The organism is Bradyrhizobium sp. MI1.3 (assembly GCF_055811695.1).
The window spans coordinates 1-54,876 of the sequence record NZ_JBVVPQ010000025.1 but is presented as its reverse complement, the minus strand read 5'-3'; the positions used below and the strand labels follow the sequence as shown (position 1 = coordinate 54,876).

The window sequence follows — 54,876 nt, the reverse complement described above, 5'->3', positions numbered from 1 at the left end:
TCGCGAGCTTGCAAGTGCGATGAGCCCGCCGTCGACCGTTGACCTGAATAAGTAGGACCGCTCGCCTCAAAGCGACGATCGTATCGCTTGATAACAGGATGGTGCCTGCACGCGGTCGGAGTGCGGACGGTGCATCATTCGCTCAAGACAATCGCATCATGATGCGTCGGGAAGGGCTGCAAAGTGGGCGTAGACAAGTCGGATACCGCGCCGACCGCCATCCGTTCGTTGATGGGTGCGGGCGAAGGGCCGGTTAAACAGACCAGCCGTGCATCGCTGCGGTTGCTCGGCTCGGTCGGCGAACCGATCAATCCGGAGGCCTGGGATTGGTATCACCGCGTCGTCGGCGATGGACGTTGTCCGATCGTCGATACCTGGTGGCAGACCAAGACCGCTGGCATTCTGATCTCGCCGCTTTCCGGCGCGACCGCTTTGAAGCCAGGTTCGGCAACCCTGCCGTTCTTCGGGGTGATGCCGGAAGTTGTAGACGCAAATGGCGCCGTGCTGACCGGCGCGTGCGAAGGCAATCTCGTCATTGCCGATTCCTGGCCGGGCCAGATGCGCACGGTCTACGGCGATCACGAGCGCTTCATGCAAACCTATTTTGCGACCTATCCGGGCAAGTATTTCACAGGCGATGGCTGCCGGCGCGACGCCGACGGCTACTACTGGATCACCGGCCGCGTCGACGACGTGATCAACGTCTCCGGCCACCGCATGGGGACCGCCGAAGTCGAAAGCGCGCTGGTGGCACATCAGAAGGTTTCCGAAGCCGCTGTCGTCGGCTTTCCGCACGACATCAAGGGGCAGGGCATCTACGCTTACGTCACCTTGATGTCCGATGCGGAGCCATCCGGGGAATTGCGCAAGGAGCTGGTGGCCTGGGTCCGCAAGGAGATCGGACCAATCGCCGCACCCGATGTCATTCAGTTTGCGCCGGGCCTGCCCAAGACCCGCTCTGGAAAGATCATGCGTCGGATTTTGCGCAAGATCGCCGAGAACGAAGTTGGCGCGCTCGGCGACACCTCGACCCTAGCCGATCCCGCCGTGGTCGATGATCTCATCAAGAACTGCCATAGCCAAAAGACGGGGCCGAAATGAATATCGAGGCGATCTCGATCGGCGACAATCCTCCTGAAGACGTCAATGTCATCATCGAGGTCCCAATCGGCGGTGAACCGATCAAATACGAAATGAACAAGGCTGCGGGCGCGCTGTTCGTCGATCGCTTCCTGTATACGCCAATGCGCTATCCCGGAAATTATGGCTTCGTGCCGCACACGCTTTCGGATGATGGGGATCCGATCGACGTGCTCGTGGCCAACTCGCGGCCGATCGCTCCTGGTGCCGTGATCAATGTCCGGCCGATCGGCGTACTCAAGATGGACGACGAGGGCGGCGGCGACGAGAAGATCATCGCCGTGCCGATGCCAAAACTGACAATGCGCTACGCCCACGTCAACGGGATCGCCGACATGCCGCAGATCGCGATCGAGCAGATCCAGCACTTCTTTGAGCACTACAAGGATCTGGAGCCGGGAAAGTGGGTCAAGGTGGTCGGCTGGGGTGACAGTGCTGAAGCGCGCCGACTGATCGTCGAGGCAATCGCCCGGGCAAAGAGCTAAAACCGAGATATGGGCAAGGATATGAGACTGGTTCTGTTGGGGCCGCCAGGCGCAGGCAAGGGCACGCAGGCGACGAGGATCGTGACTCGATTTGCGATTCCGCAATTGTCGACCGGTGACATGCTGCGCCAGGCGGTCGCGGAAGGCACGGCTGCGGGATTGCGCGTCAAGCACATCATGGATCGCGGTGAACTTGTGCCCGACGATGTCGTGGTGTCCGTGATCGCCAACCGTATCGATCATTCCGACGCGGCAAACGGCTTTATCCTTGACGGCTTCCCGCGCACGGTCGCCCAGGCCGAAGCGCTCGATCGGGAACTGGCCAGTCGGGACATTAAGCTCGATGCGGTACTCGAGCTCAAGGTCGATGAAGATGCACTGCTCGACCGCATCAAGGGGCGCGCCGACGAGGCGGCAAGCCGAGGCGCGCCGGTGCGCCGCGACGATAATCCGGAGGTCTTCAAGACCCGGCTCGACGTTTATCGCGAGCAAACCGCGCCGGTCACGGAATACTACCGGTCGCAGGGACTGCTCAACATCGTCGACGGCTTGCAGCCGATTGACGCCGTGACCGAACAGCTCGCCGCGGCGCTTGCGGCAGTAACGTCCGATCAGATCAGGAGTGATGTCAGATGAAAGCCTTTACGTTCCAGGCACCGCCCAACATCCTGTTCGAGGCAGGCGCATCGAAGAAGTTGGCGGAGTTGGTCGCGGGATACGCGGCAAAACGTGTCCTGCTGGTGACCGACAAGGGTGTACGCAATGCCGGCCTGACGAAAAACGCCGAGGCTGGCCTGGTTGCCGGCGGCTGCGAACTGACAATATTCGAAGATGTGGAGGCGGATCCGCCGTCGCATATCATCGAGCGGGCGGTCGCACTTTGCCGTGACAAGGACATCGAGCTGGTTGCCTCGATTGGCGGCGGCAGCGCGCTCGATACCGCGAAGCTGGTGGCCTATCTGGCCAAGACGCCTGATCGCCTCGAAGATATCTACGGCGTCGGCCTTGCCAAGGGCGAACGCCTTCCGCTGCTGCTGGTGCCGACAACGGCCGGAACGGGCTCGGAGGTGACCCCGATCGCGATCGTCACCACGCCGACGACCGAGAAAAAGGGCGTCGTTGCGCCCCGCCTGCTTCCGGACTGGGCGATCCTTGATCCGGAGCTGACGCTCGGCCTGCCCGCGCATGTCACCGCGGCGACCGGCATCGACGCCATGGTCCATGCGATCGAAGCCTATACCAGCAAGCACCGGAAGAATCCGATGTCGGACCAGTTGGCGCGGCAGGCTCTCGCCCTGCTGTCGGCGAATGTCCGGACGGTCTGTGCGGACGGATCCAATCTCGAAGCGCGGTCGCAAATGCTGCTGGGTTCGATGCTGGCCGGCATGGCGTTCGCCAATTCCCCGGTGGCCGCCGTGCACGCGCTGGCCTATCCGATCGGCGCGCTGTTCCACGTGCCGCATGGCCTGTCGAATGCCCTGGTGCTGACCCAGGTGCTGCGCTTCAATTTGCCGGAGGCCGAAGGGCTATACGCCGAACTGGCGCCGATCGTCGATCCCAAGTCGGAAGGAATGAGTGTCAGCCAGCGGGCACGGCTGTTCGTCGATGCGATCGCGGCGATCTGCCGGGATTGCAACGTGCCGGCCTCGCTGGCCGATGTCGGCATCGCGAGGGGCGACCTGAAGAAGCTCGCCGAGGACGCGATGAAGCAGACGCGGCTTCTGGTCAACAATCCCAGGGAATTGAGCTTCGACGATGCGCTTGCGATCTACACCGAGGCGTTCGGCAACCGCGCGGCAGCCTGAACGGGCACAAAGAGTGAGCAGCATGAGCGAGAACGACAAATCGGCTTCCGTTGATTCCGATCCCGGCCTGGAATGGGCGAAGCTTTGGCAGACGATGGCCGAATCCTCGAACCGCATGGTCGAGGCGTGGTCAGGGTCGATGGCACCGTTCATGCTGGCGCGTCTGTCGGAGAAACCGGGTGGTTTTGGCGACGGCAACGAATTGTCGGCAGCGATCGAGCGAATGGCGCAGGGGCCGCGGCTTGCCGATTTCTGGGACATCGACCGGAAAATGGCGTTGGCCTTTGGCGCCTGGATCGAGATGCGTCAGCGGCTTGCGAGCTACAATGCGGTCGCTGCCGCGCCGTGGCCTGAAGCGTCGAAGCGGTTTTACGAGACGATGTCCGCAACGGCTAGCGGTGGCTCCCCGCATCCGGAGTGGCGCGAGGCGTTCGCCAAATGGAGCGAAATCTCCAACGAGGAACTGATCCGTAACCAGCGCACCGACGGGTTTTTGCAAGCTCAGAAAGAGCTACTCCAGGCGGGGCTCAAATTGCGGAGTCGGCAGGATGACGTAGCTGAAGCGGCGTCAGCCATGTTGGGCCTGCCGACTCGCAAGGATTTCGACGACGTGACGCGGCAATTGACCGAACTCCGCCGAGAAGTCCGTACGCTCGCCCGCCAGATCCGCGACCAGAAGAGCGAAGGCGCACGATGAGCGATCAAGAGGATCAGACCTTGCGCGTCGCCCGCGACATGGCGGCCAATGCCGAGAAAATGTTCAAGGCGGCACAGCTGATCGCCAATACGCGGGATGAAGACGTCGCCATCGGCACGACGCCGAAGCATCTCGTCATGCGCCGCGACAAGGTCGAGCTGTTCCATTACGAGCCGATGGCGGAAGCGACCGCGAAGACGCCCGTCCTTTTGGCCTACGGCCTGATCGGGCGGTATACCATGGCCGATTTACAGCCCGACCGTTCGCTGGTGCGCAGCCTGCTCTCAAAAGGGCTCGATCTCTGGCTGATCGACTGGGGCCAGCCGGGCCGAACCGAGCGATGGCTGAAAATTGATGATTACGTCGATGACTACATCGATGCCGCAGTCGACCGCATCGCGCAGGAAACCGGCCATGACAAGATCACGCTGCTCGGCATCTGCGAAGGCGGCGTCTTTACGACGTGCTACGCCGCTCTGCATCCGGAGAAGGTAAAAAATCTCGTCATCACCATCACCCCGATCGACTTCCATGCCGATGTCAAGGACAAGGCCGCGCACCACGGCTTCCTCAACCTCTGGACCCGCAGCCTCGATCCTGATGACATCGACAAGCTGGTCGATACCTACGGCGTGCTGCCGGGCGAGTTCATGAGCTCGGTATTCTCGATGATGACGCCGATGCGCTCATTGACGAAATACAATGTCGATCTCATCGACGTCGTCGATGACGAAGCGAAGTTCATGAATTTCCTGCGCATGGAAAAGTGGCTTGCGGACCGTCCGCATCATCCTGGCGAAGCGGCAAAGCAGTGGCTGAAGGATCTCTACCAGGAGAACCGCCTGGTCGATGGCAGCTTTGAACTGTCCGGCCGTCGGGTCGATCTGAAGTCGATCACGGCTCCCGTGCTGAATGTTTTTGCGCTGGACGACCATATCATTCCGCCGGACTGCTCGCGTGCGCTCGGCGCGAAGATCGGCAGCACGGATTATACCGAAATTCCGCTGCCCGGCGGCCATGTCGGCCTGTTCGTCTCCAGCAAATCGCAGGGCAAGCTGAGCCAGAGCATTGCCGACTGGCTGGTCGCCCGCGACGCCAATCCCGGAAGTGAAGCCTGATGCGCAACAAGATCGTCGACGCCGCCGAGGCGGTGGCCATCATCCGTTCCGGTGACACCGTCGCCTCGTCCGGCTTCGTCGGCGTGGGAACGCCCGACGAGATCATCAAGGCGCTGGAGCGGCGCTTCGTGCAGACCGGAGAGCCGCGGGACCTTTCGTTGGTGTTCGCGGCGGCGCCGGGGGATGGCGCCGATCGCGGTCTCAACCGCCTGGCGCATCCCGGCCTGATCAAACGCCTGGTCGGCGGACATTTCGGCCTGGTTCCGAAGCTCGCACGGATGGCGGTCGACAATCACGTCGAGGCCTATAATCTGCCGCTCGGATGCGTATCGCATCTGTTTCGCGAAATTGCGGGGCGCAAGGCCGGGCTTCTCTCCAAGGTCGGGCTCGGCACCTTCGTCGATCCGGCCAATGGCGGCGGAAAGCTGAATGCGCGCACCACCGAAGAGCTGGTGCGGCTGATCGAAATCGATGGCGAACAATGGCTCTTCTACAAGGCATTTCCGATCAACGTTGCGATCATCAGAGGTACCACCGCCGACCACAACGGCAACATCTCGATGGAAAAAGAGGCCTTGACCCTCGACAATCTGGCGCTGGCAACGGCCGCCAAGAACTGCAAGGGGTTCGTCATCGCGCAGGTGGAGCGCATCGCCGCCTCCGGCTCGCTCAATCCGCGTCACGTCAAGATTCCGAGCGTCTTGATCGACTGCGTCGTCGTTGCGCAGCCCGAAAACCATGTCCAGACTTATGCCACTGGTTACAACGGCGCATTCTCGGGCGAATTGCGCGCGCCGGCCGATCGCAATGTTCCGATGGCGCTGGATAACCGCAAGATCATTGCGCGCCGCTGCGCCCTGGAATTGCCGATGGGCGGCGTGGTCAATCTCGGCATCGGCATGCCCGAGGGCGTTGCGTCGGTTGCCGCCGAAGAGAAGCTGTTCGACTTTGTGACGCTGACTGCCGAGCCCGGCATCATCGGCGGTATTCCGCAAGGCGGCCTCGATTTCGGTGCTTCGATCAATGCAGAATCGATCATCGATCAGAACCAGATGTTCGATTTCTACGACGGCGGCGGGCTCGATCTGGCCTGTCTCGGCATGGCTCAGGTCAATGGCCGCGGCGACGTCAACGTCAGCCTGTTCAATGGCCGCCTGGCCGGCGCCGGCGGCTTCATAAACATATCCCAGAATGCGCGCCGGCTGATCTTCGCAGGCACCTTTACCACCGCTGGGCTCAAGACGTCGGTCGTGGATGGTCAGCTCAAGATCCTCAGCGAAGGCAAGTCCTCGAAATTCGTCGGCAAGGTGGATCAGATCACGTTTTCGGGCCAGCTTGCCGCAACCAACAGGCAGCCCGTTCTCTATGTGACGGAGCGATGCGTGTTCCGCCTCACTCCCGAAGGTCTCGAACTGATCGAGATCGCGCCGGGTATCGATATGGAGCGCGACATTCTCGCGCTCATGGGCTTTCGGCCCATCATCCGCGCGCCGAAATCCATGGATGTTTCGCTGTTCAGCGAAGCGCTGATGCAGCTCGACGACCGGCTGCTCAACAGGCCGCTGGCGGAGCGGCTGTCGTACGATGCCGATCGCAACACGCTGTTTCTCGGACTTGACGGCTATCGGGTCCATAGAGATGCCGACGTCGAGGTAATCCGGGCGTCGATCCTCGAACTCTTCCATCGTGTCGGACGCCGGTTTTCCGCAGTCGTCAATTACGATTCGTCTTACATCGCTCCCGACATGGCGGAGAAATGGTTTTCAATGGCCGCCGAGGTCGAGCGGACCTGCTACGATCATGCCTCGCGCTACACCACCAGCGCATTCATGCGCCTGAAGCTCGGCGACGCGCTGGCCCGCCGCGACGTCGCGCCGCATATCTTCGAAACCTCGGCCGACGCCCACCGGTTTGTCGAATAGACCGATGGGGCTGAAATCCACCGAGTTGCGCCCCGCGGACTGGCCTGAAGGACGGCAGAGGGCGCCCGACCGCACCGGATCGGTGCGCGGGCTGACCCGGCGCAGCTTCCATCGCATCGCATTCACGGATTGGGGGCCCGCGCCCGCAGTGCGGCCGGTGCTCTGCGTCCATGGGTTGACCAGAAACGGCCGGGACTTCGATCACCTCGCCGCAGTTCTCGCAATGGCAGGGCGGCAGGTCGTCTGCCCGGACTTGCCGGGCCGCGGACAAAGCGAGCGGCTGCATGACAGCAGCGATTATGCGTTGCCGCAATATTGCAGCGACATGACCGTGCTGATGGCAGCGCTTGATGCAACGGAAATCGACTGGGTTGGAACGTCGCTGGGCGGCTTGATCGGGATGGTGCTGGCTGCCCTTCCGGGCAGTCCGATCCGTCGCATCGTCATCAACGATATTGGGCCTTATCTGCCCTGGACCGGATTGCTTCGCCTCGGCGCCAATCTCAACGATGCGCCAAGATTCTTTGAGACGATCGAACAGGCCGAAGGCTACTACCGGCGGGTTCTGGCTCCGTTCGGGCGATTGGAGGATGCGCACTGGCGGCATCTGACAACGCATAGTGTGGTCTGGAGCGCGGAGGGACGCTGTTTCAGGCCGCTGTGCGATCCGAATATCGCCCATGCCTTTCGAAATCCTTGGCACTACAGCGTCGATCTCTGGAAATACTGGGACGCGATCGACGTCCCCATTCTTGTGATACGCGGGCAGCAATCGGATTTGCTTTCAGAAGGCGTCCTCAAGGACATGATGCGGCGCAATCGCAATGTCCGCGTTCACACCGTCGCGGACTGCGGCCATGCGCCGGCCCTGATCGCTGACGAACAGATCGAGGTCGTGACACAGTTTCTGAGCGGCAACGACCCCACTTAACGCTGAGCGCTTCAGGTGTTGGCGGATGCCACGTCGGACATGTTGGTCTTCCGCGAGGAAACTTTCGGCCCGGTCGCGCCTGTATTCCGCTTCAAGACTGAAGAGGAAGCAATCAGGCTTGCGAACGATACCGAGTTCGCACTTGCGGCCTATTTCTACGGCCGCGATATCGGACGGGTCTGGCGCGTTGCCGAAGCGCTCGAGTACGGCATCGTCGGTATCAACGAAGGCCTGATCTCGACCGAGGTTGCACCGTTCGGCGGCAAGGAGAGCGGCAACGGCCGTGAGGGTTCGAGATACGGCATCGAGGACTATCTGGAAATCAAGTACCTCTGCATGGGTGGAATCCAGAGTTGTGCCACTTGAGCGGCTGCCGGCATCGCGGATCACGCAAGGGCGGCAAAATTCCCGTTTCCGGCCCTAGCTTGAGTGAGGAGCGAGCAGCCACCTAGGGAATTAGTCGCAACATTCAGCGGTCAGTTTTCTTCATTCGGAATATCAAAATTCGCGGCGAAAATTTTTCCGAGAATCCGGAATCGAGGCTGCCGAATAAGTCATTGTTATAATTTATATTCTAGACTTGGTGCCCCTGGCCGGAATCGAACCAGCACTCCTTGCGGAACTCGATTTTGAGTCGAGCGCGTCTACCAGTTCCGCCACAGGGGCCCTCGGTCGGCCCTAAGCAGGCGTCGCGAAGCCGGCGGACTATAGCCATGGACAAAGCGGGGTCAACCCGCGCCAAAGTGATCCCGGCCGTTCTCGACAGCCGCATGAGCCGGCGTTACAGCCTTGGAAAGCGACCCATCGAAAAGAGGCTGCCGTGACGACCCAGAGTGCCGCAATACCTGCATTCAAATCGGCGGCCACCAGCCCGGCTCTGACTGCCTCGCTCGCTGTGACCCTGATTGCGGCCGCCACGATCGCGGGCGCCTGGTTCTTCCAGCTCGTGCTCGGGATCGTGCCCTGTCCGCTCTGCCTGGAGCAGCGTTACGCCTATTACCTCGCGATCCCCCTCGGCCTGCTCATCGCACTCGCGGCGCGGGGCGGTGCGCCGAGGCCGCTGCTGCTCGCGGGCCTTGCGATCCTTGCGCTGGCGAGCCTCGCCAATGCCGGGCTCGGCTCCTATCACGCCGGCGTCGAATGGGGCTTTTGGAAGGGACCGACCGACTGCTCCGGTCCCGTCGTCAATCTCGGCAGCGCCACCGATCTGCTGTCGCGGCTCGACACCGTGAAGGTGGTCCGCTGCGACGAGGTGCAGTGGCGCTTCCTCGGCCTCTCGCTTGCCGGCTACAACGTGCTGATCTCGCTCCTGATGGCTGCGATCGCCGCATGGGGCTTCGTTGCGACGGCGAAGCGCTGAGGCTCAATCATCCACATCGTCCTGCGTCCGGCCGAACAGGTGCACGATGCCCGGCGTCGCGATCGTCACGAAGACGAAACGCGAGAGGTGATGTGCGCCGACGAAGATCGGGTCGATGTGCAGCGTCAGGGCCAGCGCCAGCATGGCGTCCATCGCGCCGGGGGCGTAGGCGACCACGACATCAGAGAATTTCACCTGCGTGGTGAGCGCCACGATGCCGACGAAGATCGCGGAGACGGCGATGGCGACGGCAAACGAGCCCAGCGCCGCGTTGATGTGGCCGGCGAGCGTCTTGATCCGCATCCGCGCGAAGCGGCTGCCGATCAGGGCGCCGATGCCGACCAGCGCCACGCCGCGTACCCAGTCCGGCAGGCCGCCCTCGACCCAGCCGGCGCCATGCAGCACGCTTGAGCCGATCATCGCACCGAACATCCAGCTCGCCGGAAACCTGATCAGCCGCAGGAGGAGTGCCGCGGCCAGCGAGGCCGCGACGAGTTCGACCAGGTCGAGCGGCGAGGCAATCGTCGTCGTCAGCGACGGCGCGACGGAGGGTGCGACGCCGGCGAACGCCAGCACCATGGGCAGTGCCGCGGTGAGGATGATGACGCGCATGGTCTGCACCACCGCGATGCCCGGCAGGTCGGCGCCGCGCTCGACCGCCAAGATCGTGATCTGCGACAGCGCGCCGGGGCTGCCGGCGAGGAAGGCCGAGGTGCGGTCCCAGCCGTGGATGCGCTGGAGATAATAGCTGGAGCCGAAGGTCGAGCAGAAGGTCGCGAGCGCGAGCAGCCCGATGGTGAGCGGATAGGCACTGACCTGTTGAAGCAGGTGGCGCGAGACGACTGATCCTAACGAAATGCCGAGCAGCACCAGCACGGTCTGAGTCAGGATCGGCGGCAGCGTCAGCTGGCGACCGGCGATCGCGGCGACCCCGACCGCGATCATGGAGCCCGAGATCAATCCCCCCGGAAGGCCCGCGAGCAGAAACACGAGGCCTCCGGCGGTGCCAATGACGAGCGTTTCCACCGTGCTCAAGATCTTGGCACGGCTCGGCCATTCGAACGGCAGGGAGGCGGTGATTTGCTTCACACCACCTTATCGCAAATCAGCGAGAGGCGCACAATTGCGGCCACGTCATGCCGCAATGCGCGCGCCTCTCGCCGAAGCCGCGAGCAGGGGGGAAGGACTTACTTCTTGTCCGCAGCCGGCGCGGCCATGCCGGCCTTGGCGGTCTTGATGCATTCGGAGCGGAATTTCTTGCGCTCCTTGCCGTGCAGGCCCTTGGCGTCGGCCTGCTTGGAGCATTCGAGCGACTCGGCCGAGTGCTCCTTCGGTGCCTTCTTGTCCATGGGGGCGGCGGTTGTGGTCTTGGTGTCGGTCTTTGCTGCCGGCGCGGCGGTCTGCGCGAAGGCAGTGCCGGTGGCGAGAAGGGAGGCGAGAGCGACGACGGCGAGGCGAGATGTGAAGGTCATGGTGCTGCACTCTTCTTGCGGGAATTGCGAAGGGCGCGAAAGTCGGCTGGCGTTGCTGAACGCGACATGAATAATTCGAACGTGGAGGGTCACTATATTTTGGCGGCAGCAGCCATCGCTTCCTTGTCGCGAGCGGGCAGCACGCTAGGATAGCAATCCTCGGTTCACTTCCCTCGGGGGAAGATCAAGGAGGAGACAAGGATGACCATTCAATCAAAGTTGCTGTGTGCAGTTGCGCTGTCGGGCTTTGCCGCGCTGGTGGCAAGTGCGCCGGCGCAGGCGCTGACCTCGCAGGAGTGCAGCGCGAAATACCAGGCCGCCAAGAAGGACGGCTCGCTCGGCACCACGAAGTGGAACGACTTCCGCAAGGCCCAGTGCGGCGCGGACGCGACGCCAGCGGCTGCGCCGACCGCGGCCGCTCCTGCTGCGCCCGCCGTTCCTGCCGAGCCGAAGCAGGCGAAGAAGGAGGCCGCCCCGGCTGCTGCGCCGACCCTGCCGGCCGGCCCCGCGATCTATCCGAACGCGGTCGATCCGAAATACGCCAAGGAGACCCCCGGCAAGGGGCGCCTGCACACCTGCGTCGACCAGTACAACGCCAACAAGACCACCAACGGCAATGGCGGCATGAAGTGGATCGAGAAGGGCGGCGGCTATTACAGCGAATGCAACAAGAAGCTGAAGGGCGCCGCCTGACGCTTCAAGACGACACAGAGGCCGGGGCCAAGCTCCGGCCTCTTGCTTAATCCAGTAGCTTCTCGGCCGACTTCGCCACGAGCTGCGATCGCTTGCGCGGGCCGCGCTCGACGAACAGCAGGCTCTGGCCGAAGATGAAGCAGTAGAACAGGAAGGCCTGCGCTTCGGCTGCCTCGGTATCGAGGCCGGTCGCGCGATAGAGTTCGGCGACGTGCTTCAGCCGCGCCGCGTCCACGTTCGCCACCGCTGTCGCGGCGCCCTCGTCCGAGCGGGCCCATTGCCGGATCGCAAGCTCGATTGCCATCCCGTCCGGATTGAGCCGCTCGGAATAGAGTTGGATCACCGCCCGCAGCCGTTCACGGGGGTCTTGGCCATCGAGGCTCGTCTGCTGCGCGATCGCCGTTGAGCGCCCCTCGCGCCAGCGTTCCAACATGGCACCGAGCAGCGCGGCACGGTCGGCGAAGCGGCGGTAGAAGCCGCCCTTGGTGACGCCGAGGTTCTTGGCGAGCACCTCGACCCGCACCCCCTCGACCCCCGATCGGGCGAGCTCGGTGAGCCCTGCCTCGACCCAGACATCGCCTTTGCCGTCACTCATGCGGGAAGCCTCGCCGATTCTTGATACGGTGCCGTATTGCTAACGCGGGAGGAGGTTGATACGCTACCGTATCAATAACCAAAGGTGGGAAAGAGCCAGGGAGAATTGCGATGGAGCAGGAGGCGACCTATCGCGGCACGGTCTATCCGTGGCAGTGCGATCACGTCGGCCACATGAACATCATGTGGTACGTCGGCAAGTTCGACGAAGCCAACTGGAATCTGTTCGCCCGCCTCGGGCTCACGCCGAGCTACCTGCGCGGCTCCGGCCGCGGCATGGCCGCCGTGCAGCAGAACATCACCTACAAGCGCGAGCTGCTCGCCGGCGACATCGTCGAGATCCGCAGTCACCTGCTCGAGATCCGCGACAAATCGATCCGCTTCCGGCACGACATGACCAATGCCGAGACCGGCGAGATCGCCGCGTTGTGCGAGATCACGGGCGTGCACATGGACCGCAGCCTGCGTAAATCTGTGCCGTTCACGGATGCCATTCGCGAGCTCGCTTTGAGGCATCTCGCCGAGCCCGCGGAGGCCTGAGCCATGGCCGCATACGAGCCGAAGAACCCGGGTTATCGCGCGGCTGCCATCGCCATGTTCGACGGCCAGCCGGCGATGCACACGCTCGGCATCGTGATCGTCCGCCTTGCGCCGGGCGAGGCTGAACTCGCCATGCTGCATTCGCCGGCCCTCACACAGCAGAACGGCTTTGTCCACGCCGGCATCATCACCGCAGGGCTCGACAACGCCTGTGGTGTCGCTGCCTTCACCTTGATGCCGCGCGAGGCCGATATCCTCACCGTCGAGTTCAAGACCACGCTGCTCGCGCCGGCACGGGGCGAGCGTTTCGTCTTCAAGGCAGAGGTGGTCAAGCCCGGCCGCACGCTGACCTTTTGCGAGGCGAAGGCGTTTGCCGAGCACGAGGGCAAGGTCACGTTGATCGCCACGATGACCGGGACGCTGATGGCGATGCTGCCGCGCGTTGCCGCTTCGCACGAACCGCGCACGCCCGCTGCATAGCGGTGATTGACAAGGCGGCCGGCGCATCCCTTGATGCCAAAATCATGCTTGCAAGTCTTGGTCTCATTCTGCTCTGCCAGTTGATCGGCGAAGCCATCGTGCGCAGCCTCGGCTTGCCGATGCCGGGCCCGGTACTCGGCCTATTGCTGCTCCTCATTCTGCTGCTCGCGCGCGACCGCTTTGCGCTTCTCGCGCGCGGGCCGCTGCGCGATGACGGTGTCGAGACGGCGAGCAAGGGTCTGTTGGCGCATCTGTCGCTGCTGTTCGTGCCGGCCGGGGTCGGCGTCGTGCAGAAGCTCGATCTGCTCGCGTCCCACGGCATCGCCATCATTCTGGTGCTCGCGCTGTCGGTGGTCGTCACGCTGCTCGCAACCGTACTCACCTTCCGCCTCGTCAGCCGCCTGTTGAGGCAACAGGACGCGCGATGAAGGACAATCCGTTCTCGCTCTGGGTCTATCTCTCGCAGTCGCCGCTGCTTTGGTTGACTGTGACACTGCTGGTCTATGCCGGCACGGACGCGGTGTCGCTGGCGACGCGGCGCCATCCGCTCGCCAATCCCGTGCTGCATGCGATGTGGATCGTCGGCGCCTTCCTGCTGCTAACCGGCACCTCCTACACGACCTATTTCGCCGGCGCGCAGTTCGTACATTTCCTCTTGGGGCCCGCGACGGTCGCGCTGGCCGTTCCCCTCTACGAGAACCGCAAGCGCGTCCTCGCCTCGATCGCGCCGATGCTGGTGGCGCTGGTCGCGGGATCGGTCACGGCCGTGGTGTCCGTGGTGTTGCTGGCCGAGCTCGCCGGTCTGCCGCGCGACGTGGTTTTGTCGCTCGCGCCGAAATCCGTCACGGCCGGCGTTGCCATGGGCATCGCCGAATCCCTGCACGCCGATCCCTCGCTGGCCGCGGTTGCAGTCATCCTGACCGGGATCATGGGCGCGATCATCGTGACGCCGTTGATGAACCGCACTGGGATCAGCGATTTCCGCGCCCGCGGCTTTGCCGCCGGCCTTGCCGCGCACGGGATCGGGACCGCGCGAGCGTTCCAGGTCGACGAGATCGCCGGCGTCTTCTCCGGGATCGCCATGAGCCTGAACGCTTTGGTGACCTCCTTCCTGGTACCCTTGGCGGTCACGCTGCTGGTGCGATGACATCGGCTCTGCGACACTCTATATGAGCTGTAACAACTCCCAGCCTCGAACCGTATCGACGGAGATGGGACCGAAATGGAACGAGATATGGCTGGATTCAGGAACAAGGGCCTTGTGCCGACGCGGCGCGCGGCGCTGACGCTGATCGGGGTGGGTGCCCTTGTCGCGGGTGGGGTCACCGCGGCACGCGCGGCGACCGACGAAGACGAGGTGCTGACCGAAGCCAAGGTGCTGCGCGACCCAGATGTTCCCGTCGCCGGCAATCCCGACGGGAATATCAGCATCATCGAATGGTCCGACTATAACTGCCCCTATTGCCGCAAGCTCGAGCCCGAGTTGCGTCAGGTCATCCAGGACGACGGCAAGGTCAGGCTGGTGATGAAGGACTGGCCGATCCTCGGGCCGGTTTCGGTCACGGCGGCGCGGACCGCGCTCGCGGCGAAATTCCAGGACAAATACCACCAGGCCCATGACGCCATGATGGGCGTCAGCTCGCGCCTGACCGATCCACGCATCAACGAGTTGCTCGCGGCCGCCGGCGTCGACATGGATCGGTTGACGCGCGATCTCGGAGACCACGCCAAGGACATCGACGCCGTGCTCAAGCGCAACAACGAGCAGGCTGAAGCCTTCGGTTTCCGCGGCACCCCGTCCTTCATCGTCGGCAAGTACCGCGTGCCGGGCGTGCTCAGCATGAACGAGTTCGAGCAGGTTATCGCCGACGCCCGCAAGGCCAAGATGAACTGAGCCGAGCGATATTCACCGCATACGAAGGCGCCGCCGCGGACCCGCGACGGCGCCTCATTTCATTCATGATACCACGTCGTTACTTCGAGGAGATGCGGACCCAATCTTTGTGCGCGCGATCGCGCAGCGCTTCCCAATCGGCCTTTGCGACATCCCAGTTTACGATGGTGCGATTGGTCGTCGCAACCTCGCCATTAGCAACCGACGACGTCTGCATGGAGTCATAGACATACACGCTGCAGGCAAGCAGCAGCGCGCCCAAAATCATTCCAAGAAACATCCGCATGGCGAAACCTCCGATGACGGGCGATAACGTCGGCCCGGAATGATAGTTCCGCGGCAGTACGGCGCAGGTAAGGACGATCCGTTCACGCTTCATTCAGCCACTGCACCAGCTCCGCGTTGATCTCGCGAGGATAGGTGTGGCTGAGGTCGTCGATCTCGCGATAGGTGACATTCGCGCCGGCGGCGGCGAGGGCCGCCTGCGTTTGCCGCGCGGTCTGTACCGGAAACATCCAGTCGAGCTTGCCGTGTGCGATGAAGATCGGCAGGCGCTGCAGGCGTGTGGCGTCAGCCATCTCCGCCATCAGCGGATGGAAGGTCGCCGACACCGGCGCGAGATGCGTGAAGGGCGAGGCGCCGTCGAGCCCGGTGACGTAACAGAAGGTGCCGCCGTCGCTCATGCCTGTCAGGAGCATGCGCGAGGCGTCGATGGTCCAGCGGCTGCGCACGGTATCGAGAATGCGCATGAGATTGGGCGTGTCGGAATCGTCACCCATCAGGGCCCAGGTCGGGCCGGTCGCGGTCGGCGCCACCAGGATCGCACCAAGACTGCGGGCATCGCGCAGCCAGCTCCACAGAAAGCCGCGGCCATTGCCGCTGCCGCCATGCAACGCCATCACCAGCGGCATGGCGCGATCGGGAGTGTAATATTCGGGCACGTAGACCGAAAAGCCACCGCGGCTGCCGGGCTCGTTGTCATCGTGGATGATGCCGGTGTGCGCGTCCGCGCCGGCTTCGAGTCGCGACAACAGGTCGGCATTCTCGCGATTGGCGGAGTTGAGGAAGAAGCTGCTCACGGGCGGAAACTGCACGGCCAGCGGATAGAGTGCCTCCTGCGCGCGCGGGACGTGGCGCAGCGCGCGGAAGACCGCGACGAGATCGCCATTGCCACGCTCGACCTCGCGCAGGCCGGTAAAGGCGGCGAGCGTCTCGTCGCAGGCCCGATCGAGCCGCTCGCGCAGTCCGGTGAACTGTTCCGGCCATTCTCCGATTGCCGCGCGCACCGTTTGCAACGCCTCGTCGGGAGCGCCGATCGCGTTCATCACCGAGCCGAAGGCCGGCGGGTGCAGGTTGCGCTGAAAGAAGGCGAGCGCCTCCAGCGCATTGAGCAGCGGCGGCAGCACGGCCACGATATCGTCAACGACGGCCTCGCTCATCGTCGTTTCCTTGCTTCAGTTCGGCTTGTCAGTGCAGCTTCGGCGCCTTCAAGAGCTTGAAGCGATCGGTCGAGGTTACCGTGACGTCGAAGGTGACGCCTTCATGATGTACCGTCAGCGGCACGTCGACGCCGGCAGCGCCGAGGCTCCACAGCTTCTTGTAGAAGCCGGTCTGGCTCGTGACTTTCTCGCCGTCGACCGCGAGGATGACGTCGCCGGTCTTGAGCTCGGCAAGGGCCGCCGGACCGTTGGCGGAGATCCCGATCACCACCACGCGGTTGTCGATCTCGGTCGAAAAGAGTCCGAGCCACGGCCGTGCCGGCTTGTTGACGCGGCCGAACTTGCGCAGATCGTCCAGGATCGGTTTCAACAGGTCGATCGGCACGATCATGTTGACGTGCTCGGCCTTGCCGTCGCGCTCGCGTTCGAGCTGGAGCGAGCCGATGCCGATCAACTCGCCGCGCTCGTTGAGGAGCGCCGTGCCGCCCCAGTTCGGATGCGCGGGATGGGTGAAGATGGCCTCGTCCAGCAGATATTCCCAGTAGCCCGCGAATTCCTGCTTGGCCACGATCTGGCTCGCGACCGAACGCGTGCGTCCGCCGGCGCCGCCGACCACGACGCGGTCGCCGAGCCGGGTCTCGGCCGAGATGCCGAGCGGCAAGGGGTCGACCTCGAGCTGGCCGAGCGCCTGCACCAGGCCAAAGCCGGTGACGGCATCGAAGCCGAGCACATGTCCCTCCACCACGCGCCCGTCTCCGACATGCAGCCACACCGACTCTGCTTCGGTGATGAGGTAACCGATGGTGAGCACCAGCCCGTGGTCGATCACGACGCCGTTGCCGGCGCGCTCGGTCCCCAGCGTCTCGGCACTGAAGGCGTCCGGCGGGATGATGGCATGCAGGCCGACGACGGAGGCGAGCGCGCGGTCGAGATCGAAATCATAATCGCTCGCCCGCGGCTGATTGGCCGGCGGCACTCTCCATTCGGTCAGAGCGGGCATGGAGTTCTCCTGGCTGAGAGCATCGCTCCGCCGTGGCTAGCGGAACGACACGCGAAGCACCGATAATTTAGGCCGGAGGAGGCCGTCTTGAAAGCCTCGTTCCCAACTATTCCAGAGAACGCCGTATGAAATCTTTGAAAGGCACAGGACCGGTTCATGCACGGGTCGGTCGGGCGGCTCTCCGGCATTGACCGCATGGCTGCTGTCCGGCGAGGTGCTAGGCGCCGTACAATGAAGCTGCTAACCATTGCCGCTTCGTTTGACCCAGGGATCACGGACCGAAGCATGGACAACCGCAGCGACATCTGGCGTGGCATCGACACGATCAAGGCACGTTTCATCGACCTCAGCGACAAGGTCTGGGGCATGCCCGAGGTCTGCTACACCGAGGCGCGGTCCGCCGCAGAACATCTCGCCGAGTTGCGTCATCAGGGTTTTCGCATCACCGAGCAGCTCGCGGGCATTCCGACCGCGGTGATGGGCGAATGGGGCGAGGGCGGACCGGTCATTGCCTTCATGGGGGAATATGACGCGCTGCCGGGCCTGAGCCAGGAGGCGGGCGTCGCGGAGCATCGTCCGGTCGAGACCGGCGGCCACGGTCATGGCTGCGGCCACAATCTGCTCGGTTCCGCAGCTCTCCTCGCCGCGACCGCGGTGAAGGACTGGCTCGCCGAGAACAAGGTGCCGGGCCGCGTGCGCTATTACGGCTGCCCCGCCGAGGAAGGCGGCGCGGCAAAAGCGTTCATGGTACGCTCCGGTGCATTTGAAGACGCCGACATCGCCATCACCTGGCATCCGCACAGCTTCTGGGAAGTCGCGGTGACGCCGTCGCTCGCCAACACCCGCGCCGATTTCATCTTCACCGGCCGCACCTCGCATGCGGCAGCCTCGCCGCATCTCGGCCGCTCCGCGCTCGACGCTGTGGAGCTGATGAATGTCGGCGTGAACTATATGCGCGAGCACATGCCGAGCGACGCGCGCGTGCACTACGCGCTGCTCGACACCGGCGGCATCGCCCCGAACGTGGTGCAGGCGCATGCACGCGTGCGCTATTCGATCCGTGCCCGTGATCTGCCCGGCATGAACGAGCTGGTTGGACGCGTGAGCAAGATCGCGGAGGGCGCGGCGCTGATGACCGAGACCAAGGTCGAGATGAAGATCATCTCCGCGGTCTCCAACATCCTGCCGAACACGCCGCTGGAGCAGGCGCTGCACCGGGTCATGGAAGAACTTGGACCGCCGCATTTCGACGACGCGGACAAGGGCTTTGCCACGGAGATCCGCGCGACGCTGAGCGACAAAGACATCGAGTCGGTCTATTACGCGATCGGCATGGAGCCGACCGACCGGCCGCTGGCTGACTTCCTGGTGCCACTCGATGCCAAGCGCAATCCGCTGGTCGGCTCGACCGACGTCGGCGACGTGAGCTGGGTCGTGCCGACCGTGCAGGTCCACGCACCCACGGTTGCAATCGGCACGCCCTTCCACACCTGGCAGGTGGTCGCGCAGGGCAAGAGCGCGCATGCGCACAAGGCCATGGTGCAGGCCGCTAAGGCGATGGCCGGCATCGGCATCAAGGCGCTGACGGACCCGGAGCTGATCAAGGCTGCCAAGGCTGACCTCGAGAAGCGGACGGCCAAGACGCCTTACGTCTGCCCGCTGCCAGACCACGTCGCGCCGCCGCTCGACATGTCCGTGGCGTAGAATTTCGCCTCGATACTTCGTCTGATGCGGCGACCAAATTTTCTGCAGTGCAGCGCGGAATTCAGCGTGTTTTGATGCTGGATTGCCGAACGGATGGGCTGCGGAATATGGTTTTGCCCAACAGACAGTCAGAAGACCGTTTGCATACACACGGTCGCAGTTGACGCGCACCCCATTCGGTGTGCCATCTACCGCCAGCCAATCCCGGTGGTCGCCTCGCGCGACCGCCTGCATCCATACGGGAACCAGACGGGGACAACCATGCTGGATAAAGAACTGCGTTCGATGATCGGTGACGTGAAGGACGGGCGGATGGATCGCCGCGGCTTCATTCAGCGCCTGGCTGCCGTGGGTCTCACCGCGCCTTTGGCCAACCAGATCCTCGCGCTTGGTGGCGTCGCCATGGCTGAGGGCGCCTGGACCTACAAGCCGAGCAAGCGCGGCGGCGGTGGTGCGCTCAAGCTGCTGTGGTGGCAGGGGCCCACCCTGCTCAATCCGCATTTTGCCACCGGCACCAAGGACCAGGACGGCGCGCGCCTGTTCTACGAGCCGCTCGCCTGTTGGGATCCCGACGGCAACATGAAGCTGGTTCTGGCCGCCGAAATTCCCTCGATCCAGAACGGCGGCCTCGCCGCTGACGGCAAGTCGGTGACCTGGAAGCTCAAACCCGGCGTCAAATGGCATGACGGCACGCCGTTCACAGCCGACGACGTCGTCTTCAACTGGGAATATGCCAAGGATCCGGCGACCTCCGCACTGACCATCGCGACGCTCCGCGACATCACGGTCGAGAAGGTGGACGACCTCACGGTCCGCATCCTGTTCAACAAGCCGACGCCGTTCTGGGCCGACGCTTTTGTCGGGGCTCCCAATACCATCATCCCAAAACATCTGTTCAAAGACTATATGGGGTCCAAGTCGCGGGAGGCGCCGACCAACCTCTCGCCGGTCGGCACCGGCCCCTACAAGTTCGTCGAGTTCAAGCCGGGCGATCTTGTCCGCGGCGTGATCAATCCCGATTATCACATGGCGAACCGGCCCTATTTCGATTCGATCGAGATGAAGGGCGGCGGCGATGCCGTCTCTGCCGCGCGCGCGGTGATCCAGACAGGCGAGTATGATTTCGGCTGGAACATTCAGGTTGAGGACGACGTGCTGCTGCGCCTGGAGAAGGGCGGCAAGGGAAAGACCGTCTACGCCGTCGGCGGCGACACCGAATTCATCGCGCTGAACTTCACCGACCCCAACACCGAGGTCGATGGCGAACGCTCCTCGATGAAGACCAAGCACCCGCTGTTTTCTGATCCAGCGGTGCGCAAGGCGCTCTCGCTGCTGATCGATCGCGAGTCGGTCAAGAAGGCGATCTACGGCCGCGCCGGTCGCACCACCGCCAACTTCCTCAATGGGCCCGAAAAATTCGTGTCCAAGAACACCTCGTGGGAGTTCAGCGTCGAGAAGGCCTCGAAGATCCTCGACGATGCCGGCTGGAAGCCGGGCGCCGACGGCATCCGCGAAAAGGACGGCAAGAAGCTCAAGCTCGTCTATCAGACCTCGATCAACGGGCCGCGCCAGAAGACGCAGGCGATCGTCAAGCAGGCCTGCCAGAAGGCGGGCATCGACGTCGAGCTGAAATCGGTCGTCGCCTCCGTGTTCTTCTCCTCCGACGTCGGCAATCCCGATACCTATTCCAAGTTCTACGCCGACATGGAGATGTTCCAGATCCCGCTGAGTCAGCCCGATCCGTCGCAGCACATGCGTCGCTACCTTTCGAACCTCGTTGCCACCAAGGAGAACAAGTGGCAGGGCACCAACTTTCCGCGCTGGGTCAACAAGGAGTACGACGCGACCATCCAGGCCGCCGACGGCGAGATGGATCCGGTCAAGCGCGCGGCGCTCTATATCAAGGCCAATGATCTCATGTACCAGGACATCGTTTTCATCCCGGTGCAGCACCGCCTGAAGGTCGAGGCGGCCGCCAACAATCTGCGCCCGGTGGTTTCGGGCTGGGCCAACGAGACCGACAATTTGTTCGACTGGTACCGCGAAGAATGATCACGCACGCCTAGAGCGGTCCTTCTTCATGAGCCAGTATGTCCTGCGTCGCCTCCTGATCGCGATTCCGAGCCTGCTCGGAATTTCGCTCGTGCTGTTCGTCGTGCTCGCACTAGCCCCGGGCGATCCCTTCTCGGAGCTGGCGACCAATCCGAACGTGCCGCCCGAAGTCGCTCTCGCGCTTCGGGCGAAGTTCGGCCTCGACGATCCGATCTACCTTCGTTACCTGCACTGGCTCAACGCCATGCTGCACGGCGACTGGGGTTTCTCCTTCGTCAGCCGGATGAACGTCGACACGCTCATTCTCCAGCGACTGCCAACGACGCTCTATGTGATCGGCTCGGCGCAGATCCTGGCGCTCCTGATCGCGATCCCGGTCGGGGTCTATGCCGCAACGAAACCTTATTCGCTGTTCGACCAGGTCGCCAACACGCTCGCCTTTGTCGGCTTCTCGCTGCCGACCTTCTTCACCGGCATCCTGTTCATCCTGATCTTCTCGGTCACGCTGGACTGGCTGCCTTTCGTCTACACGACCGACATCAAGGGCACGGGTATTCACTGGGTGCTGGAGATGATCCGTCAGGCGATCATGCCGGTGGCGGTGCTCGGCCTGTTCCAGGCTGCCTCGATGACGCGTTTCGTGCGCTCGGCGATGCTGGACGTGATCCGGCTGGACTACGTCACCACCGCGCGCGCCAAGGGCATCGGCCAGCGGCGGGTGATCATCAAGCACGTGATGCGCAACGCGATGATCCCGGTCGTCACGCTGATTGCGTTGCAAATCCCGGCGGTGTTCGGCGGCGCCATCGTCACCGAGCAGATTTTCCGCATTCCCGGCATCGGCTCGCTGCTGATCTCCTCCATCCTTTCCAACGACACGCCGGTGGTGATGGCCGTCACCTTCGTCTTTGCGTGCCTGGTCGTGCTGTTCAACCTCATCGCGGACGTTCTTTATGGCTGGCTTGACCCTCGCATCTCCCTCCGCTGAGCGGCGCGTCTACTCGCCCTGGCGCGAGACGTGGCGGCGCTATAGCCGCCACAAGCTTGCCGTCGTCAGCGCGTTCCTGCTCCTCGTTCTGATCCTGGCGGTGGTGGTCGGCCCCTTTATCTGGCGGGTCAAGATCGACGACATCGACATCGTGGCGGGCATGCAGGGGCCGTCGCTGGCCCATCCCTTCGGCACCGACGATCTCGGGCAGGACATCCTCGCCCGCATGATCTATGGCGGGCGCATCTCGCTTGCGGTCGGCCTCGCGGCGATGCTGGTCTCGGTATTTGTCGGGGTGCTGATCGGCGCGCTCGCCGGCATGTCGCGCGGTGCGCTCGGTCATGGGCTGATGTGGCTCACCGATCTCTTTTTGTCGCTGCCGCAATTGCCCCTGCTGCTGCTGCTGATCTATCTCTTCCGCGATGGGCTGAAGGCCGCTTTCGGCCCCGAGGGCGGCATTTTCATCCTGATCGTGCTCGTGATCGGTGGCTTGCGCTGGATGCCGGTCGCGCGCCTCGTCCGCGCCCAGTTCCTGTCGATCCGGGAGAAGGAATTCGTCGAAGCCGCGCGCGCGCTCGGGGCAAGCCCGGTGCGGCAGGTGGTGCGCCATATCCTGCCCAATGCGCTGGGTCCGGTGATCATCGCCGGAACCATCGACGTGGCCGCAGCCATCATCGCGGAATCGACACTGTCCTTCCTCGGCCTCGGCTTCCCTCCGGATACGCCGACCTGGGGCCGGCTGCTTTATGACGCGAAAGACTTTCTCGACATCGGCCCGCACTGGGCGCTGTTTCCGGGCGGCGCGATCTTCATCGCGGTGGTCGCCATCAACTTCATCGGCGACGGCCTGCGTGACGCGCTCGATGCGCGGCGGGTGATCTGATGGCGCCGTTGCTCGAGATCAAGGGACTGAAAACCCACTTCTCCACCGACGACGGCATCCTCCAGGCCGTCGACGGTGTCGATATCTCCATTAACCGCGGCGAGACGCTCTGCGTCGTCGGCGAATCCGGCTGCGGCAAGACCGTCACCGCGATGTCGATCCTGAAGCTGATCGCGATGCCGCCGGGTCGCATCGCGGCAGGCGAGATCATTTTCGAAGGCCGCGATCTCGTGCCGCTGACGAGCAGTCAGCTCGACGAGATCCGCGCCAAGGAGATCGGCTTCATCTTCCAGGAGCCGATGACCTCGCTCAATCCGGTGCTCACCATCGGCGAGCAGATCGCCGAAAGCCTGCGCCGCCATGAGAACGTCACCAGGAAACAGGCGCTCGAGCGCACCATCGAGATGCTCAAGCTGGTGCAGATACCCAATGCCGAAGGCCGCGTGCACAACTATCCCCATCAGTTCTCCGGCGGCATGCGCCAGCGCGTGATGATCGCGATGGCGCTTGCCTGCAAGCCGAAGCTGATCATCGCCGACGAGCCCACCACGGCCCTCGACGTCACCATTCAGGCGCAGATCCTCGATCTGCTCCAGGACATGAAGGAACGTTTCGGCATGGCGGTGATGCTGATCACCCATGCCATGGGCGTCGTCGCCGAGACCGCGCAACGCGTCGTCGTGATGTATGCCGGCAAGGTCGTGGAGGAGGCGTCTGTCGACGAGCTCTTCGGTAATCCCGGCCATCCCTATACCCAGGGACTGATCCGCTCGATCCCGCGCATCGATCTCGACAGCGAGCACAAGGTGCGGCTGGAGGCGATCGGCGGCTCGGTGCCGATCCTGATCAATCCGCCGGTCGGCTGCCGCTTCGCTCCACGCTGCCGCCACGCCATGAGCGTCTGCACCGAGAGGGAGCCGCTGCTGCGCGAGATCGCGCCAGGCCACCGCATGGCCTGCCATCTGGGAGATACGCAGTTGGGAGGCACAGCATGACCGAGCCCTTGCTCCGCGTCAGCGGCCTGAAGAAATATTTCCCCGTGCACGGCGGCCTGCTGTCGCGTCAGGTCGGCAGCGTTTATGCCGTCGATGGGGTCTCGTTCTCGGTCAACCGCGGCGAGACGCTCGGCCTCGTCGGCGAATCCGGCTGCGGCAAGTCGACGACCGGACGCTGCGTGCTGCGCCTGATCGAGCCGACCGACGGCGAGGTCGTTTTCGACGGTCAGGATGTCCGCCAGCTCGGCGGCAACGATTTGCGCGCGATGCGGCGGAACATGCAGCTTGTGTTCCAGGATCCGTTCGCCTCTCTCAATCCGCGCATGACGGTCGGCGCCATCCTCGGCGAAGCCCTCGTCATCCATAAGCTCGGCTCATCGGCCAAGGAGCGTGAAGATCGCGTCGCGAGCCTGCTGGTGAAGGTCGGGCTCAAGGCCGAGCACATGCGTCGCTATCCGCATGAATTCTCCGGCGGTCAGCGCCAACGCATCGTGATCGCGCGTGCGCTCGCAGTCGAGCCGAAACTGATCGTCTGCGACGAACCGGTGTCTGCGCTCGACGTCTCGATCCAGGCGCAGGTCATCAACTTGCTGGAAGATCTCCAGGCCGAGCTGAACCTCACCTATCTCTTCGTCGCGCACGATTTGTCGGTGGTCGAGCACATCTCCGACCGCGTCGCGGTGATGTATCTTGGCCGTATCGTCGAGCTCGCCAAGGCCAGCGACCTCTACCGCAATCCGCAGCATCCCTACACGAGGGCGCTGTTATCAGCGGTGCCGGTGCCCGATCCCAAGCTCAAGCGCGAGCGCATCCGCCTCAAGGGCGACGTTCCGAGCCCGATGAAGCCGCCGTCGGGCTGCCACTTTCACACCCGCTGTCCCATCGCCCAGCCGCGTTGCGCAGAAAGCGCACCGGAGCTGAAGGAAGGAGCGGGCGGGCACTTCGTGGCGTGCCATCTCGCCTGACGCCTGACGCCGAGAAATGCGGAGCACGCATTCATGCTTGAAGCAGGCCGTGCTCCGAAAGGGCCTGCCTGAAAGCCTCAACCGAGGTGTGGTGATGCGCGAACAGACCCGCCTCTCGCGCGCCGGCGACATTGGGCATGAGATCGTCGACGAACAGGACGCTCTCCGGTTTGACGTCGAGCTCCGACAGACAAAGGCGGAAGCAGCGCGGGTCCGGCTTCGCCGTCTTGAACCGGGCCGAGGCATAGATTCGGGAGCCGAACAGCGGCGGCAATTCCGGCAGCAGCGCAGCGATATGGTCGGCGACCAGCGTGGTGTTGTTGGTCAGGACGGCAATGTCGATGGTTTGCCGCAAGCTGCCGGCAATCTCCAGCATCGCACGATCGGCCTGCATCGAACGGCGTCGCGCCTCGATCCACTCGTCCAGTGACAGCGGATAGCCGATGCGGTCGCCGAAGCCCCGCAAATAGTCCGCGGCGTCGAGAGTGCCGGAATCGCCGAGCAGCTCGAAGCCGCTGTCCCAGATCGCCTTGTGGACGGATTCGCTCGTGGTCCCCGCAAGCTTCGCCAGCCATGCGACACGCTTTGCCCTGTCGTAGTCGCAGAGGACATTGTCCATGTCGAAGAGGACGAGTTTGATTTTACCAGTCACAGCAGCACTCTCGGATTGGCCGACCATCCGGCCGTGATCCAAGCCATACCGCGCTGGAGCGCGGGCGACAAATCCGGGGCAACGGTCGATCCGTCACGCGCTCCTGGCGGGCCAGGGGACGACCTGTCCCGACATCACCAGCCGGTCACGGCCGTTGTCCTTGGCGGCGTACAGCGCGCGGTCGGCGGCGGCGACCAGCGTGCTGCAGTCCGTCGTGGTTTGGGATGGAAGGCTCGTCGCGCCGCCAATGCTTGCAGTCACCAGGCGGGAGGGGGGACTTTGCGCATGCAGCATGGCGAGATCTTGCAGGGCCTTGCGAATCCCATCGCCGACCTCGGCGCAGCCCTCGGGACCGGTGTTCGGCAACAGCACGCCGAATTCTTCGCCACCATAGCGCGCCGCGAGATCGGCCGGGCGCTTGGTGTGCGCTGATAGGATCCGGGCCAGCGCGCGCAGGCATCCGTCACCCGCCAGATGGCCATATTGGTCGTTGAATTTCTTGAAATGATCGACATCGATCAACAGGAGCGAGAGCTGCGAGCCGTCGCGCCGGGCCCGCGCCCATTCATCAGCGAGGCGCTCGTCGAATGCGCGTCGATTGGCGAGCCCGGTGAGGCCGTCGGTCGTCGCAAGCGAGGCGAGCTTGTCCTGAAGGTCCTTCTGCTCGGTCATGTCGCGCACCACCGCGACGACGCCGTCGATCTCGCCGCTGTCCGATGCCAGGGTCACGTGCAACGCCGCCTCCGCCCAGATCTCGCCCTTGTCGCGATGACGCTGGCGATAGACGAACCGCGCCTCCTCGGCCTCGCCATTCTTAAGCGCGGCGATGGCCTGCTCAACCCGCTCGATGTCGTCGGCGTGAATGCCGGCCAGGGCCGAGGTGGCCAGCAGTTCGTCAGAGGACCAGCCCGTGATGCGTACGCAGGAGGGGGAAACGTAGAGCAGCCGGTTGTCGAGCCCGATCCGGGTCACCATGTCGCTGGATTGCTCGGCCAACAGGCGGAAGTTTGCTTCGTTGACGACGAGGGCCTGGGCCATGCGCTGCCGCTGCACGAGTTGACGGACCAGGTAGAAGCCAATCACCGCGATCAGCAGCACGAGGCCTAGGACGAAGGTGCTGCGCGCAGCCGCGGCTTGCCGCCAGGGCGCCAGCACGTCGTCCCGCGACTTGCTCGCCAACACCATCAGGGGATAGCGGCTGCTGCGTTGGTAATAGCTCAGCCGCTGGACGCCATCGAGCGGCGACTTGAAGTAGTAGACTGCTGCGGCGGGACGGCTTTCCCATCCCTTGAATAAGGGCGCATTGGACAGGTCGCGTCCGACAAAGGCGCCGCTCTCGTCGCGGCTGCGCGCCAGCATGATGCCGCTATCGTTGAGCAGCGATGCCGAGCCGTTCGTACCGATGTCAAACCGCTCGTAGAACGTAACGAAATAGCTGACGTCGATCGTGAGCAGGGCAACGCCGGCGAAGCCGCCGTCCGCATCGTTGATCCGGCGGGACGCGGTGACGACCCATTGGCCCCCGGCTCGGCTCTTCACGGGCGATCCGATCAACGTGCCCATCTCGGGCGAGTCACGATGACGCTGGAAATATTCACGGTCGCTGTTGTTGAGCTTGGAGAAATCGAGGTGCTCGGTCGTAGCCAGCCACTGCCCGGTCGCGTCATAAACGAAGATGCCGCGGATGCGGTCCGATGATTTCCGTGTCGGCAGATAGGCCTGAAGCTTGGTGATCGTGTCCGGACCCGTCCCGTCGAGTTCGAGCCGATGGACCAGGCCTACGAGGATCGTATCAACGAGTTCGAACGTGTCGTCCGCGTGCTGGATCAGCGAATGCGCCAGATTGGCGACATCGATCTCGGCGTTCCTGAGTTCGGCGTTGCGGGTTTCCCATTCGCGCCAGCCGCTCAAGCCGAGGATGGCGAAGCAGGTCAGGATGACGAAACCCGCCGCCCAGAGCGGAAGGCGCGTCTTTCCGAGTTCTCGGCCCGTGGTCATCAGGCTTGCTCCATTTCGGCGCAAACCTCTCACTTTGGCCTTAACGGGCTGTTGCAACATCCGCGCGGATTGTGCGCTTCCGGTCGGAACAGTCCTCGACAACTGACGGGCTATTGTCGAGCTAACCAGGCTGGCCTCAGGTGTCGGCTTCGCCCGGGCTTTCTGCCTCACTCATCCAGCGTGAAGCCGACGCGTAGCGTCACCTGGTAGTGGCGCACGGCGCCCTTCTCGATATGGCCGCGCGTTTGCACCACCTCGAACCATTTCATCTCGCGAACGGTCTTGGCGGCACGGCTGACCGCGTTCTTGATCGCATCCTCGATCGAGGTCTCGGACGATCCGACCAGTTCCAGGATCTTGTAGACGTGATCCGTCTCGCTTGTGGCCATGACTATTCTCCCCTCGTGCTGTGGCGGGACCGGGATATGTCTGTCGCGGACAACTGGCGCCCGCGCGACATCCGGCCTCAACTCTGAACGGATGCCGGCGCTCCGAGTTCCGTCCCCGGCAGGAGCCTGCCGCTCGCCTTCCGCGCCCTAGGCGTCCCATTTTGTAAGTGCACGAAAATCTGGATCGCGTGTGCAAGCGGCGCTCCCGAATTGGCGCGCGGTCGCGGGCCTGCTCTTGCCCGTCCCGACATGAGCGAGCTAACCTCAGCCTTTCCTCTGGCATCTTCGAAGTGCGGTGATGATGGAGCGTTTGACGAGGGGCGCTCTGGCTGCGATCGGTCTCTGCATTGTGCCTGCGCCGGGCATCGCGCAGGACGATCTCGATGCTGCCCCGGTGAGCATGTCGCTGCAGGTCACGACTGATCCCTCCACCATCGAGTGCCGCCGGCTGGAGACGGTCAATCCGGCCTCGCTGGTCTTCTTGCCGCTGCGCCGGACCTTCAACGAGGATTTTGACGAGCATCCGCTGGCGAACGGACGCTGGGTGTCGCACTACGCCGGTGGTGCGGCCTGGCCGGAGGCGCGCTACTGGGGCGGCGACGGCTCCGACTTCAAGCGCAAGACCAGCGCCAATGGCGAGCAACAGATCTATGTCGATCCGCGCTACGCCGGGCGCGCCTTGGCGCCGCTCGGGCTCGATCCGTTCAAGGTCAAGGACGGCGTGCTGTCGATCGTCGCCAGCCGTACGCCGCCGGGGTTAAAGCCGGTGCTGTTCAACAACGAGTACATCTCCGGGATCCTCACGACCCAGGGCACGTTCGCGCAGAAGCACGGCTATTTCGAGATCCGCGCCAAGGTGCCGGTCGGACACGCGGTGTGGCCGGCGTTCTGGATGCTGGCGGATGACGGCGGCTGGCCGCCGGAGGTCGACGTGCTGGAAGGCCGCGGCGAAAAGCCGGGTGATCTCGTGATGACGACGCATTGGCGGATTCCCTCGACCCAGAAGATCCAGTCCTGCGGCTTCGACTTCGCGGTCGGCGACGCTTCGAGCGCATTCCACACTTACGGTGTGCTGTGGGAGGAGGATCGCCTGGTCTATTTCATCGACCGCAGGCCGGTGTCCGACATCAAGGTGCCGATCGGATTCGACGATCCCATGTACATGATCGTCAATCTCGCGATCGGATCGAAATTCTTTCTCGGGGTCGGACCTGTCGACGCGGAGTCGCCGCCTACCGTCGCATTCGAGATCGACCGGATTTCCGTCTACCAGATCGATTTGGAGCAGGCGCGCAGATAGCGAAGCTCGCTGATCTGTCCCGGCGTTGAGCGGCGCGAGTCAACGATGGACTGCCGCGGGCCTGCACGCCGACGCTACGGATCCAGCTCCGTATCCCAGTAGAGATAGTCCAGCCAGCTGTCGTGCAGATAGTTCGGTGGGAACAGCCGGCCGTTGCGGTGGAGCTGGTGCACCGTCGGCGCGAACGCGTGCTGGCGTGGAAACATCTTGGCCTGCACCGGCGTCAGATTACCTTTGCGCAGATTGCAGGGCGAGCACGCCGCGACCACGTTCTCCCAGGTGGTCTGGCCGCCTTTGCTGCGCGGGATGATGTGGTCGAAGGTGAGGTCTTCGGGCGAGCCGCAATATTGGCAGGCGAAACGATCGCGCAGGAAGACGTTAAATCGGGTGAAGGCAGGGTGCGTGGTCGGCTTGACGAACGATTTGAGCGAGACGACGCTCGGCAGCTGCATTTGCAGCGTGGGACTATGGACCGCCTGATCGTAATGCGCGACGATGTTGACGCGGTCGAGGAATACCGCCTTGATCGCGTCCTGCCACGACCACAAAGACAGTGGGTAGTAACTCAGCGGCCGGAAGTCCGCATTCAGCACCAACACCGGCCAATGGCCTTGCGAGACATGTGCGTTCAAGTAACGCTCCTGGCCTCCAATGTACGCTGCGAAGCAGCACGTACTGACATACTACATGCAGCGTGACGGGATTGTGAAGCCCGTTGAGCGACTTATTCCGGCACAAGCAATGCGGCCGGGGGGTGGCAAACCGCGCAAAACACCGTGATTTCCAGGTCCGAGGCTATGGAGGCCGCGCCGTCCTGACAGCGCGACGGGGATGTGCCGAGGCAGCTACTCCCGCACCCGCTCCAGCTTCTGCAAGCACCGCGTCGCGCGCAGCACGGCCGGCATCTCCTCGTCCGGAAAGCTGGTCTTCCAGTCGGTGACGCCGACCTCGCCGACATAGATGTCACCCTTCGAATCCAGCGCGATGCCGTGCGGTGCCAGGAATTTCCCGCTGGCAACGCCCGGGCCTGACTCGCCGCCGAGCCGCGCGATGCGGTTACCCTTGGCGTCCACGATCGACAACCGCGGGCCGAGATTGGGCACCTTGCGGTTGACGGCCAGGCCAGGGCCGAGTTCCCCGATGACGAAGGTCGGGCTCTTAGCCCCACCGCAACAGCACAGCGCACAGGGGCGGTGCAGATTGTTCCACTGCGTCTCGTACCTGCCGTTGCCGTCGAACACCTGCACGCGGTGGTTCTCGCGGTCGGCGACATAGACAAAGCCGTCTGCGTCGGTGGCGATGTTGTGCACGATGTTGAACTGGCCGGGATCGGTGCCGGGCTCGCCCCAGCTTGTCATCAGTGTGCCATCGGGCGTGAACTTGTGCACGCGCGCATTGCCATAGCCGTCGGAGACGTAGATTTCGCCCTTCGGCGACAGTGCAGTGTGGGTACAGCGGTGGAACGGATCGCCGCTCATGAACGGCGACGGTTTTTCGGGATGCCGATCGTCAGCAGCACCTTGCCGTCGGTGGTGCACTTGCGCACGGTGTGGTCGCCGTCATCGGTGCAATAGAGATTGTCGTCGGCATCGATATGCAGGCCATGGGCGCGCGAGAACAGGCCTTCGCCCCAACTGCGCAAGAAATTGCCGTCGCGGTCCAGCACCACCATCGGATGGGCCCCGCGGTTGAAGACGTAGACGCGGTCCTTGCTGTCGACTGCGACCGAGGCGACGTCGGTGAGCTGCCATCCGTCCGGCAGCTTTGCGAAGTTCTCAACGACGCGGTAGCGGTGCTCGCCGGTGCCGAGAATGGCTGGCATGGGTGTTCTCCTCTTATTCGTATCGGCGATGCGCGATCGTCTCCACACTGTCATTGCGAGCGCAGCGAAGCAATCCAGACTGTCTCTGCGGAAAGATTCTGGATTGCTTCGCTGCGCTCGCAATGACGAGGCTTAAGCCGTGCCCGCCTCACGCCCCAAAATCCCTTCCTCGATCGCCTTGATCTGCAGCGCGAGATATTTCGAGTTGATCCGGCATTGTGCGAGGCTGCCGGCGATGAACCAGAGGCCGGGTTGCCTGGTGCGCGCATACATGTTGCGCAGCTCGAGGCCGTCGCCAAAACCCCAGATCGGGCCGACTCGCTCGGCGACGCGGCCGCCGAACAGTTTCCGCACCAGATATTCCTGCGTCTTGTAACCGGTCGAGAGCACGATCAATTCGGCCGAAAGGCTTGCGCCGTCCTTCATCCGGACGCCCTCGGTGACGAAGCCCTCGATGTCGGAAAACTGCCTGAGCTTGATCGCACCCTCGACGATGAGGTTGGAGCAGCCGACATTGAAATAATAGCCGCCGCCACGGGTGAGATATTTGAACTGCCAACCGGTGCCGGCCTCGCCGAAATCGAGTTTGAAGCCGACGCGCCGCAATCCGTCGAGCAGCTCCTTGTCGAGCTCCTTCGACTGCTCCGTCAGCATCACATGGGTCTTCTTCGCCAGCGGCGTCGGCATCGAGGTGGCGATCAGATCATTGTCCTCGAGCGTGCCCTCATTGTAGGTCGCATAAGCGAGTTGGGCCGACGGCTCGATATTGGTGACGAGCGTAGGTGAACGCTGCACCAGCGTCACGTCGGCGCCACTGGAGTGAAGATCCTGCGCGATATCGTGACCGCTATTGCCGGTGCCGATGACGATGGCGCGTTTGCCCGTCCAGCTCTCGCCGTCCTCGTAGCGGCTCGAATGCAGCAGCGTGCCCTTGAAGTTTTCGAGGGTCGGAATAACAGGCACATTGGCGATGCCGCTGACGCCGGTTGCCATCACCACATGGCGGGGGTGCATGATACGCTCACTGCCGGCGGTGTGCCGCAGTGTGACCGTCCAGTGGCCTTTCGCATCGTCGTAGGCGCCGCCCTCGAATTCGGTGCCGGTCCAGAAGTTCAGCTCCATCGCGTCGACGTAAGCTTCGAACCAGTTGGCGAGCTTGTCCTTGGGGATATAGGTCGGCCAGCTCGGCGGAAACGGCATGTAGGGCAAATGATTGACCTGCACCTGGTTGTGCAGGGTCAGCGCGTGATAGCGCTTGCGCCAATTGTCCCCGATCCGTGCCTCGCGATCGACGATCAGTGTGTCGATCTTCAACTGCTTCAGCCGCGCCGCAATTGCGAGCCCGGCCTGGCCGCCGCCGACCACCAGCACGGTGGGATCGCGATCGGTGTAGTCGCGCGAGGCGCTGCGCAGGTCGAGCCAGTTCGGTCCACGGAAGTCGCGTGAATAGGCCTGGCCGCGCGGCCGCGAGGTGCCGAGCTGCTCCTCGAAGCCCTTAAGCTCGTCGAGCGCGGTGAGGAGCGTCCACGCTTTCAGGCGGTCGCCGTCGTTGGCGTCGGGCACAAGCCTGACGATGCCGCTGCCGCGCCCCAGTGCGGTTTCGAAATTGAAGATCGCTTCGATATTGTTGGTCCCGGCACGCGTCACCCAGCGCGGTGGCGGGCGGTTCGGCGCGATCTTGAAGCTGCCCGGCGCGACCTTTGCGGCGAGCGTTGTCAGCTCCCGCTCGATCGAGCCGCCGCCGGCGATCGTTTGCAGGTTCCAGCTGAATGCCAGCGCGTCGCGCCAATAGCAGTCGGCGAGGAACAGACGATCCAGCCCAGCGCCATCGGGTGCGCCAAGCGTGCGCTCAAATTCATCGAGCCAGGCTTGCGCGGATGCGGCAATATCCTTCGTCCTGTCCAGCATGCGCGACCTCGTGCCGTCTTCGCGGCGTTTCCTCTAGGGTCGAAAGCTATACTGTTTCGCAGACGGCCAATAGCCGATTACCCGAGCAGTGAGAACATGTGCCCCTGCTTCAGCGGAATGCACCCGTTGAGAGAGACCTGCGGCACCCTCGTGGTTTCAAGGAGGGGCACGCGAAAAAGGCTCCACCTTGGTGGAGCCTCCCTCGCGCTCTTGGGATTCACAGCCGCTCGCGTAGCGGCGAGCGAACATCCCTACCTACCCCGCATCCCAGTGCCGTACAGCTCGCGCTCACGGCCGATATCGTCAGGAGACAGCGGTGGGCTTGCGGCATCGAAGCCATTCCAGCCGGACTTCTGCCAGGCGGTGCTCCGTTCCTGCAGGTTCACGGCCTTCTCGTGCAGAAGGGCATCGAGACGCGTGCGGTCCTGGTCGGGTACCCGGGCCGATACCAGCGTTCCGCCACGACGGACGCCTTCCGCGTAGCGCGACGCATCATCCTTGGAGACGCCGGCTTCGGTCAGCGCGCCAACGATGCCGCCCGTCGCGGCGCCGGCCGCGGCACCAACTGCGGTCGAAGCCAGCCATCCGGCGGCAACTACCGGTCCGAGCCCCGGAATGGCCAGCAAGCCGAGTCCTGCAAGCAGGCCCGCCGCGCTGCCGATTCCAGCGCCGATGCCGGCACCCGTGCCGGCGCCTTCGGCGCGATCGTCGACGCCGTCGCGATCGCGGTCGACCTTGGCGGTGGAGGAGCCGTACCAATTATCGGAATTGTTCGCGACGATGCTGATGTCGGAGTGCGGCACGCCCGCGGCCTCCAGACGCCTGACCGCACGTTCCGCATCCGGATAGGTGTCATAGAGTCGAGAAATGGTGGTGGTCATGTTTGATCCTCCTTACTTGGCGGGGTTCACGTTGCCCTGGAAGTCGACGCTCACGTCCGCCTTGGTCCCGGCCTTGTCGGCCTTGCCGCGCCAGACGCCATTGTCGTCCTTTTGCAGGCCGGAAACATTGGAATAGCCCGCGCCCTCGATCTTCGACTTCGCCTGTCCCTCGGTGAAGCTGTTGCGGCCTGCAACCGGTGCGTTGGAGTTGTTGTGATCAGAGCTGTTGACGGCGTTGTTGCCCGGGCCGCTTTGTGCCTTTTGCGACTGTGCGCTTACGGGCATTGATCCGAGCAGCAGGACAGCTGCAGCGAGCGAAACTAGACGTGACATAGTTTATCCTCCGGCAGTGATTGTGCCGGTCGACAACAGACGAGATTCGAATTGGTTGCTCTGCCATTTGCGACGGAAGCGCGGGTCTTCAAACTGGTCGATATTGAAGAGGCCCAGGAACGATTGCCACTCGTTCCCGTTTATACGGTCGCGCTCTCTCGGACGCGTCGCCTGCTTTCACGCCGCCCAATAGGGCTCCCGCAGTTTGCGCTTGAAAATCTTTCCCGTTGCCTCGCGCGGCAGAGCGTCGCGGAATTCGACGTCCTTTGGCACCTTGAAATTGGCAAGCCGCTCGCGCAGGAACGATCGGACAGCGTCGGCCGAGAGCTCGGCATCGGATTCAGGCTCGACAAAGGCGCACAGCCGTTCGCCGAATTCCGCGTCCGGGATGCCGAACACGGCACAGTCGCGCACGCCGGGCATTCCGATCAGCACGTTCTCGATCTCCGCGGGATAGATGTTGACGCCGCCGGAGATCACCATGTCGCGCTTGCGGTCGCACAGGAACAGATAGCCGTCCGCGTCGAGGTAACCGACGTCGCCGACGCTGACGAGGCCGTCACGACCGGCCTCGGCCCTTGCCTGCGACCTGCCGTGATAGTCGAAATCGGGCACTGCCGTCTGGCGCATGTAGATTTCGCCGACTTCGTTGGCACCGCACTGGCTGCCGTCATCGCGGAAGATCCTGACGATGCCGCCTTCGATGGCGCGGCCGACCGTGCCGGGCTTCTTCAGGGCTTCCTCGGCCGAGTGCCACACCGGGATCCCGGTCTCCGTCGAGCCGAAATATTCGTTGATGACCGGTCCCCACCAGTCGATCATAGCGCGCTTGACGTCTGGCGGGCAGGGCGCGGCGCCGTGCACGACGAAACGCAGGGACGACAGGTCGTAACGTTGCCTGACCGCTTCGGGCAACCGCAGCAGCCGGACGAACATGGTCGGTACCATGTGAATGTGCGTGACGCGGTGGCGCTCGATCAGCGCCAGCAGCTCCTCGGGATCGAACCGCGCCTGGAGGATGATGGTGCAACCGCTGCGGAACGCCAGCATGCCGTAGGAATGCGGCGCCGAGTGATACATCGGCCCGTTGATCAGCACGATTTGGTCTTCCCGCGGCTTGATGCCGTAGGCGATCCCGCCCACACGTTCCGAGGCGGCCGCCTGTTCGGGCTGTATCGGCATGCGCCGCACGCCCTTCGGCATGCCCGTTGTCCCCGATGTGTAGATCATTGCTGCCGCGCGCCGCGGCGGCTCCTGCGCTTGCGGATGGTCGTCGCGCCAGCGGTCCCAATCGGTCAGTCCCACCGGGATCTCGGTCAGCTCCCGAGGGATCGAGAAGGTCGCTGCGGGTTCGGGCGGGGTCGCGACGACCAGGAGAAGGACATCGGCAGGTATGCCTTCACGGATCTGCGGCAGCAAATCGGCATGGCAGACCAGGATCTTCGCCCCGCTGTCGGCCAGAATGTAACGGACCTCCTCGGCTTTCAGATGCCAGTTGATCGGCACCACCGGACTGCCCAGCGCGGCGGAGGCCGCAACCACCTCGAAGAGGGCGAAATCGTTGCGTAGCATCATCGCGACCGGCGCGGCCTCGGCGAGCCCCAGGGCGCGGAAGCCGCTCATCGCCCGCTTGATCCGGGCCCGGATGTCGTCATAGCTGATCTGGCGTTCGCCGCTGATGATCATGGCGTCTCCTCATTCCGCTCGTCTAGCGATCATCCAGCACGTCGCCGAAGCTGACCCAGCTCTTGCCATTGAAGCGCCGGAGCTGAAGCTGCTGGAACGGCAGATAGTCGTCGGGGCCGGTCGCAACAGCCATTCCCGGCAGCAGCAGCGGCAACGTCACGTCCTTCAACGAGGCCGCCTGGCGCATGATGTTGTCGCGGCTGATATCATCCTTGCACGCCTTCAGCACCGTCATCAGCAGCGTGGCATAGTGATAGCCCGCGGCGTAGTTGGAGTTGGAGAGGTCCGCGGTCGGCATGTAGCGCTTCATGAAGGCGAAGTATTCCTTCACGCCGGGATCGTCGGCCCATTGCGGATCCATCGTGTCCTTCTGGTTGCTCGACGAGATCAGACCAACGGCGTTGTCGAGGCCCGCCGGCTCCAGAAACGAGATCGACGACGCCGAGGTCGGCACGAAGAACAGCTCCGGCTTCCAGCCGATCTCGGCCACGCCCTTGACCATCTGCGAGGTGAACTTGCCGAGCACGACGCCGAACAGCACGTTGGCGCCTGACGCCTTCAGCGTCGAGAGCTGCGAACTGATCGTCGGCGCGCTGGTCTCGTAGCTCGCCTCCGCGATGATCATGCTTGCGGCCTTGGGCCCGAGCGCTCGCTTGAACCCCGCCACATAATCGCGGCCGAAATCATCGTTCTGCGACAGGATCGCGATCTTGGCGTCGGGCTTGGCCTGCAAAATATATTTGGCGTAGACCACGCCCTCGGATTCGTAGGCCGCCATGCCCGGCATCGTCCACGGGTTCTTCTGTGGATCGGCCCATTTGGTGGCGCCGGAGAGCACGAATAGCTGCGGCACCTTCTTGGCGTTGAGATAGCGCTGCACGGCGCTATTGGTGGCGGTGCCGAGCGAGCCGAACATCATCAGCACCTCCTCTTGCTCCACCAGCTTGCGGGTCTGCTCGACGGTCTTCGGCGGCGAATATGCGTCGTCCAGCGTGATGAACTTGACCTTGCGGCCGTTGATGCCACCTTCGGCATTGACCTTCTCGAAGAACGCTTCCTGCGTCCGTCCGATCGCGCCGAAGCCAGAGGCCGGACCGCTGTAGGGCAGGGTCTGCCCGATGCGGATCTCGTCGCTGCCTTCGGCGTGGGCGCTGCCGCCAGCGAGCGTCAGCAGCGACATGCCGATCAGTGCGGCTGCGAGCTTCATGGTGTCCTCCCGTTTTATTGTCGGTCCGAGACGTCAGGCGCTGACGCGCATCAGAAAATCCTGTCGGGCCTGGTCGAATTCCTGTTTCATCCGGTCGACGAGCTCGGCGACCGGCGGCGCGTCGGCGATCTGGCCGATACCCTGGCCGGAGCCCCAGATGTCGCGCCACGCCTTGGACTTCATGTTGCCGCCGGAGCCGAAGTTCATCTTCGTCTTGTCGGCGGCAGGCAGATTGTCCGGATCGAGCCCGGCCGCAGCGATCGAAGGGCCGAGATAGTTGCCGTGCACGCCGGTGAAGAGGTTGGTGTAGACGATGTCGTGCGCAGCGTGCTGGGTCAGGGCGGATTTGTAGGCTTCGTCAGCGTTGGCTTCCTTCGTCGCGATGAAGCGCGTGCCCATATAGGCGAGGTCGGCGCCCAGTGTCAGCGCGGAAGCGATTGCGAATCCGTCGCTGATTGCGCCCGACAGCAGGATCCCGCCGTCGAACCATTGCTTGACCTCACGTACCAGCGCGAAAGGCGAGAGCGTTCCTGCATGTCCTCCAGCGCCTGCGCAGACCAGAATCAGGCCGTCGACGCCTTGCTCGGCGGCCTTGCGCGCGTGCTTGACGTTGACGACGTCGTGGAAAACGAGGCCGCCGTAGGAATGCGCGGCCTCGACGAGTTCGGCGGGCGGCCGTAGCGAGGTGATGATGATGGGCGCCCTGTGCTTCACACAGGTCTCCATGTCCTTCGTCAGCCGGTCGTTGGAGGCGTGGCAGATCTGGTTGACGGCGTAGGGCGCGACCTTCTTGCCGGGATTGCGCGACTTGTATTCGCCGAGTTCGTCCTCGATGCGGTTCAGCCACTCGTCGAGCTTTTCCACCGGACGGGCATTGAGCGCCGGAAACGAGCCGACGACACCGGCCTTGCACTGGGCGATCACCAGCTCGGGACCGGAGACGAGGAAGAGCGGAGAGCCGACCACGGGCAGCTCGAGCGAATCCTTCAAGAGAGCGGGCAGCGCCATGATGTCCTCCCGGAAACGCAGCCCGCCGGCAGGCGGATGACGAGGCGTTTCCCTGTTGGTCGTCGCGGGCGAGTTGCCGCCCATGTTTCATTTGACGCCATTATAGGGGTTGGAGTGCGGCCTCCGATCGTTCAATATTGAACGGACGACTATTCAGATTTGAACAGAGGCCGCTTATGGACTGGGACCTTTGCAAGACCTTCGTCGCCGTCGCCGAAACCGGCAGCTTCACCGGCGCGGCACGCCGGCTGCACAGCAGCCATCCCACCGTCAGTCGCAAGATCGCGGCGCTGGAAGCCCAGCTCGGCACCAGGCTGGTGGCACGCGCCGCCGACGGCCTGGCGCTGACCGCGGATGGACGGACATTGCGCGAGCACGCCGAGGCGATGGCGGCGGCCGCGCTGCGGGCGGAGACGGCAGTCTCGGCCGGAGGGCATAAGGCGCGCGGGACCGTCAAGCTGTCGATCGGCGCGACGCTGGCGTCGCATTGGCTGATGCCGTGCCTGCCTGCTTTCCTGCGCGCGCATGATCACGTCCAGCTCGAGATCATCACCCATCCGTTTCCGGCGAGCGTGCGCCGGCGCGAGGCGGACGTGGTGCTGCGGCCCTTCGACAGCGGCGAGGAAAATCTGGTCGGCCGCAAGATCGGCCGTCTGGGCACCGGGTTCTACGCCTCGCGGGACTACGCCGGCGGGCGGTCCTTGCCGGAACGGCGCGGCGAGTGGAAGGGGCACAGCGTCATCGGTTTCGCCGATCAGACCTCCAACATCCAGCTTGCGCGCTGGAGCGACATCGTCACGCGTCAGGCCAGGGTGGTGATGCGCTGCTCGTCCCAGGGCGATATGCTGGCGGCGGTCCGCGCCGGACTCGGAATCTCTACCTTGTCGTGTTTTGTCGCCGAAAGCTACCCCGATCTCGTGCGCATCGCGCCGCAGAAGCTCGCAAGCGTGGCCGACCTGTGGCTGCTCGCACACCCCGACCTCGTCGAGCTGCCGGCGGTGCGGGCCGTCATCGACTTCGTCGCCGATTGCGCCCGGACCGATCGCGTTAGGCTGCGGGGCTAAGCTGATCCGGCGAGCACGCCTTCGCGTTTTTTCACCGCGCGATAATAGCTCCACCACAGATGCGCCGCCGCACCACGCAGGGGACGCCAGGGTTCGGCGAGCGGCGCCATCTGCTTCTCCGTCGGCCGCGCCTGCAAGCCGAGCCCGATGCGGATGCCTTCCTGGACGGCGAGATCGCCGGCCGGCCAGGCGTCGCCATGGCCGAGGCAGAACAGCAGATAGACGTCCGCAGTCCAGGGTCCGATGCCGGGCAGTGCGATCAGCGTGTGATGCGCGGCATCGGCGTCTTCTTCGGCGAGCACGTCGAGGTTCAGCCGCTGTGCGGTGATCTCGCGCGCGAGATGTTTCAGCGTCTTGATCTTGGCTGCGGACAGGCCGAGCCGCCCCAGCCGGTCGGTGCGGGCGCGGCGGACCGCGTCATGGTCGAATGGATCGAAAGCCGCCGACAGCCGCCCCCAGATCGCCGCGGCGCTGGCTGTGGAGAGCTGCTGCCCGCAGACGATATGGGCAAGCCCCGCAAAGCCCGGCTCGCGCCGCCGCAACGCCGGCATGCCGGCGATTGCGAGCACGGGCTTGAGGCGCGGATCGCGCTTGACCAGCGAGTGGACGGCTTCTTCGAGGTCGGACTGGGTCTCGAGGTGGATGGTCATCGCTTGCTCAACTTGTCATGCGCGGGCTTGACCCGCGCATCCATCTCCTATCGTAACAGAGTGTTGGAGATGGATGATCGGGTAAGTCCGGCCATGACGAGATTTGTGCATATGTCGCCACCCGTTTTCCGATTTGCCCCCAGTCCGAACGGCTACCTGCATCTCGGCCACGCCTATTCAGCGCTGTTGAATTCCGACCGCGCGCGAGAGACTGGCGGGCGGTTGCTGCTCCGCATTGAGGACATCGACGCGACGCGTTGCCGGCCGGAATATGAGACTGCGATCTACGAAGACCTCGCCTGGCTCGGCATTGCCTGGGAGACGCCGGTGCGGCGGCAGTCGGAGCATCTCGACGCGTATCGGACGGCGCTGGACAGGCTCTCGGCGCTCGGCCTGGTTTATCCCGCCTTCGAAAGCCGCGCCGAGATCGCAAGGCAGGTTGCGGCGCGTGAAGCGGATGGGCCGTGGCCGCGCGATCCCGATGGCGCGCCGCTCTATCCCGGCGCCGCCAGATCGCTGTTCGCCAACGAGCGTGACCGCCTCATCGACACCGGCGCGCCTTATGCGCTTCGGCTCGACATGGCGGCCGCCTGCCGCCGCGCCGCCGGCCTGAGCTGGAACGAACTGGGCGTGGGGCCCGATGGTGAGCGTGGCGTCGTCCCGGCGCGGCCAGAAGCCTGGGGGGACGTCATTCTGGCCCGCAAGGAGACGCCGACCAGCTACCATCTGTCCGTCGTTGTCGACGATGCGCTCCAGGACGTCAGCGAGATCGTGCGGGGCCAGGACCTGTTCCACGCCACTTCGGTCCACCGTCTGCTTCAGGTTCTGCTCCGCCTGCCCGAACCCGTCTACCGTCACCATGGGCTACTTCGTGACGAGGCCGGCCGGAAGCTGTCGAAATCAACCAGCTCGACCGGCCTACGTGAATTGCGCGCTGCCGGCGCCATGCCGGCCGGTATCCGCCAGCTGGTGGGATTAGGTTAAGTTTCTCTGGGGGTTAGCCAAACGCCGCCGTGACTCCGGGTGTTCCGCCGTGCCATGCTCACCTCACGGCCCGGGTTCGAAGGGGGATACTTCGAAGGGGAGTTATGGCGGCGAAAACGCGCGGAGCGCGCACTACGGGGACGTCCAAGCGAGTGGCTCGGAAGCGCTCCGGGCCGACCGCCCGGTTGCGCAAGCGCAGCATCAAGCGGGCCGAGCCGGACGTCGTCCAGGCCGCGCTTGCCGCCTTCGCCCATGAGGTCCGCACCCCCCTGACCGGCATTCTCGCGATCAGCGACTTGCTCGCGACTTCGGATCTCGGCGAACGGGAAAGACGCTGGGCCGACACGATCAAGGCCGGTGCCGAGCATCTGGCGAACCTTGCCACCCTGTTCGTCGATGCCGCCAGAACCGGCAAGGGGACCGGCAAAAGCGTCGGAGGTGGAAGCTCGCTGCGGCAGGATTTGTTCGACCTGCGGACCCTCGCCCGCAACGCCGGCGATTCGCTGGCCGGTCGCGCCGCGGCCAAGGGTCTCCAGGCCGAGGTCGATATCTCGGAGAAGCTGCCGGGGCTGGTAGTCGGGGATCCCGTCCGCCTGCGCGCCGCGCTCGAGAACCTGATCGACAATGCCGTGAAATTCACCGAGCACGGCGGCGTGGCGCTCACGGTCGCGCCTTGGCGTTCCGTCAAGAGCAAGACCAAGACCAAGACCAAGAGCAAAGGCAAAGCAAAGGGCAAAGGCAGCGTCGGCGTCGCCTTCGCCGTGTCCGACAGCGGCATCGGCCTCACCATGGCCGAGATCAAGCGCTTGTTCCGGCCGTTTACCCAAGCCAATGTCACCATTGCCTCGCGCTTTGGCGGCGCCGGCCTGGGTCTGTCGTCGGTGAAGCAACTGGCGCGCGCGATGGGCGGCGACATCACGGTCGCCCCTCGGCCCGGCGGCGGCGCCACCTTCACGTTGACGGTGTCGGTGTGTGCCACGGGATCGGGCAAGTCCCGCAAGTCGAAGGGCGAAGCCGAGATGGATGCGGTCCCGGCGCTGCGCTTGCTCAGCGTCGAGGACAATCCGTTCGGCCGCGTCGTGCTCAACACCATCCTGACCGAGCTCGGTCATCATGCCGAGTTCATCGGGCGCGGCGAGGACGCGGTGAACCGGCTCGCGCAGGGCGCCTTCGACGCGGTGCTGATGGATATGGTGCTGCCGGGCATTAATGGCGTCGAGGCGATCAGGCGGATCCGCACCATGGCGACGCCGCTGGCTCAGATCCCCATCATCGGGGTGTCAGGTCGCGGCGAAGACGAAGTCGCCTCACGCGAGGCCGGCGCCGACGCCTTTCTGGTCAAGCCTGTGTCTCCGCGGGCGCTAGCGACTGCGCTGCTTGCAGCGACACGCCGTGAGGAAGCCGCGACTTGATGATCGCGGCGTTGAGCTCGCCGCCGAAAACGAAGATCGCGGCGATGAAGTACAGGAACACCAGCGCGATAATCACCGAGGCGAGCCCCGCATACATCGTCACGTAATTGTTGGCGAAGCGCGCGAGGTACTGGCCGAACACGATGCCCGAGATCAGCGACGCCACGATGGTGAAGACGATGCCGGGCAGGATCTGGAGGAACCGGCGCCGTCCCGCCGGCAGCCAGGTATGCAGGATGATCAGCGCCACCACCAACGCGGCGACGGTGATGCCGTAGCGCAGCCAGGTGAGGATCCTCTCGTTGGATTCAACGAACAGCGGAATGTGCGCACGCGCGGCCTCGATGAGCAGCGGCCCGAGCACGATCAGGAATGCCATGGCGAGCGCGGTGAAGGCCGCAATCAGCGTGTAGGCGATCGATTCCAGCCGTAGCCAGTACCAGGGCCGCATCTCCACCACCGCATAGGCGCGGTTGAGCGCGACCCGTAGCGCCTCGACGCCGTTGGAGGCGAAGTAGACCGACAGCACCGCGCCGATGGTGAATAGGCCGGTGCGGGTCGTGGTCAGCACGTCGTGGACTTCCCCCGAGATCGAATCCGCGACCTGCTTAGGCCAGACCTGGAGCATCAGGCTTGCGGCCTGGTCCGCGAGTTCCTTGGAGCCGAAGAAGCCGGCGAGTGAGGTCAGCACGATCAGGAACGGGAACAGCGCCATCAGCGTCGACAGCGCGATGTGGCTCGCGATCGCCCAGCCATCGTCGGCCAGGAACGTGTAGAACGCGTCCATCACGACGACGTAGATGGTGCGGATTGCCTTCACGCGCCACCTGCACTGCTGTTGCCGCTTCCTCTTCCCGCGTGCGGGGAGCGCATTCCGACCTCTCGCCGCGGGCGGGGAGAGGTCAAGAGGATGGGCAATTCGCGCAAATCGGAAATCATCCAGCTAGCTTCTGATATTATTGGCTTAAAAGCCAGATCGGGAACGCCATGGCGGACCGGCGCGGAGGGTGTTATTTACCCTTCAATGGCATCTCTCCTGAGTACTTTCATCCTGCCGATCGCAGTCGGCGCCGTGGCGTTGGTGCTGCTGCTCGGTCTCATCAACATGATGCGCGGCGGCTCGCCCAACACCTCGCAGAAGCTGATGCGCTGGCGCGTGCTGCTTCAGTTCGTGGCGATCGTCATCGCGATGGTCGCCGTGTGGGCGATGGGGCGTTAACATGGTCGTGCTCAACCGCATCTATACGAAAACCGGTGACGACGGCACGACAGCGCTCGGCTCGGGCGAACGCCGGCCGAAATGCGATCTGCGCATCGAGGCCTATGGCACGGTCGACGAGACCAATGCTGCGATCGGCGTGGTCCGGCTTCACACCAGGGATGCGCCCGAGCTCGACGCGATGCTTGGCCGCATCCAGAACGATCTGTTCGACCTCGGCGCGGACCTCGCAGTGCCCGAACGCGAGGGCAAGGCGGAGCGGCTGCGGGTGGTGGCGAGCCAGGTCGAGCGGCTTGAGCGCGACATCGACGCGCTCAACGACAAGCTGGCTCCCCTGACCTCCTTCGTGCTGCCGGGCGGCACGCCAGCCGCCGCCTACCTCCATGTCGCCCGTACGATTTGCCGCAGGGCGGAACGTGTGATGGTGGAACTGGCGGCCCGGCCGGACGAGCCCGTTGGTGCCGCTGGCATCCAATATATGAACCGCCTGTCGGACTTCCTGTTCGTGGCGAGCCGCGCCGCCAACGATGACGGCGCCGGTGACGTGCTCTGGGTTCCGGGCCAGAACCGCTGACCCATTGGGCCGCGCATTTCTGGGCGCCAAAATTAGACCCCTTCGCGCGTTGACCGGGCCGGATCAGGCCTTTAGGTTCCGCGCCAGTTGATAACCCCCCTCCCAGATTGAGTGAAAGAGGATCGATGAAGGTCTTGGTGCCGGTAAAGCGGGTGGTCGATTACAACGTCAAGGTCCGCGTCAAGAGCGATGGATCGGGTGTTGAACTCGCCAACGTCAAAATGTCCATGAACCCGTTCGACGAAATTGCGGTCGAAGAAGCGCTGCGCCTGAAGGAAGCCGGCAAGGCGACCGAAGTCGTGGTGGTCTCCATCGGACCGGCGCAGGCGTCGGAAACGATCCGCACCGGTCTCGCCATGGGCGCCGATCGCGGCATCCTGGTGAAGGCCGAGGGCGCGGTCGAGCCGCTCGCCGTCGCCAAGATCCTGAAGAAGATTGCGGACGAAGAGCAGCCGGGCCTGATCATTCTCGGCAAGCAGGCGATTGACGACGACAGCAATCAGACCGGCCAGATGCTGGCCGCGCTGCTCGGCTGGTCGCAGGCGACCTTCGCCTCGAAGCTCGAGGTTGAAGGAAGCGACTTCAAGGTCACCCGCGAAGTCGACGGCGGCTTGCAGACCGTGAAGCTGAAGGGACCGGCGATCGTGACCACCGATCTCCGTCTCAACGAGCCGCGCTACGCCTCGCTGCCCAACATCATGAAGGCCAAAAAGAAGCCGATAGCGGACAAGACCGCCGCCGATTACGGCGTCGATCTCACCGCGCGCCTAGAGGTTCTCAACACGACCGAGCCGGCGGGCCGCAAGGCGGGCGTCAAGGTCAAGGACGTCGCCGAGCTGGTGTCGAAACTCAAGAACGAAGCCGGGGTGCTCTGATGACGACGCTTCTGATTGCCGAACACGACAATGCGTCGCTCAAGGATGCGACCAACAAGGCCCTGACCGCAGCGGCCGCGCTCGGCGCGGATGTCGAGGTTCTGGTGGCCGGCGAGAATGCGAAGGCCGCGGCGGACGCGGCCGCAAAGCTTGCCGGTGTGAAGAAGGTGCTGCTCGCCGACGGCGCGCTTTACGCGCACGATCTGGCCGAGCCGCTGGCCGCGCTGATCGTCTCGCTGGCTCCCGGCTACGACGCCATCGTCGCGCCCGCGACCTCGCGCTTCAAAAACGTGATGCCGCGCGTCGCGGCCCTGCTCGACGTCATGCAGGTCTCGGAGATCACCAAGGTGGTCGCCCCCGACACCTATGAGCGTCCGATCTACGCCGGCAACGCCATCCAGACGGTGAAGTCGAAGGACGCCAAGAAGGTCATTACTGTGCGCACCTCCACCTTCGCCGCAGCGGGCGAAGGCGGCAGCGCGTCGGTCGAGAGTGTCGCGGCGGCGGCCGATCCGGGCCTGTCGTCCTTTGTCGGCGAGGAAGTCGCAAAGAGCGACCGTCCCGAGCTGACCTCGGCCAAGATCATCGTCTCCGGTGGCCGCGCCATGCAGAGCCGCGAGAACTTCGCAAAGTACATCGAGCCGCTCGCCGACAAGCTCGGCGCCGGTGTCGGCGCTTCGCGTGCCGCGGTGGATGCGGGCTATGCGCCGAACGACTGGCAGGTCGGCCAGACCGGCAAGGTCGTGGCCCCCGAGCTCTATGTCGCGGTCGGCATTTCCGGCGCGATCCAGCATCTGGCCGGCATGAAGGACTCCAAGGTGATCGTCGCGATCAACAAGGACGAGGACGCGCCGATCTTCCAGGTTGCCGATTACGGCCTGGTCGCCGACCTCTACCAGGCGGTTCCGGAGCTGACCGCCGAACTCGGCAAGCTCGGCAAGTAAAACGCGCTAAAACACCGGCCGGAGCTATAAACTCCGGCCGGTGTTGCTTTTTGAGGCGTTTTCTTTGGCGTGGGACACGCCTTCGAAGCGATCCAATCTAGGTTTCGAGGCCGGGTTCTGATTAAATCGGATCTCCCGGCTCGGGGGATAGGCAGGCGCGGTTGATAGCGCGCCGTTCCGGTGGATGACATTATGGCGGCAGTAATCAAGAAGGTCGGCGTGATCGGCGCGGGGCAGATGGGCAATGGCATCGCGCATGTCGCTGCGCTGGCCGGCTTCGACGTGGTGCTCAACGATATTTCGACCGACCGCCTCAAGTCAGGCATGGCCACGATCAACGGCAATTTGACGCGCCAGGTCTCCAAGAAGGCCGTCAGCGAGGACGACAAAGCCAAGGCGATGGCGCGTATCGTGGCCGGCGAGAAGCTGGACGATCTCGCGGACTGCGATCTCGTGATCGAGACCGCGGTCGAGAAGGAAGAGGTCAAGCGCAAGATTTTCCACGACCTCTGCGCCGTGTTGAAGCCGGAGGCGATCGTTGCCTCCGATACCTCCTCGATCTCGATCACGCGGCTCGCCGCCGCCACCGACCGGCCCGAACGCTTCATCGGCATTCACTTCATGAATCCGGTGCCGTTGATGGAGCTGGTGGAACTGATCCGCGGCATCGCCACCGACGACCAGACCTTCGAGGCGTCAAAGGAATTCGTCGGCAAGCTCGGCAAACAGGTCGCGGTCTCCGAGGACTTCCCGGCCTTCATCGTCAACCGCATCCTGCTGCCGATGATCAACGAGGCGATTTACACGCTGTACGAAGGCGTGGGCAACGTGGAGGCGATCGACGCGGCGATGAAGCTCGGGGCGCACCATCCGATGGGCCCGCTGGAGCTCGCCGATTTCATCGGTCTCGATACCTGCCTGTCGATCATGCAGGTGCTGCATGAGGGCCTCGCCGACTCCAAGTACCGCCCGTGCCCGTTGCTGGTGAAATACGTCGAGGCGGGCTGGCTCGGTCGCAAGACCCAACGCGGTTTCTATGACTATCGCGGTGCCAAGCCGGTTCCGACGAGATAAGCGGTCTCGTGCCCCGGCTCTGCGGTGCGTCACTTCGTGCCGCCCGCGTCCGGAACACGGACAAAGCCCCCTACAGCGCTTCGTGACAATTCATGTCCCGTTAACCGCTCGCCTCTAGGTTACGCGCGGTACGAGGGTTTGCGTAATGGACATGATGGCGATGGTCAGCAGCATGCTGGCCTCTCAGCAAGGTGCGCTGCAGTCGAATATCTCGGCGACGCTGATGAAGCAGAACGCGGATGCGGAGAAATCCACCGTCCTGACGCTGCTCGGCGCCGGACAGCCCTCGCTCGCCAATGTCGGCGCCGGCGTCGGCGGCAACATCAACGTCACCGCCTAAACATCATCGCTTAGAACGACGCGGCGGCTTTGCCCGTCGCAGCCCGGATCAGCTTGAGCGCATCCTCGCTCGCCCATTCCGCCGGCCCCGCGATCGTCGCGATCTCGCAGCCTTGGGGATCGACCAGCACCGAGGTGGGCATGCCCAAGGCCCGGCCTATCGCCTTAAGATCCTGAAAAACCTTGGCTTTCTGATCGTTGAAATAGCCGAGCCTGATAAGATTGGCCTCTTTCAGGAACGCCTTAGGCTTCTCGGGGTCGCGGGTATCGATATTGATCGCCACCACCTCGAAATTCGGGCCTGACAGCTTGCCCTGGAGCTCGTCCAGCGCCGGCATCTCTTTTCGACATGGCACGCACCAGGTGGCCCAGAGGTTGACCAGCAGCGTCTTGCCGCGGAAATCCGACAGCTTCTTTGGCTTGCCGTCGGCGTCCTCGAAGGCCAGGTCCGGCAGCTTCAGCGGTGCGGTCGCCATGGTCAGCGCCGCTACCTCGCCATGGGCGAGCGGGGCGATCTTCTGTGCGGTGTTCACCGCTGCCCGGCAGGCGGGATCGCCGGATGGGGCCCGGCCCAGGCCCAGCCCGTACAGCGCGGCAAAGCCAGCCAGGCCCCCGACCACCACGGTGGCGATGACGGCGGGGATCCGGCGCGTGGCCGACCGTGCTGTCCGTTGGTCGAGCCTGTCGTTGGGGTCGAGCATATCGTTTGTCATCCGGTCGCAGATATGGCTATCAGAGGCCTCTTAATACGGCTGGCAGCCGTCAGCAAACGTGCGGCGGCGACAGGCAAGGCGTGAGCAGGGGATCATGAGCAACAAGATGTGGGGCGGCCGGTTCTCGGAACGCCCCGACGAGATCATGGAAGAGATCAACGTCTCCATCGACGTCGATCGTCACCTCTTTGCCCAGGACATTGCCGCGTCCAAGGCCCACGCCGCGATGCTGGCCGCGCAGGGCATCATCACGGCCTCTGATGCGAAAAATATCGGCAAGGGTCTAGACACGATTTTGTCAGAGATCGGCAAGGGCGGCTTCGAATTCAAGCGCGCGCTCGAGGACATTCACATGAATGTGGAGAGCCGGCTGTCCGAGCTGATCGGCCCCGCCGCCGGCCGCCTCCACACCGCGCGCTCGCGCAACGACCAGGTCGCGACCGATTTCCGTCTCTATGTCCGCGATGTCCTCGATGAGACCGACGCCTCACTCGCCGCGTTCCAGCAGGCGCTGGTCGAGCGCGCGCTGGAGCATGCCGGAACGGTCATGCCCGGCTTCACGCACCTGCAGACCGCGCAGCCGGTGACCTTCGGCCACCATCTGCTCGCCTATGTCGAGATGGCCGCGCGCGATCGCGGCCGTTTCCAGGACGCGCGCAAGCGGCTGAACGAATCCCCCCTCGGAGCTGCGGCGCTCGCCGGTACCTCGTTCCCGATCGATCGTCACGCCACGGCGAAGGCGCTCGGTTTTGATCGTCCGATGGCCAACTCCCTCGATGCGGTCTCCGATCGCGACTTCGTGCTGGAGACGCTGTCGGCGGCCTCGATCTGCGCCGTGCACATGTCGCGCTTCGCCGAGGAGATCGTGATCTGGACCTCGCCGCTGGTCGGCATGATCCGCCTCAGCGACAAGTTCACCACGGGATCCTCGATCATGCCGCAGAAGCGCAATCCTGACGCCGCCGAGCTGGTGCGCGCCAAGACCGGCCGCGTGATCGGCGCGCTCAATGGGTTGCTGATCGTGATGAAAGGCCTGCCGCTCGCCTATCAAAAGGACATGCAGGAGGACAAGCAGGGCGCCATGGAAGGCTTCGCCGCGCTGTCGCTCGCGATCCGCGCCATGACCGGCATGGTCCGGGATCTCGTGCCTGATGAAGCGAAGATGAAGCTTGCTGCAGGCGAGGGCTACGCCACCGCGACCGATCTTGCCGACTGGCTGGTGCGGACGCTGAAGATGCCGTTCCGCGAGGCCCACCACGTCACCGGCCGCATCGTCGCGAAAGCCGCCGAGGGCGGCGTGGCGCTGCACGAGCTCCCGCTCAAGGAGATGCAGGCAATCGAAGCGAAGATCACGAAAGACGTGCTCGGCGTGCTCTCGGTCGAATCGTCGGTGAAGAGCCGGACCAGCTTCGGCGGCACCGCACCGAAGAACGTGGCATCGCAGGCCAAGGCCTGGCTGAGGCGGCTGGAAAAAGAGCGAAAATTGGGCTGAGGGGCAAAATTTCGCTTATGTTTCATGATCATCCGGGTCTCGCCAGAGCGCGCCAATCTCTGTATGGTGCGCCGCGCGTAGTGGGGATTTCGTCGTGACGTCAAAGTTTCGCCCGGCCGGCTCGGGGTGGGCCATCATTGTCTTGAGCCTGACGGCGCTCGCGCTTGCCGGCTGTGGCCGCAAGGGCCCGCTGGATCTGCCGCCGACCGCCTCCAGCGCGTCCACGGCGAACATCGCGCCACCGACCGACACCGAGACCGAAGCCGAGAGGACGCCGAGCGTGTTCAATCCCACCTATGGCGCGGACGCCGCACCGGCGGCGACCAAGGGCAAAAAGAGACCGTTCATCCTCGACCCGCTGCTGGACGAAAGACCCAGCCGATAGGCTGGGGCAACTGAGCCAACGCCATGAACCATTTTGACTATCGCAACGGCGTGCTGCACGCCGAGGCGGTGAATCTGTCCGAGCTGGCCGCAACCGTCGGCACGCCGTTCTATTGCTATTCGACCGCGACGCTCGAGCGGCACTATCGCGTTTTCACCGACGCTTTCGCCGGCGAGAAGGTGCTGGTCTGCTACGCCATGAAGGCGAATTCCAACCAGTCGGTACTGCGCACGCTGGCCAAGCTGGGGGCCGGCGCCGACGTGGTCTCCGGCGGCGAATTGAAGCGCGCACTGGCCGCCGGCATTCCCGCCAGCAAGATATTGTTCTCGGGCGTCGGCAAGGCGGAAGCCGAGCTGCGAGCGGCGCTGGCCGCCGACATCCTCTGCCTCAACGTCGAATCCGAACCCGAGCTCGAGCTGCTGTCGCGCCTTGCGACCGAGACGGGCAAAACCGCGCGGATCTCGATCCGTGTCAATCCTGATGTCGATGCCGGCACGCATGCAAAGATCTCGACCGGCAAGTCCGAGAACAAGTTCGGCATCCCGATTACGCATGCCCGCGAGGTCTATGCCCGCGCCGCGAAGCTGCCGGGCATCGAGGTCACAGGCACCGACGTGCATATCGGCAGCCAGATCACTGACCTCTCCAAGATGGAGATCGCGTTCCGCATCCTCTCCGAATTCGTGCAGACGCTGCGCGCCGACGGCCACAACATCTCGCATGTGGATTTCGGCGGCGGCCTCGGCATTCCCTATTACATGGACCGCGAGGCGCCGCCGGCGCCCGACGCCTATGCCGCCATGGTCAAGCGCGTCAGCCACAATCTCGGCTGCACGCTGATGTTCGAGCCGGGGCGCATGATCGTCGGCAATGCCGGCATTCTGGTCGCCAAGGTGATCTATGTGAAGCACGGTGACGGCAAGAATTTCGTCATCATCGACGCCGCCATGAACGATCTGATCCGTCCGACGCTGTACGAGGCCCATCACGACATTCTGCCGGTGACGCAGCCTGCGAAGGGGGCCGCGACCATCATGGCCGACGTCGTCGGCCCGGTCTGCGAGACCGGCGACTACCTCGCGCTCGACCGCACGCTGCCGACGCCAAAGCCCGGCGACCTGATCGCCATCATGACCGCCGGCGCCTATGGCGCGGTGCAGGCCGGCACCTACAATACGAGGCCGCTGGTGCCCGAGGTGCTGGTGAAGGGCGACCAGTACGCGGTCGTGCGTCCGCGCATCGAGGTCGAGCAACTGATCGCGATGGATACGCCGGCGCCGTGGCTGTGAGGCTGTGATCGTCCACGACGAGCGCAGCTAGCGCTGCGCCCATCGCTGCATTGACCCCTACTTCTTGAACCGGTCCCTGATCGCGGCGAGGCCGGAATCATAGACGCCGCCGAGGGCATCGACCGCTTCCTTCTCCCGCCCCGGGTCGGGCGTGTAGATGCCGGTCCATGTCACCACCGACGCGCCTTCACCCTTTGCCGTGACCTTGATGGTCGACTTGTACTGGCTCACCGGCAATGGGCTCGACAGGAACGCGTAGGAATAGCTGAAGTCCTTGTCGTTCCGCGCAGTCTGCGTCTCCACGAACGAAGCCTTGCCGTCCCTGGTGACGAGCGTCCGGGTTGGCGGCGACTTGCCGTCCGCAATGCACTGCCCCACCGGCGGCAGCCAATCCTTGATCGCGCAGAACGGCCCGATGACGGACCACACCTCGGCCGCAGCACTGCTGACCTCGATGCTCCTCGTTAGATTGGCTGCGGATGCCGGCATGACGCCGACGCCCAGGCCGAGGGTGCAAATCGCGGCGCTGCGAACCGAAACGAGCAATCTGGAAGCCGCTGAATCGTATTTCTTCATGGTAATCTCCTGTGTCCGGCGGGCCGTGATTGCGGCGGCCGGCTTGCAATGCCGGTCGAATAGACGCTCACCACGGTCCGCGGCCAGTTCAGAGAATGAATCGCTGCTGATACAGAAACTGAACTAGGAAGCCGCGCGCCGCGGCCCTAAGCTTGCGCCTTCGCTTGTCACGGAGGCCCGCATGACCATCGGCAGCTACAGGCAGTTCTGTCCGGTCGCGATGGCGGCCGAGATATTATGCACGCGCTGGACCGTCGTACTGCTACGTGAACTCGTCGCCGGCTCGACCCGGTTCAACGAGTTGCGCCGCGGCGTTCCCCGCATGTCGCCTGCGCTGCTTTCCCAGCGCCTGAAGGAACTCGAAGCTGCAGGCATCGTGATCCGCCAGCCGTCGACTTCCGAGCGCGGCGTGATCGAGTATCAGCTGACCGCCGCCGGACGCGAACTCGGCCCCATCGTCGAGGCGTTCGGCATCTGGGGCCAGCGCCGCATCGAGTCGCATCTGTCGCTTCAGCATCTCGATGTCCAGCTGTTGATGTGGGACATGCGGCGGAATCTGAACACGACCCCGATGCCGACCAGTCGCACCGTGCTGCAGTTCGCCTATCCGGAATTACCTTCGACGCAGCGATTGTGGTGGCTGATCGTCGATCCCGACGACGGCGTCGACCTCTGCTCGATTGATCCCGGTTTCGACGTCGACCTTTACGTGTCGGTTGATCTGCGCACCATGACGGCGATCTGGATGGGACTCGATACCGTGCGCGCGGCCGTCGCAAGCCGGCGGATGCTGCTCACCGGCGACCGGCAGCTTGCCGCGGCCATGCAAAGCTGGCTGGGCCTCAGCCCGTTCGCCAAGGAACGCAAGCTGGCGAGCTGATCCAGGGCGGCGCAATTCAGTATTTGTATCGCCCCGCTACAGTTCCCGTACTGGCGAGCCCGCGCCGTGTTCTGGCACCCAAATGATGCCCGCCTGTATCAACGCGGAGCTGAACTCGAGCCAGGAGACACGACATGACAGCGTATCTGATCGCGGACATCAAAGTGACTGACGGAAAGTGGGTGCCGGACTACGCAGCGTCCGTCCACGAGTTGGTGCACAAGCATGGCGGCAAGTATCTTTCCCGCAGCGGCAATGTGAAAACCCTTGAAGGTGCCCCTCTCGACACATCGCTGATCGCGATCATGTCGTTTCCAACCGCGAAGGCAGCGGAGTCCTTCGTCGCTGATCCCGCCTACGGCCGCTTCGCGGCAGCGCGCAGGGGCGGCAGCGAGAGCCGCTTCCAGTTGATCGACGATACGGACTTGGCCGGCACGATCCCCTATCTCGCCAAGGCTTGAACTGCGTCTTCGTCAAACACTCGGCCGCAGGCGCAGACGTGCCCGGCCAACACAGGAGATTGGAATGAACGGTTCACTCGCCGGCGCTGGCCTGCTTCGCATGCTTTTCGTAGCTTGCAGCGTGGCCTTCCTGCTCGGACTTTCCGCCGTCGCGTCGGCCCGGGTCACGCGGTGCGACATCACGTGGGTCAGCTGCAACAACACCTCTGCGAAATGCTCGAGCGAGAGACGGTGCATGCGCAGGTGCGACGAGAAGTACATCAAATGCAGCGGGGGCTCGGCCTCCCTGCAACTGGAGCAGCCGATCGACCTTCCGGACCTTGGCAGACGCCGCACGTAGCAGATCGATCCAAGGAGGACAGCGCAGCGCCGGTCGTCGGCGCTGCGTTCTCGTGTTGGCGCTAGCTGGGTGGCCTGCCGCCAACCACGACGCCCGCCTTCTTCTCGATCGGCTTGATCGCCGCGGTGAAATCGGACTCGGCGCCTTCCGCGCTGATGACCGTCTCCCACAAGCGGCCGACCGCATCCGCGACCTCCATCGACAGGCCGAGCTGCTTCATCTCCTCCAGCGCCAGCCGCACGTCCTTCACCATCAGTCCCGTGGCGAAGCCGAAGTCGAAGCTGCGCGGCAGCACAGCGCGCGGAAACTTGTCGCGGCTCGCGGTGTTCATGCCGGAGCCGGCATTGATGACGTCGATCATCACGGCAGGATCGAGCCCTGCCTTGACGCCCATCACCACCGCTTCCGAGGTCGCCACGATCGCGGTGGCGGACAAGAAGTTGTTGGCGAGCTTCATGGTCTGCGCCGCGCCGGGCTTCTCGCCGATGAAGAACACCTTTCCGATGATGTCGAGCGCGGGCTTGAGCAGCTCGAACTCGGTCTTCGGCCCCGAGACCATCACTGCGAGCGTGCCTTTCTCGGCGCCGCCGACGCCGCCGGAGACGGGGCAGTCGATCTGCACGATGTCATGCTCGGCGAGCAGGCCGTGAATCTTCACCGCCATCGCCGAGCCGACGGTGGAGAGATCGATGAAGCGTTTGACGCGGCTCCCCTCGATCACGCCGTTCGGCCCCGTCGCAACCGCGAGCGACGCCTGCAGCGAAGGCAGGCTCGCCATGACCGTCTCGACCTGGTCAGCGACCTCCTTCGGCGACGTCGCCGCAGTGGCGCCGCGCGCCACCAGCTTGTCGACGGCCTCCCGGCGCGTGTCGAACACGACGAGCCGGTTGCCGGCTTCGATCAGCCGTCGCGCCATCGGGAAACCCATGTTTCCGAGGCCGATGAATCCGATGTCCATGGTGTTTCCTTGTGTTGAATGTTCGTTGTTGTTGATCGCGCGCATCCATCCTCGGTGTCGTCCTGGCGAAAGCCAGGACCCATTACCCCAGGGAGAGGTTGTGGCGCGAAGTGGCAACTCCGAGTCCCCGTAACCACACCTGCCGGGGTGGGGGGGGTGGGGGGCGCCCGCGGGGGGGGGGGGGGGGGGGGGGCCCCCCCCCCCCCCCCCCCCCCCCCCCCCCCCCCCCACCCCATGCGCCCCACGATGATCGTCGATGAAGGCGATCATGGCTTGGACCGGCGGTCGAGCTCCGCCATCGCAAAA

General features: G+C 64.1%; 57 protein-coding genes, 1 tRNA gene and 3 pseudogenes (1 of these 61 only partly in view). 38 read left to right on the top strand and 23 right to left on the bottom strand.

Annotated elements, in window-relative coordinates:
• The 10 genes and pseudogenes from AC0L3A_RS19750 to AC0L3A_RS19705 all read left to right on the top strand — a co-directional run.
• On the top strand, positions 1–55 hold the end of the coding sequence (locus AC0L3A_RS19750) for a phasin family protein (RefSeq protein WP_007597440.1). It extends 314 nt beyond the left edge of the window; 55 of the gene's 369 nt are visible here — the last part of the coding sequence; the start codon falls outside the window, past its left edge; it ends in the stop codon at positions 53–55.
• Positions 56–204: 149 nt separating this feature from the next.
• A pseudogene (locus AC0L3A_RS19745) lies at positions 205–1,101 on the top strand (AMP-binding enzyme); the annotation flags it as partial.
• Positions 1,098–1,625 carry an inorganic diphosphatase gene (ppa, locus tag AC0L3A_RS19740; protein WP_219680565.1) on the top strand — a complete coding sequence of 176 codons (528 nt, stop codon included), beginning with the start codon at positions 1,098–1,100 and terminating at the stop codon, positions 1,623–1,625. The pseudogene AC0L3A_RS19745 and the gene ppa, both read left to right, overlap by 4 nt.
• A gap of 21 nt (positions 1,626–1,646) precedes the next feature.
• Complete coding sequence (locus AC0L3A_RS19735) at positions 1,647–2,261, top strand: adenylate kinase (RefSeq protein WP_035995301.1); 615 nt, start codon at positions 1,647–1,649, stop codon at positions 2,259–2,261.
• Entirely contained in the window at positions 2,258–3,430 is a 1,173-nt protein-coding gene (locus tag AC0L3A_RS19730) for an iron-containing alcohol dehydrogenase (protein ID WP_354126855.1), read from the top strand. Before AC0L3A_RS19735 ends, AC0L3A_RS19730 begins: the two co-directional genes overlap by 4 nt.
• A gap of 22 nt (positions 3,431–3,452) precedes the next feature.
• Positions 3,453–4,127: a poly(R)-hydroxyalkanoic acid synthase subunit PhaE gene (locus AC0L3A_RS19725; RefSeq protein ID WP_219680562.1), complete on the top strand. Its 675-nt coding sequence runs from the start codon at positions 3,453–3,455 to the stop codon at positions 4,125–4,127.
• Positions 4,124–5,245 carry a class III poly(R)-hydroxyalkanoic acid synthase subunit PhaC gene (phaC, locus tag AC0L3A_RS19720; RefSeq protein ID WP_473255032.1) on the top strand — a complete coding sequence of 374 codons (1,122 nt, stop codon included), beginning with the start codon at positions 4,124–4,126 and terminating at the stop codon, positions 5,243–5,245. Before AC0L3A_RS19725 ends, phaC begins: the two co-directional genes overlap by 4 nt.
• A complete protein-coding gene (locus AC0L3A_RS19715; protein WP_354126853.1) occupies positions 5,245–7,167 on the top strand; it encodes an acyl CoA:acetate/3-ketoacid CoA transferase in 1,923 nt (640 codons plus the stop codon). The genes phaC and AC0L3A_RS19715 overlap by 1 nt, the downstream gene beginning before the upstream one ends.
• Before the next feature lie 148 nt (positions 7,168–7,315).
• Complete coding sequence (locus AC0L3A_RS19710; RefSeq protein WP_354126852.1) at positions 7,316–8,098, top strand: alpha/beta fold hydrolase; 783 nt, start codon at positions 7,316–7,318, stop codon at positions 8,096–8,098.
• Positions 8,099–8,113: 15 nt separating this feature from the next.
• Positions 8,114–8,464 (top strand): annotated as a pseudogene (locus tag AC0L3A_RS19705) (aldehyde dehydrogenase family protein); the annotation flags it as partial.
• A gap of 215 nt (positions 8,465–8,679) precedes the next feature.
• Here AC0L3A_RS19705 and AC0L3A_RS19700 read toward each other — a convergent pair.
• Positions 8,680–8,764: transfer RNA gene (locus AC0L3A_RS19700), tRNA-Leu, on the bottom strand.
• 154 nt (positions 8,765–8,918) lie between these two features.
• Here AC0L3A_RS19700 and AC0L3A_RS19695 point away from each other — a divergent pair.
• Positions 8,919–9,458: a disulfide bond formation protein B gene (locus tag AC0L3A_RS19695; protein ID WP_007597428.1), complete on the top strand. Its 540-nt coding sequence runs from the start codon at positions 8,919–8,921 to the stop codon at positions 9,456–9,458.
• A 3-nt stretch (positions 9,459–9,461) separates the two neighbouring features.
• Here the strand turns inward: AC0L3A_RS19695 and AC0L3A_RS19690 are convergent, their stop codons facing one another.
• Positions 9,462–10,547: an AbrB family transcriptional regulator gene (locus AC0L3A_RS19690; protein WP_007597426.1), complete on the bottom strand. Its 1,086-nt coding sequence runs from the start codon at positions 10,545–10,547 to the stop codon at positions 9,462–9,464.
• Between the two features lie 98 nt (positions 10,548–10,645).
• Positions 10,646–10,930, bottom strand: a complete 285-nt coding sequence (locus tag AC0L3A_RS19685; protein WP_007597424.1) for a PsiF family protein — start codon at positions 10,928–10,930, stop codon at positions 10,646–10,648.
• Positions 10,931–11,131: 201 nt separating this feature from the next.
• Between AC0L3A_RS19685 and AC0L3A_RS19680 the strand changes: the two genes are divergently transcribed.
• Positions 11,132–11,623 carry a hypothetical protein gene (locus AC0L3A_RS19680; RefSeq protein ID WP_007597423.1) on the top strand — a complete coding sequence of 164 codons (492 nt, stop codon included), beginning with the start codon at positions 11,132–11,134 and terminating at the stop codon, positions 11,621–11,623.
• Between the two features lie 46 nt (positions 11,624–11,669).
• Here the strand turns inward: AC0L3A_RS19680 and AC0L3A_RS19675 are convergent, their stop codons facing one another.
• Entirely contained in the window at positions 11,670–12,218 is a 549-nt protein-coding gene (locus tag AC0L3A_RS19675) for a TetR/AcrR family transcriptional regulator (protein ID WP_007597422.1), read from the bottom strand.
• A gap of 110 nt (positions 12,219–12,328) precedes the next feature.
• On the opposite strand from AC0L3A_RS19675, the gene AC0L3A_RS19670 reads away from it, so the two are divergent.
• The 5 genes from AC0L3A_RS19670 to AC0L3A_RS19650 all read left to right on the top strand — a co-directional run bounded on the left by AC0L3A_RS19670 (position 12,329) and on the right by AC0L3A_RS19650 (position 15,131).
• Positions 12,329–12,757, top strand: coding sequence for an acyl-CoA thioesterase (locus AC0L3A_RS19670; RefSeq protein WP_007597421.1), 429 nt, complete (start codon positions 12,329–12,331; stop codon positions 12,755–12,757).
• Between the two features lie 3 nt (positions 12,758–12,760).
• Entirely contained in the window at positions 12,761–13,237 is a 477-nt protein-coding gene (locus AC0L3A_RS19665) for a PaaI family thioesterase (protein WP_007597420.1), read from the top strand.
• Between the two features lie 44 nt (positions 13,238–13,281).
• Positions 13,282–13,665 carry a CidA/LrgA family protein gene (locus tag AC0L3A_RS19660; RefSeq protein WP_007597419.1) on the top strand — a complete coding sequence of 128 codons (384 nt, stop codon included), beginning with the start codon at positions 13,282–13,284 and terminating at the stop codon, positions 13,663–13,665.
• Positions 13,662–14,384, top strand: coding sequence for an LrgB family protein (locus AC0L3A_RS19655; RefSeq protein ID WP_354126851.1), 723 nt, complete (start codon positions 13,662–13,664; stop codon positions 14,382–14,384). Before AC0L3A_RS19660 ends, AC0L3A_RS19655 begins: the two co-directional genes overlap by 4 nt.
• Positions 14,385–14,471: 87 nt before the next feature.
• Complete coding sequence (locus AC0L3A_RS19650; RefSeq protein ID WP_354126850.1) at positions 14,472–15,131, top strand: DsbA family protein; 660 nt, start codon at positions 14,472–14,474, stop codon at positions 15,129–15,131.
• Between the two features lie 79 nt (positions 15,132–15,210).
• Here AC0L3A_RS19650 and AC0L3A_RS19645 read toward each other — a convergent pair whose 3' ends face one another.
• The 3 genes from AC0L3A_RS19645 to AC0L3A_RS19635 form a co-directional block, all read right to left on the bottom strand.
• Positions 15,211–15,417, bottom strand: coding sequence for a hypothetical protein (locus AC0L3A_RS19645; RefSeq protein ID WP_007597407.1), 207 nt, complete (start codon positions 15,415–15,417; stop codon positions 15,211–15,213).
• A gap of 82 nt (positions 15,418–15,499) precedes the next feature.
• Entirely contained in the window at positions 15,500–16,570 is a 1,071-nt protein-coding gene (locus AC0L3A_RS19640; protein ID WP_473255031.1) for a phospholipase, read from the bottom strand.
• A gap of 28 nt (positions 16,571–16,598) precedes the next feature.
• Positions 16,599–17,570, bottom strand: coding sequence for a S1C family serine protease (locus AC0L3A_RS19635; RefSeq protein ID WP_007597405.1), 972 nt, complete (start codon positions 17,568–17,570; stop codon positions 16,599–16,601).
• Positions 17,571–17,855: 285 nt separating this feature from the next.
• On the opposite strand from AC0L3A_RS19635, the gene AC0L3A_RS19630 reads away from it, so the two are divergent.
• The 6 genes from AC0L3A_RS19630 (at position 17,856) to AC0L3A_RS19605 (ending at position 25,157) form a co-directional block, all read left to right on the top strand.
• Entirely contained in the window at positions 17,856–19,274 is a 1,419-nt protein-coding gene (locus AC0L3A_RS19630) for a M20 family metallopeptidase (RefSeq protein WP_035993690.1), read from the top strand.
• A 261-nt stretch (positions 19,275–19,535) separates the two neighbouring features.
• A complete protein-coding gene (locus AC0L3A_RS19625) occupies positions 19,536–21,326 on the top strand; it encodes a peptide ABC transporter substrate-binding protein (RefSeq protein WP_473255029.1) in 1,791 nt (596 codons plus the stop codon).
• A gap of 28 nt (positions 21,327–21,354) precedes the next feature.
• Complete coding sequence (locus AC0L3A_RS19620) at positions 21,355–22,314, top strand: ABC transporter permease (protein WP_007597394.1); 960 nt, start codon at positions 21,355–21,357, stop codon at positions 22,312–22,314.
• Complete coding sequence (locus AC0L3A_RS19615; RefSeq protein WP_007597392.1) at positions 22,280–23,197, top strand: ABC transporter permease; 918 nt, start codon at positions 22,280–22,282, stop codon at positions 23,195–23,197. Before AC0L3A_RS19620 ends, AC0L3A_RS19615 begins: the two co-directional genes overlap by 35 nt.
• A complete protein-coding gene (locus tag AC0L3A_RS19610) occupies positions 23,197–24,192 on the top strand; it encodes an ABC transporter ATP-binding protein (RefSeq protein WP_007597391.1) in 996 nt (331 codons plus the stop codon). Before AC0L3A_RS19615 ends, AC0L3A_RS19610 begins: the two co-directional genes overlap by 1 nt.
• Positions 24,189–25,157, top strand: coding sequence for an ABC transporter ATP-binding protein (locus AC0L3A_RS19605; protein ID WP_007597389.1), 969 nt, complete (start codon positions 24,189–24,191; stop codon positions 25,155–25,157). The genes AC0L3A_RS19610 and AC0L3A_RS19605 overlap by 4 nt, the downstream gene beginning before the upstream one ends.
• A 31-nt stretch (positions 25,158–25,188) precedes the next feature.
• Here the strand turns inward: AC0L3A_RS19605 and AC0L3A_RS19600 are convergent, their stop codons facing one another.
• From AC0L3A_RS19600 to AC0L3A_RS19590, 3 genes are all read right to left on the bottom strand, one after another.
• On the bottom strand, positions 25,189–25,836 hold the full coding sequence (locus AC0L3A_RS19600; protein ID WP_007597385.1) for an HAD family hydrolase: 648 nt from the start codon (positions 25,834–25,836) through the stop codon (positions 25,189–25,191).
• Between the two features lie 66 nt (positions 25,837–25,902).
• Positions 25,903–27,807 carry a sensor domain-containing diguanylate cyclase gene (locus AC0L3A_RS19595; RefSeq protein WP_473255028.1) on the bottom strand — a complete coding sequence of 635 codons (1,905 nt, stop codon included), beginning with the start codon at positions 27,805–27,807 and terminating at the stop codon, positions 25,903–25,905.
• 167 nt (positions 27,808–27,974) lie between these two features.
• Positions 27,975–28,196 (bottom strand): dodecin, encoded by a 222-nt coding sequence (locus tag AC0L3A_RS19590; protein WP_007597383.1) that lies wholly within the window; start codon positions 28,194–28,196, stop codon positions 27,975–27,977.
• A 298-nt stretch (positions 28,197–28,494) separates the two neighbouring features.
• On the opposite strand from AC0L3A_RS19590, the gene AC0L3A_RS19585 reads away from it, so the two are divergent.
• Positions 28,495–29,496, top strand: a complete 1,002-nt coding sequence (locus tag AC0L3A_RS19585) for a glycoside hydrolase family 16 protein (RefSeq protein WP_219680521.1) — start codon at positions 28,495–28,497, stop codon at positions 29,494–29,496.
• Between the two features lie 74 nt (positions 29,497–29,570).
• On the opposite strand, the gene AC0L3A_RS19580 is transcribed toward AC0L3A_RS19585, so the two are convergent.
• The 8 genes and pseudogenes from AC0L3A_RS19580 to AC0L3A_RS19545 all read right to left on the bottom strand — a co-directional run bounded on the left by AC0L3A_RS19580 (position 29,571) and on the right by AC0L3A_RS19545 (position 38,341).
• Positions 29,571–30,128, bottom strand: a complete 558-nt coding sequence (locus AC0L3A_RS19580) for an HNH endonuclease (protein ID WP_007597381.1) — start codon at positions 30,126–30,128, stop codon at positions 29,571–29,573.
• A gap of 213 nt (positions 30,129–30,341) precedes the next feature.
• Positions 30,342–31,318, bottom strand: a pseudogene (locus AC0L3A_RS19575) (peptidyl-alpha-hydroxyglycine alpha-amidating lyase family protein).
• 132 nt (positions 31,319–31,450) lie between these two features.
• A complete protein-coding gene (locus tag AC0L3A_RS19570) occupies positions 31,451–33,226 on the bottom strand; it encodes an NAD(P)/FAD-dependent oxidoreductase (RefSeq protein WP_219680515.1) in 1,776 nt (591 codons plus the stop codon).
• Positions 33,227–33,477: 251 nt separating this feature from the next.
• Positions 33,478–34,107: a general stress protein gene (locus tag AC0L3A_RS19565; protein WP_007597374.1), complete on the bottom strand. Its 630-nt coding sequence runs from the start codon at positions 34,105–34,107 to the stop codon at positions 33,478–33,480.
• 12 nt (positions 34,108–34,119) lie between these two features.
• Positions 34,120–34,440: a hypothetical protein gene (locus tag AC0L3A_RS19560; RefSeq protein WP_219680512.1), complete on the bottom strand. Its 321-nt coding sequence runs from the start codon at positions 34,438–34,440 to the stop codon at positions 34,120–34,122.
• A gap of 177 nt (positions 34,441–34,617) precedes the next feature.
• Entirely contained in the window at positions 34,618–36,126 is a 1,509-nt protein-coding gene (locus tag AC0L3A_RS19555; RefSeq protein ID WP_219680510.1) for an acyl-CoA synthetase, read from the bottom strand.
• Positions 36,127–36,148: 22 nt separating this feature from the next.
• Positions 36,149–37,333: an ABC transporter substrate-binding protein gene (locus AC0L3A_RS19550; RefSeq protein ID WP_007597363.1), complete on the bottom strand. Its 1,185-nt coding sequence runs from the start codon at positions 37,331–37,333 to the stop codon at positions 36,149–36,151.
• 33 nt (positions 37,334–37,366) lie between these two features.
• Positions 37,367–38,341, bottom strand: a complete 975-nt coding sequence (locus AC0L3A_RS19545; RefSeq protein WP_473255026.1) for an NAD(P)H-dependent flavin oxidoreductase — start codon at positions 38,339–38,341, stop codon at positions 37,367–37,369.
• A 176-nt stretch (positions 38,342–38,517) separates the two neighbouring features.
• On the opposite strand from AC0L3A_RS19545, the gene AC0L3A_RS19540 reads away from it, so the two are divergent.
• The gene (locus AC0L3A_RS19540; RefSeq protein WP_473255025.1) at positions 38,518–39,405 is read left to right on the top strand and encodes a LysR family transcriptional regulator; all 888 of its coding nucleotides are present in this window, start codon (positions 38,518–38,520) and stop codon (positions 39,403–39,405) included.
• Here AC0L3A_RS19540 and AC0L3A_RS19535 read toward each other — a convergent pair.
• Entirely contained in the window at positions 39,402–40,055 is a 654-nt protein-coding gene (locus tag AC0L3A_RS19535) for a DNA-3-methyladenine glycosylase family protein (RefSeq protein WP_219680501.1), read from the bottom strand. The genes AC0L3A_RS19540 and AC0L3A_RS19535 overlap by 4 nt on opposite strands.
• Before the next feature lie 111 nt (positions 40,056–40,166).
• Between AC0L3A_RS19535 and gluQRS the strand changes: the two genes are divergently transcribed.
• Positions 40,167–41,039, top strand: coding sequence for a tRNA glutamyl-Q(34) synthetase GluQRS (gene gluQRS / locus AC0L3A_RS19530; protein WP_354126842.1), 873 nt, complete (start codon positions 40,167–40,169; stop codon positions 41,037–41,039).
• Between the two features lie 104 nt (positions 41,040–41,143).
• Positions 41,144–42,451 carry an ATP-binding protein gene (locus AC0L3A_RS19525; protein WP_473255024.1) on the top strand — a complete coding sequence of 436 codons (1,308 nt, stop codon included), beginning with the start codon at positions 41,144–41,146 and terminating at the stop codon, positions 42,449–42,451.
• Here AC0L3A_RS19525 and AC0L3A_RS19520 read toward each other — a convergent pair.
• Positions 42,378–43,271, bottom strand: a complete 894-nt coding sequence (locus AC0L3A_RS19520; protein ID WP_007615318.1) for a YihY/virulence factor BrkB family protein — start codon at positions 43,269–43,271, stop codon at positions 42,378–42,380. The genes AC0L3A_RS19525 and AC0L3A_RS19520 overlap by 74 nt on opposite strands.
• 204 nt (positions 43,272–43,475) lie before the next feature.
• Here AC0L3A_RS19520 and AC0L3A_RS19515 point away from each other — a divergent pair, with 204 nt between their 5' ends.
• The 6 genes from AC0L3A_RS19515 to AC0L3A_RS19490 all read left to right on the top strand — a co-directional run bounded on the left by AC0L3A_RS19515 (position 43,476) and on the right by AC0L3A_RS19490 (position 47,477).
• Entirely contained in the window at positions 43,476–43,670 is a 195-nt protein-coding gene (locus AC0L3A_RS19515; protein WP_027514161.1) for a twin transmembrane helix small protein, read from the top strand.
• Position 43,671: 1 nt separating this feature from the next.
• Positions 43,672–44,244: a cob(I)yrinic acid a,c-diamide adenosyltransferase gene (locus tag AC0L3A_RS19510; RefSeq protein WP_007597347.1), complete on the top strand. Its 573-nt coding sequence runs from the start codon at positions 43,672–43,674 to the stop codon at positions 44,242–44,244.
• A 125-nt stretch (positions 44,245–44,369) separates the two neighbouring features.
• Positions 44,370–45,119 (top strand): electron transfer flavoprotein subunit beta/FixA family protein, encoded by a 750-nt coding sequence (locus AC0L3A_RS19505; RefSeq protein ID WP_007597346.1) that lies wholly within the window; start codon positions 44,370–44,372, stop codon positions 45,117–45,119.
• Complete coding sequence (locus AC0L3A_RS19500) at positions 45,119–46,063, top strand: electron transfer flavoprotein subunit alpha/FixB family protein (RefSeq protein ID WP_007597340.1); 945 nt, start codon at positions 45,119–45,121, stop codon at positions 46,061–46,063. Before AC0L3A_RS19505 ends, AC0L3A_RS19500 begins: the two co-directional genes overlap by 1 nt.
• 192 nt (positions 46,064–46,255) lie before the next feature.
• Positions 46,256–47,137, top strand: coding sequence for a 3-hydroxybutyryl-CoA dehydrogenase (locus AC0L3A_RS19495; RefSeq protein ID WP_007597339.1), 882 nt, complete (start codon positions 46,256–46,258; stop codon positions 47,135–47,137).
• A 145-nt stretch (positions 47,138–47,282) separates the two neighbouring features.
• The gene (locus AC0L3A_RS19490) at positions 47,283–47,477 is read left to right on the top strand and encodes a putative motility protein (RefSeq protein WP_007597338.1); all 195 of its coding nucleotides are present in this window, start codon (positions 47,283–47,285) and stop codon (positions 47,475–47,477) included.
• Between the two features lie 10 nt (positions 47,478–47,487).
• On the opposite strand, the gene tlpA is transcribed toward AC0L3A_RS19490, so the two are convergent.
• On the bottom strand, positions 47,488–48,177 hold the full coding sequence (gene tlpA / locus AC0L3A_RS19485; RefSeq protein WP_354169105.1) for a thiol:disulfide interchange protein TlpA: 690 nt from the start codon (positions 48,175–48,177) through the stop codon (positions 47,488–47,490).
• Positions 48,178–48,283: 106 nt separating this feature from the next.
• Here tlpA and argH point away from each other — a divergent pair, with 106 nt between their 5' ends.
• From argH to lysA, 3 genes are all read left to right on the top strand, one after another.
• Positions 48,284–49,681, top strand: coding sequence for an argininosuccinate lyase (argH, locus tag AC0L3A_RS19480; protein ID WP_219680488.1), 1,398 nt, complete (start codon positions 48,284–48,286; stop codon positions 49,679–49,681).
• A gap of 94 nt (positions 49,682–49,775) precedes the next feature.
• Entirely contained in the window at positions 49,776–50,066 is a 291-nt protein-coding gene (gene lptM / locus AC0L3A_RS19475) for an LPS translocon maturation chaperone LptM (RefSeq protein ID WP_007597331.1), read from the top strand.
• A 23-nt stretch (positions 50,067–50,089) separates the two neighbouring features.
• On the top strand, positions 50,090–51,355 hold the full coding sequence (lysA, locus tag AC0L3A_RS19470; protein WP_473255023.1) for a diaminopimelate decarboxylase: 1,266 nt from the start codon (positions 50,090–50,092) through the stop codon (positions 51,353–51,355).
• 57 nt (positions 51,356–51,412) lie between these two features.
• Here the strand turns inward: lysA and AC0L3A_RS19465 are convergent, their stop codons facing one another.
• A complete protein-coding gene (locus AC0L3A_RS19465; RefSeq protein ID WP_354126837.1) occupies positions 51,413–51,931 on the bottom strand; it encodes an SRPBCC family protein in 519 nt (172 codons plus the stop codon).
• Between the two features lie 181 nt (positions 51,932–52,112).
• On the opposite strand from AC0L3A_RS19465, the gene AC0L3A_RS19460 reads away from it, so the two are divergent.
• Both AC0L3A_RS19460 and AC0L3A_RS19455 read left to right on the top strand, forming a co-directional pair.
• Positions 52,113–52,811 (top strand): winged helix-turn-helix transcriptional regulator, encoded by a 699-nt coding sequence (locus tag AC0L3A_RS19460; RefSeq protein WP_354169094.1) that lies wholly within the window; start codon positions 52,113–52,115, stop codon positions 52,809–52,811.
• Positions 52,812–52,945: 134 nt separating this feature from the next.
• Positions 52,946–53,272 (top strand): DUF1330 domain-containing protein, encoded by a 327-nt coding sequence (locus AC0L3A_RS19455; RefSeq protein WP_219680482.1) that lies wholly within the window; start codon positions 52,946–52,948, stop codon positions 53,270–53,272.
• A 401-nt stretch (positions 53,273–53,673) separates the two neighbouring features.
• On the opposite strand, the gene AC0L3A_RS19450 is transcribed toward AC0L3A_RS19455, so the two are convergent.
• A complete protein-coding gene (locus AC0L3A_RS19450) occupies positions 53,674–54,570 on the bottom strand; it encodes an NAD(P)-dependent oxidoreductase (protein ID WP_473255049.1) in 897 nt (298 codons plus the stop codon).
• Positions 54,571–54,876 lie beyond the last annotated feature (306 nt).

Excerpts from the sequence above, each read along its gene's own strand:
- AC0L3A_RS19610 (WP_007597391.1), top strand. The coding sequence starts at position 23,197 with ATGGCGCCGTTGCTCGAGATCAAGGGACTGAAAACCCACTTCTCCACC.
- AC0L3A_RS19510 (WP_007597347.1), top strand. The coding sequence starts at position 43,672 with ATGGTCGTGCTCAACCGCATCTATACGAAAACCGGTGACGACGGCACG.
- AC0L3A_RS19680 (WP_007597423.1), top strand. The coding sequence starts at position 11,132 with ATGACCATTCAATCAAAGTTGCTGTGTGCAGTTGCGCTGTCGGGCTTT.
- AC0L3A_RS19670 (WP_007597421.1), top strand. The coding sequence starts at position 12,329 with ATGGAGCAGGAGGCGACCTATCGCGGCACGGTCTATCCGTGGCAGTGC.
- AC0L3A_RS19620 (WP_007597394.1), top strand. The coding sequence starts at position 21,355 with ATGAGCCAGTATGTCCTGCGTCGCCTCCTGATCGCGATTCCGAGCCTG.
- AC0L3A_RS19455 (WP_219680482.1), top strand. The coding sequence starts at position 52,946 with ATGACAGCGTATCTGATCGCGGACATCAAAGTGACTGACGGAAAGTGG.
- AC0L3A_RS19560 (WP_219680512.1), bottom strand. The coding sequence starts at position 34,440 with ATGTCACGTCTAGTTTCGCTCGCTGCAGCTGTCCTGCTGCTCGGATCA.
- AC0L3A_RS19495 (WP_007597339.1), top strand. The coding sequence starts at position 46,256 with ATGGCGGCAGTAATCAAGAAGGTCGGCGTGATCGGCGCGGGGCAGATG.
- AC0L3A_RS19685 (WP_007597424.1), bottom strand. The coding sequence starts at position 10,930 with ATGACCTTCACATCTCGCCTCGCCGTCGTCGCTCTCGCCTCCCTTCTC.
- AC0L3A_RS19490 (WP_007597338.1), top strand. The coding sequence starts at position 47,283 with ATGGACATGATGGCGATGGTCAGCAGCATGCTGGCCTCTCAGCAAGGT.
- lysA (WP_473255023.1), top strand. The coding sequence starts at position 50,090 with ATGAACCATTTTGACTATCGCAACGGCGTGCTGCACGCCGAGGCGGTG.
- AC0L3A_RS19540 (WP_473255025.1), top strand. The coding sequence starts at position 38,518 with ATGGACTGGGACCTTTGCAAGACCTTCGTCGCCGTCGCCGAAACCGGC.
- AC0L3A_RS19460 (WP_354169094.1), top strand. The coding sequence starts at position 52,113 with ATGACCATCGGCAGCTACAGGCAGTTCTGTCCGGTCGCGATGGCGGCC.
- AC0L3A_RS19525 (WP_473255024.1), top strand. The coding sequence starts at position 41,144 with ATGGCGGCGAAAACGCGCGGAGCGCGCACTACGGGGACGTCCAAGCGA.
- AC0L3A_RS19600 (WP_007597385.1), bottom strand. The coding sequence starts at position 25,836 with ATGGTCGGCCAATCCGAGAGTGCTGCTGTGACTGGTAAAATCAAACTC.
- AC0L3A_RS19730 (WP_354126855.1), top strand. The coding sequence starts at position 2,258 with ATGAAAGCCTTTACGTTCCAGGCACCGCCCAACATCCTGTTCGAGGCA.
- AC0L3A_RS19550 (WP_007597363.1), bottom strand. The coding sequence starts at position 37,333 with ATGAAGCTCGCAGCCGCACTGATCGGCATGTCGCTGCTGACGCTCGCT.
- AC0L3A_RS19595 (WP_473255028.1), bottom strand. The coding sequence starts at position 27,807 with ATGACCACGGGCCGAGAACTCGGAAAGACGCGCCTTCCGCTCTGGGCG.
- AC0L3A_RS19590 (WP_007597383.1), bottom strand. The coding sequence starts at position 28,196 with ATGGCCACAAGCGAGACGGATCACGTCTACAAGATCCTGGAACTGGTC.
- AC0L3A_RS19660 (WP_007597419.1), top strand. The coding sequence starts at position 13,282 with ATGCTTGCAAGTCTTGGTCTCATTCTGCTCTGCCAGTTGATCGGCGAA.
- AC0L3A_RS19570 (WP_219680515.1), bottom strand. The coding sequence starts at position 33,226 with ATGCTGGACAGGACGAAGGATATTGCCGCATCCGCGCAAGCCTGGCTC.
- AC0L3A_RS19450 (WP_473255049.1), bottom strand. The coding sequence starts at position 54,570 with ATGGACATCGGATTCATCGGCCTCGGAAACATGGGTTTCCCGATGGCG.
- AC0L3A_RS19655 (WP_354126851.1), top strand. The coding sequence starts at position 13,662 with ATGAAGGACAATCCGTTCTCGCTCTGGGTCTATCTCTCGCAGTCGCCG.
- AC0L3A_RS19615 (WP_007597392.1), top strand. The coding sequence starts at position 22,280 with ATGGCTGGCTTGACCCTCGCATCTCCCTCCGCTGAGCGGCGCGTCTAC.
- AC0L3A_RS19715 (WP_354126853.1), top strand. The coding sequence starts at position 5,245 with ATGCGCAACAAGATCGTCGACGCCGCCGAGGCGGTGGCCATCATCCGT.
- AC0L3A_RS19640 (WP_473255031.1), bottom strand. The coding sequence starts at position 16,570 with ATGAGCGAGGCCGTCGTTGACGATATCGTGGCCGTGCTGCCGCCGCTG.
- ppa (WP_219680565.1), top strand. The coding sequence starts at position 1,098 with ATGAATATCGAGGCGATCTCGATCGGCGACAATCCTCCTGAAGACGTC.
- AC0L3A_RS19545 (WP_473255026.1), bottom strand. The coding sequence starts at position 38,341 with ATGGCGCTGCCCGCTCTCTTGAAGGATTCGCTCGAGCTGCCCGTGGTC.
- AC0L3A_RS19645 (WP_007597407.1), bottom strand. The coding sequence starts at position 15,417 with ATGCGGATGTTTCTTGGAATGATTTTGGGCGCGCTGCTGCTTGCCTGC.
- AC0L3A_RS19555 (WP_219680510.1), bottom strand. The coding sequence starts at position 36,126 with ATGATCATCAGCGGCGAACGCCAGATCAGCTATGACGACATCCGGGCC.
- gluQRS (WP_354126842.1), top strand. The coding sequence starts at position 40,167 with ATGTCGCCACCCGTTTTCCGATTTGCCCCCAGTCCGAACGGCTACCTG.
- argH (WP_219680488.1), top strand. The coding sequence starts at position 48,284 with ATGAGCAACAAGATGTGGGGCGGCCGGTTCTCGGAACGCCCCGACGAG.
- AC0L3A_RS19665 (WP_007597420.1), top strand. The coding sequence starts at position 12,761 with ATGGCCGCATACGAGCCGAAGAACCCGGGTTATCGCGCGGCTGCCATC.
- AC0L3A_RS19535 (WP_219680501.1), bottom strand. The coding sequence starts at position 40,055 with ATGACCATCCACCTCGAGACCCAGTCCGACCTCGAAGAAGCCGTCCAC.
- AC0L3A_RS19675 (WP_007597422.1), bottom strand. The coding sequence starts at position 12,218 with ATGAGTGACGGCAAAGGCGATGTCTGGGTCGAGGCAGGGCTCACCGAG.
- AC0L3A_RS19650 (WP_354126850.1), top strand. The coding sequence starts at position 14,472 with ATGGCTGGATTCAGGAACAAGGGCCTTGTGCCGACGCGGCGCGCGGCG.
- AC0L3A_RS19515 (WP_027514161.1), top strand. The coding sequence starts at position 43,476 with ATGGCATCTCTCCTGAGTACTTTCATCCTGCCGATCGCAGTCGGCGCC.
- AC0L3A_RS19500 (WP_007597340.1), top strand. The coding sequence starts at position 45,119 with ATGACGACGCTTCTGATTGCCGAACACGACAATGCGTCGCTCAAGGAT.
- AC0L3A_RS19465 (WP_354126837.1), bottom strand. The coding sequence starts at position 51,931 with ATGAAGAAATACGATTCAGCGGCTTCCAGATTGCTCGTTTCGGTTCGC.
- AC0L3A_RS19725 (WP_219680562.1), top strand. The coding sequence starts at position 3,453 with ATGAGCGAGAACGACAAATCGGCTTCCGTTGATTCCGATCCCGGCCTG.
- AC0L3A_RS19630 (WP_035993690.1), top strand. The coding sequence starts at position 17,856 with ATGGACAACCGCAGCGACATCTGGCGTGGCATCGACACGATCAAGGCA.
- AC0L3A_RS19585 (WP_219680521.1), top strand. The coding sequence starts at position 28,495 with ATGATGGAGCGTTTGACGAGGGGCGCTCTGGCTGCGATCGGTCTCTGC.
- phaC (WP_473255032.1), top strand. The coding sequence starts at position 4,124 with ATGAGCGATCAAGAGGATCAGACCTTGCGCGTCGCCCGCGACATGGCG.
- AC0L3A_RS19735 (WP_035995301.1), top strand. The coding sequence starts at position 1,647 with ATGAGACTGGTTCTGTTGGGGCCGCCAGGCGCAGGCAAGGGCACGCAG.
- AC0L3A_RS19635 (WP_007597405.1), bottom strand. The coding sequence starts at position 17,570 with ATGCCCGCTCTGACCGAATGGAGAGTGCCGCCGGCCAATCAGCCGCGG.
- tlpA (WP_354169105.1), bottom strand. The coding sequence starts at position 48,177 with ATGCTCGACCCCAACGACAGGCTCGACCAACGGACAGCACGGTCGGCC.
- AC0L3A_RS19505 (WP_007597346.1), top strand. The coding sequence starts at position 44,370 with ATGAAGGTCTTGGTGCCGGTAAAGCGGGTGGTCGATTACAACGTCAAG.
- AC0L3A_RS19605 (WP_007597389.1), top strand. The coding sequence starts at position 24,189 with ATGACCGAGCCCTTGCTCCGCGTCAGCGGCCTGAAGAAATATTTCCCC.
- AC0L3A_RS19565 (WP_007597374.1), bottom strand. The coding sequence starts at position 34,107 with ATGACCACCACCATTTCTCGACTCTATGACACCTATCCGGATGCGGAA.
- AC0L3A_RS19625 (WP_473255029.1), top strand. The coding sequence starts at position 19,536 with ATGCTGGATAAAGAACTGCGTTCGATGATCGGTGACGTGAAGGACGGG.